General features: G+C 40.4%; 65 protein-coding genes (2 of these 65 only partly in view). 47 read left to right on the top strand and 18 right to left on the bottom strand.

Annotated features, from left to right (window positions below; all coding sequences use genetic code 11):
- The 7 genes from obgE to ACHBIF_RS02205 all read left to right on the top strand — a co-directional run.
- Positions 1-187, top strand: the 3' portion of a protein-coding gene (gene obgE / locus ACHBIF_RS02235) for a GTPase ObgE (RefSeq protein WP_394718373.1). Its footprint begins 1,127 nt before the window's first position; the window shows 187 of its 1,314 coding nt (coding positions 1,128-1,314); its start codon lies beyond the left edge, outside the window; it ends in the stop codon at positions 185-187.
- Positions 188-448: 261 nt separating this feature from the next.
- Positions 449-613: a hypothetical protein gene (locus tag ACHBIF_RS02230; protein WP_394718371.1), complete on the top strand. Its 165-nt coding sequence runs from the start codon at positions 449-451 to the stop codon at positions 611-613.
- Positions 614-790: 177 nt separating this feature from the next.
- A complete protein-coding gene (locus tag ACHBIF_RS02225) occupies positions 791-940 on the top strand; it encodes a hypothetical protein (RefSeq protein WP_161497988.1) in 150 nt (49 codons plus the stop codon).
- A 438-nt stretch (positions 941-1,378) separates the two neighbouring features.
- Complete coding sequence (locus tag ACHBIF_RS02220; RefSeq protein WP_105110838.1) at positions 1,379-2,338, top strand: ABC transporter substrate-binding protein; 960 nt, start codon at positions 1,379-1,381, stop codon at positions 2,336-2,338.
- 25 nt (positions 2,339-2,363) lie between these two features.
- Positions 2,364-3,335: an ABC transporter substrate binding protein gene (locus tag ACHBIF_RS02215; protein ID WP_394718368.1), complete on the top strand. Its 972-nt coding sequence runs from the start codon at positions 2,364-2,366 to the stop codon at positions 3,333-3,335.
- A gap of 238 nt (positions 3,336-3,573) precedes the next feature.
- The gene (locus ACHBIF_RS02210; RefSeq protein ID WP_394718366.1) at positions 3,574-4,467 is read left to right on the top strand and encodes an ABC transporter permease; all 894 of its coding nucleotides are present in this window, start codon (positions 3,574-3,576) and stop codon (positions 4,465-4,467) included.
- A 9-nt stretch (positions 4,468-4,476) separates the two neighbouring features.
- Positions 4,477-5,277, top strand: coding sequence for an ABC transporter ATP-binding protein (locus ACHBIF_RS02205; protein ID WP_105160468.1), 801 nt, complete (start codon positions 4,477-4,479; stop codon positions 5,275-5,277).
- 198 nt (positions 5,278-5,475) lie between these two features.
- On the opposite strand, the gene aroB is transcribed toward ACHBIF_RS02205, so the two are convergent.
- The 4 genes from aroB to ACHBIF_RS02185 are packed head-to-tail and all read right to left on the bottom strand — an operon-like array spanning position 5,476 to position 9,516.
- Entirely contained in the window at positions 5,476-6,543 is a 1,068-nt protein-coding gene (gene aroB / locus ACHBIF_RS02200; protein ID WP_394718364.1) for a 3-dehydroquinate synthase, read from the bottom strand.
- A 12-nt stretch (positions 6,544-6,555) separates the two neighbouring features.
- Positions 6,556-7,425, bottom strand: coding sequence for a shikimate dehydrogenase (locus tag ACHBIF_RS02195; RefSeq protein WP_394718362.1), 870 nt, complete (start codon positions 7,423-7,425; stop codon positions 6,556-6,558).
- 27 nt (positions 7,426-7,452) lie between these two features.
- Entirely contained in the window at positions 7,453-8,478 is a 1,026-nt protein-coding gene (locus tag ACHBIF_RS02190; protein ID WP_394718360.1) for a 3-deoxy-7-phosphoheptulonate synthase, read from the bottom strand.
- A gap of 18 nt (positions 8,479-8,496) precedes the next feature.
- Positions 8,497-9,516, bottom strand: a complete 1,020-nt coding sequence (locus tag ACHBIF_RS02185; protein ID WP_172062172.1) for a 3-deoxy-7-phosphoheptulonate synthase — start codon at positions 9,514-9,516, stop codon at positions 8,497-8,499.
- A 208-nt stretch (positions 9,517-9,724) separates the two neighbouring features.
- Here ACHBIF_RS02185 and aroA point away from each other — a divergent pair, with 208 nt between their 5' ends.
- From aroA to msr(D), 10 genes are all read left to right on the top strand, one after another.
- Positions 9,725-11,005 (top strand): 3-phosphoshikimate 1-carboxyvinyltransferase, encoded by a 1,281-nt coding sequence (aroA, locus tag ACHBIF_RS02180; RefSeq protein WP_394718358.1) that lies wholly within the window; start codon positions 9,725-9,727, stop codon positions 11,003-11,005.
- A 21-nt stretch (positions 11,006-11,026) separates the two neighbouring features.
- Positions 11,027-11,518 carry a shikimate kinase gene (locus ACHBIF_RS02175; protein WP_394718356.1) on the top strand — a complete coding sequence of 164 codons (492 nt, stop codon included), beginning with the start codon at positions 11,027-11,029 and terminating at the stop codon, positions 11,516-11,518.
- Positions 11,509-12,333: a prephenate dehydratase gene (gene pheA / locus ACHBIF_RS02170; RefSeq protein ID WP_394718354.1), complete on the top strand. Its 825-nt coding sequence runs from the start codon at positions 11,509-11,511 to the stop codon at positions 12,331-12,333. Before ACHBIF_RS02175 ends, pheA begins: the two co-directional genes overlap by 10 nt.
- Positions 12,334-12,354: 21 nt before the next feature.
- Positions 12,355-13,662, top strand: a complete 1,308-nt coding sequence (locus ACHBIF_RS02165; protein WP_394718353.1) for an LCP family protein — start codon at positions 12,355-12,357, stop codon at positions 13,660-13,662.
- An 86-nt stretch (positions 13,663-13,748) separates the two neighbouring features.
- Positions 13,749-15,104, top strand: coding sequence for a 23S rRNA (uracil(1939)-C(5))-methyltransferase RlmD (rlmD, locus tag ACHBIF_RS02160; RefSeq protein WP_394718351.1), 1,356 nt, complete (start codon positions 13,749-13,751; stop codon positions 15,102-15,104).
- Between the two features lie 380 nt (positions 15,105-15,484).
- Entirely contained in the window at positions 15,485-16,120 is a 636-nt protein-coding gene (locus ACHBIF_RS02155) for a CpXC domain-containing protein (protein ID WP_058621817.1), read from the top strand.
- A gap of 128 nt (positions 16,121-16,248) precedes the next feature.
- Positions 16,249-17,361: a recombinase family protein gene (locus ACHBIF_RS02150; RefSeq protein ID WP_394718349.1), complete on the top strand. Its 1,113-nt coding sequence runs from the start codon at positions 16,249-16,251 to the stop codon at positions 17,359-17,361.
- Positions 17,362-17,375: 14 nt separating this feature from the next.
- Entirely contained in the window at positions 17,376-17,792 is a 417-nt protein-coding gene (locus ACHBIF_RS02145) for a hypothetical protein (protein WP_015057859.1), read from the top strand.
- Between the two features lie 548 nt (positions 17,793-18,340).
- Entirely contained in the window at positions 18,341-19,558 is a 1,218-nt protein-coding gene (gene mef(A), locus ACHBIF_RS02140; protein ID WP_058621816.1) for a macrolide efflux MFS transporter Mef(A), read from the top strand.
- Between the two features lie 120 nt (positions 19,559-19,678).
- Positions 19,679-21,142: an ABC-F type ribosomal protection protein Msr(D) gene (gene msr(D), locus ACHBIF_RS02135; protein WP_394718347.1), complete on the top strand. Its 1,464-nt coding sequence runs from the start codon at positions 19,679-19,681 to the stop codon at positions 21,140-21,142.
- Between the two features lie 191 nt (positions 21,143-21,333).
- On the opposite strand, the gene ACHBIF_RS02130 is transcribed toward msr(D), so the two are convergent.
- From ACHBIF_RS02130 to dcm, 8 genes are all read right to left on the bottom strand, one after another.
- The gene (locus ACHBIF_RS02130; protein WP_394718345.1) at positions 21,334-21,633 is read right to left on the bottom strand and encodes a DUF5960 family protein; all 300 of its coding nucleotides are present in this window, start codon (positions 21,631-21,633) and stop codon (positions 21,334-21,336) included.
- Positions 21,620-21,988 carry a hypothetical protein gene (locus tag ACHBIF_RS02125; RefSeq protein ID WP_015057855.1) on the bottom strand — a complete coding sequence of 123 codons (369 nt, stop codon included), beginning with the start codon at positions 21,986-21,988 and terminating at the stop codon, positions 21,620-21,622. Before ACHBIF_RS02125 ends, ACHBIF_RS02130 begins: the two co-directional genes overlap by 14 nt.
- A gap of 12 nt (positions 21,989-22,000) precedes the next feature.
- Positions 22,001-22,336, bottom strand: coding sequence for an imsC-like protein (locus tag ACHBIF_RS02120; RefSeq protein ID WP_394718343.1), 336 nt, complete (start codon positions 22,334-22,336; stop codon positions 22,001-22,003).
- Positions 22,333-23,748: a Y-family DNA polymerase gene (locus ACHBIF_RS02115; RefSeq protein WP_394718341.1), complete on the bottom strand. Its 1,416-nt coding sequence runs from the start codon at positions 23,746-23,748 to the stop codon at positions 22,333-22,335. Before ACHBIF_RS02115 ends, ACHBIF_RS02120 begins: the two co-directional genes overlap by 4 nt.
- Before the next feature lie 4 nt (positions 23,749-23,752).
- A complete protein-coding gene (locus ACHBIF_RS02110; protein WP_014636309.1) occupies positions 23,753-23,881 on the bottom strand; it encodes a hypothetical protein in 129 nt (42 codons plus the stop codon).
- A complete protein-coding gene (locus ACHBIF_RS02105; RefSeq protein WP_015057852.1) occupies positions 23,871-24,098 on the bottom strand; it encodes a hypothetical protein in 228 nt (75 codons plus the stop codon). The genes ACHBIF_RS02110 and ACHBIF_RS02105 overlap by 11 nt, the downstream gene beginning before the upstream one ends.
- A gap of 2 nt (positions 24,099-24,100) precedes the next feature.
- Positions 24,101-24,790: an XRE family transcriptional regulator gene (locus ACHBIF_RS02100; protein WP_204982253.1), complete on the bottom strand. Its 690-nt coding sequence runs from the start codon at positions 24,788-24,790 to the stop codon at positions 24,101-24,103.
- Positions 24,791-24,900: 110 nt separating this feature from the next.
- Positions 24,901-26,091, bottom strand: a complete 1,191-nt coding sequence (dcm, locus tag ACHBIF_RS02095; RefSeq protein WP_239654305.1) for a DNA (cytosine-5-)-methyltransferase — start codon at positions 26,089-26,091, stop codon at positions 24,901-24,903.
- Positions 26,092-26,192: 101 nt separating this feature from the next.
- On the opposite strand from dcm, the gene ACHBIF_RS02090 reads away from it, so the two are divergent.
- Both ACHBIF_RS02090 and ACHBIF_RS02085 read left to right on the top strand, forming a co-directional pair.
- The gene (locus ACHBIF_RS02090) at positions 26,193-27,830 is read left to right on the top strand and encodes an AAA family ATPase (protein ID WP_239654304.1); all 1,638 of its coding nucleotides are present in this window, start codon (positions 26,193-26,195) and stop codon (positions 27,828-27,830) included.
- Positions 27,811-29,091: an LlaJI family restriction endonuclease gene (locus ACHBIF_RS02085; RefSeq protein ID WP_394718337.1), complete on the top strand. Its 1,281-nt coding sequence runs from the start codon at positions 27,811-27,813 to the stop codon at positions 29,089-29,091. Before ACHBIF_RS02090 ends, ACHBIF_RS02085 begins: the two co-directional genes overlap by 20 nt.
- Before the next feature lie 21 nt (positions 29,092-29,112).
- Here ACHBIF_RS02085 and ACHBIF_RS02080 read toward each other — a convergent pair whose 3' ends face one another.
- Positions 29,113-30,267 carry a hypothetical protein gene (locus ACHBIF_RS02080; RefSeq protein WP_095456076.1) on the bottom strand — a complete coding sequence of 385 codons (1,155 nt, stop codon included), beginning with the start codon at positions 30,265-30,267 and terminating at the stop codon, positions 29,113-29,115.
- A gap of 344 nt (positions 30,268-30,611) precedes the next feature.
- Here ACHBIF_RS02080 and ACHBIF_RS02075 point away from each other — a divergent pair, with 344 nt between their 5' ends.
- The gene (locus tag ACHBIF_RS02075) at positions 30,612-31,181 is read left to right on the top strand and encodes a hypothetical protein (protein WP_394718335.1); all 570 of its coding nucleotides are present in this window, start codon (positions 30,612-30,614) and stop codon (positions 31,179-31,181) included.
- A gap of 38 nt (positions 31,182-31,219) precedes the next feature.
- On the opposite strand, the gene ACHBIF_RS02070 is transcribed toward ACHBIF_RS02075, so the two are convergent.
- From ACHBIF_RS02070 to ACHBIF_RS02050, 5 genes are all read right to left on the bottom strand, one after another.
- Positions 31,220-33,175 (bottom strand): DNA polymerase, encoded by a 1,956-nt coding sequence (locus ACHBIF_RS02070; protein ID WP_394718333.1) that lies wholly within the window; start codon positions 33,173-33,175, stop codon positions 31,220-31,222.
- A gap of 234 nt (positions 33,176-33,409) precedes the next feature.
- The gene (locus ACHBIF_RS02065; protein ID WP_394718331.1) at positions 33,410-33,958 is read right to left on the bottom strand and encodes a DUF2815 family protein; all 549 of its coding nucleotides are present in this window, start codon (positions 33,956-33,958) and stop codon (positions 33,410-33,412) included.
- A gap of 4 nt (positions 33,959-33,962) precedes the next feature.
- On the bottom strand, positions 33,963-35,084 hold the full coding sequence (locus ACHBIF_RS02060; protein ID WP_394718329.1) for a DUF2800 domain-containing protein: 1,122 nt from the start codon (positions 35,082-35,084) through the stop codon (positions 33,963-33,965).
- Positions 35,077-35,400 (bottom strand): hypothetical protein, encoded by a 324-nt coding sequence (locus ACHBIF_RS02055; protein ID WP_095456071.1) that lies wholly within the window; start codon positions 35,398-35,400, stop codon positions 35,077-35,079. The genes ACHBIF_RS02060 and ACHBIF_RS02055 overlap by 8 nt, the downstream gene beginning before the upstream one ends.
- On the bottom strand, positions 35,375-35,509 hold the full coding sequence (locus tag ACHBIF_RS02050) for a hypothetical protein (RefSeq protein ID WP_014636320.1): 135 nt from the start codon (positions 35,507-35,509) through the stop codon (positions 35,375-35,377). The genes ACHBIF_RS02055 and ACHBIF_RS02050 overlap by 26 nt, the downstream gene beginning before the upstream one ends.
- A 289-nt stretch (positions 35,510-35,798) precedes the next feature.
- Between ACHBIF_RS02050 and ACHBIF_RS02045 the strand changes: the two genes are divergently transcribed.
- The 27 genes from ACHBIF_RS02045 to ACHBIF_RS01915 all read left to right on the top strand — a co-directional run.
- Positions 35,799-38,084, top strand: a complete 2,286-nt coding sequence (locus ACHBIF_RS02045) for a phage/plasmid primase, P4 family (RefSeq protein WP_394718326.1) — start codon at positions 35,799-35,801, stop codon at positions 38,082-38,084.
- A 284-nt stretch (positions 38,085-38,368) separates the two neighbouring features.
- The gene (locus ACHBIF_RS02040) at positions 38,369-38,650 is read left to right on the top strand and encodes a VRR-NUC domain-containing protein (protein ID WP_336324005.1); all 282 of its coding nucleotides are present in this window, start codon (positions 38,369-38,371) and stop codon (positions 38,648-38,650) included.
- Positions 38,631-40,007 (top strand): SNF2-related protein, encoded by a 1,377-nt coding sequence (locus tag ACHBIF_RS02035; protein WP_394718324.1) that lies wholly within the window; start codon positions 38,631-38,633, stop codon positions 40,005-40,007. Before ACHBIF_RS02040 ends, ACHBIF_RS02035 begins: the two co-directional genes overlap by 20 nt.
- Positions 40,000-40,476 carry a hypothetical protein gene (locus ACHBIF_RS02030; RefSeq protein ID WP_154803689.1) on the top strand — a complete coding sequence of 159 codons (477 nt, stop codon included), beginning with the start codon at positions 40,000-40,002 and terminating at the stop codon, positions 40,474-40,476. Before ACHBIF_RS02035 ends, ACHBIF_RS02030 begins: the two co-directional genes overlap by 8 nt.
- 216 nt (positions 40,477-40,692) lie before the next feature.
- Positions 40,693-40,875: a DUF6900 domain-containing protein gene (locus tag ACHBIF_RS02025; protein WP_014638129.1), complete on the top strand. Its 183-nt coding sequence runs from the start codon at positions 40,693-40,695 to the stop codon at positions 40,873-40,875.
- Positions 40,876-40,922: 47 nt separating this feature from the next.
- On the top strand, positions 40,923-41,960 hold the full coding sequence (gene metK, locus ACHBIF_RS02020) for a methionine adenosyltransferase (RefSeq protein ID WP_394718322.1): 1,038 nt from the start codon (positions 40,923-40,925) through the stop codon (positions 41,958-41,960).
- Position 41,961: 1 nt separating this feature from the next.
- The gene (locus tag ACHBIF_RS02015; RefSeq protein ID WP_394718320.1) at positions 41,962-42,327 is read left to right on the top strand and encodes an HNH endonuclease; all 366 of its coding nucleotides are present in this window, start codon (positions 41,962-41,964) and stop codon (positions 42,325-42,327) included.
- A gap of 298 nt (positions 42,328-42,625) precedes the next feature.
- Positions 42,626-43,087 (top strand): helix-turn-helix domain-containing protein, encoded by a 462-nt coding sequence (locus tag ACHBIF_RS02010; RefSeq protein ID WP_394718318.1) that lies wholly within the window; start codon positions 42,626-42,628, stop codon positions 43,085-43,087.
- Entirely contained in the window at positions 43,059-44,315 is a 1,257-nt protein-coding gene (locus ACHBIF_RS02005; RefSeq protein ID WP_394718316.1) for a site-specific DNA-methyltransferase, read from the top strand. Before ACHBIF_RS02010 ends, ACHBIF_RS02005 begins: the two co-directional genes overlap by 29 nt.
- A complete protein-coding gene (locus ACHBIF_RS02000) occupies positions 44,312-45,592 on the top strand; it encodes a DNA cytosine methyltransferase (RefSeq protein WP_394718314.1) in 1,281 nt (426 codons plus the stop codon). Before ACHBIF_RS02005 ends, ACHBIF_RS02000 begins: the two co-directional genes overlap by 4 nt.
- 72 nt (positions 45,593-45,664) lie before the next feature.
- Entirely contained in the window at positions 45,665-45,913 is a 249-nt protein-coding gene (locus ACHBIF_RS01995; RefSeq protein ID WP_394718312.1) for a hypothetical protein, read from the top strand.
- Between the two features lies 1 nt (position 45,914).
- Positions 45,915-46,127, top strand: a complete 213-nt coding sequence (locus ACHBIF_RS01990) for a DUF4314 domain-containing protein (protein ID WP_015057738.1) — start codon at positions 45,915-45,917, stop codon at positions 46,125-46,127.
- A 282-nt stretch (positions 46,128-46,409) separates the two neighbouring features.
- The gene (locus ACHBIF_RS01985; protein ID WP_136074412.1) at positions 46,410-46,883 is read left to right on the top strand and encodes a phage terminase small subunit P27 family; all 474 of its coding nucleotides are present in this window, start codon (positions 46,410-46,412) and stop codon (positions 46,881-46,883) included.
- On the top strand, positions 46,880-48,472 hold the full coding sequence (locus ACHBIF_RS01980) for a terminase large subunit (protein WP_394718309.1): 1,593 nt from the start codon (positions 46,880-46,882) through the stop codon (positions 48,470-48,472). Before ACHBIF_RS01985 ends, ACHBIF_RS01980 begins: the two co-directional genes overlap by 4 nt.
- 59 nt (positions 48,473-48,531) lie before the next feature.
- The gene (locus ACHBIF_RS01975) at positions 48,532-48,834 is read left to right on the top strand and encodes a type II toxin-antitoxin system RelB/DinJ family antitoxin (protein WP_105206151.1); all 303 of its coding nucleotides are present in this window, start codon (positions 48,532-48,534) and stop codon (positions 48,832-48,834) included.
- Entirely contained in the window at positions 48,834-49,172 is a 339-nt protein-coding gene (locus ACHBIF_RS01970; protein ID WP_394718306.1) for a type II toxin-antitoxin system RelE/ParE family toxin, read from the top strand. The genes ACHBIF_RS01975 and ACHBIF_RS01970 overlap by 1 nt, the downstream gene beginning before the upstream one ends.
- Positions 49,173-49,308: 136 nt before the next feature.
- Positions 49,309-49,653, top strand: coding sequence for a hypothetical protein (locus ACHBIF_RS01965; RefSeq protein WP_394718304.1), 345 nt, complete (start codon positions 49,309-49,311; stop codon positions 49,651-49,653).
- 57 nt (positions 49,654-49,710) lie between these two features.
- Positions 49,711-50,994, top strand: coding sequence for a phage portal protein (locus tag ACHBIF_RS01960; RefSeq protein ID WP_099832202.1), 1,284 nt, complete (start codon positions 49,711-49,713; stop codon positions 50,992-50,994).
- Positions 50,987-51,682, top strand: coding sequence for a head maturation protease, ClpP-related (locus ACHBIF_RS01955; protein WP_024416040.1), 696 nt, complete (start codon positions 50,987-50,989; stop codon positions 51,680-51,682). The genes ACHBIF_RS01960 and ACHBIF_RS01955 overlap by 8 nt, the downstream gene beginning before the upstream one ends.
- Before the next feature lie 18 nt (positions 51,683-51,700).
- The gene (locus tag ACHBIF_RS01950) at positions 51,701-52,906 is read left to right on the top strand and encodes a phage major capsid protein (protein ID WP_394718302.1); all 1,206 of its coding nucleotides are present in this window, start codon (positions 51,701-51,703) and stop codon (positions 52,904-52,906) included.
- A 2-nt stretch (positions 52,907-52,908) separates the two neighbouring features.
- Positions 52,909-53,166: a head-tail connector protein gene (locus ACHBIF_RS01945; RefSeq protein WP_394718300.1), complete on the top strand. Its 258-nt coding sequence runs from the start codon at positions 52,909-52,911 to the stop codon at positions 53,164-53,166.
- On the top strand, positions 53,166-53,504 hold the full coding sequence (locus ACHBIF_RS01940; RefSeq protein WP_394718413.1) for a head-tail adaptor protein: 339 nt from the start codon (positions 53,166-53,168) through the stop codon (positions 53,502-53,504). The genes ACHBIF_RS01945 and ACHBIF_RS01940 overlap by 1 nt, the downstream gene beginning before the upstream one ends.
- Positions 53,497-53,865 carry an HK97 gp10 family phage protein gene (locus ACHBIF_RS01935; RefSeq protein ID WP_394718298.1) on the top strand — a complete coding sequence of 123 codons (369 nt, stop codon included), beginning with the start codon at positions 53,497-53,499 and terminating at the stop codon, positions 53,863-53,865. Before ACHBIF_RS01940 ends, ACHBIF_RS01935 begins: the two co-directional genes overlap by 8 nt.
- Positions 53,866-53,871: 6 nt before the next feature.
- Positions 53,872-54,198: a hypothetical protein gene (locus ACHBIF_RS01930; RefSeq protein ID WP_394718296.1), complete on the top strand. Its 327-nt coding sequence runs from the start codon at positions 53,872-53,874 to the stop codon at positions 54,196-54,198.
- A gap of 1 nt (position 54,199) precedes the next feature.
- Positions 54,200-54,769 carry a major tail protein gene (locus tag ACHBIF_RS01925; RefSeq protein ID WP_018374763.1) on the top strand — a complete coding sequence of 190 codons (570 nt, stop codon included), beginning with the start codon at positions 54,200-54,202 and terminating at the stop codon, positions 54,767-54,769.
- A gap of 11 nt (positions 54,770-54,780) precedes the next feature.
- Positions 54,781-55,200: a hypothetical protein gene (locus ACHBIF_RS01920; protein WP_394718294.1), complete on the top strand. Its 420-nt coding sequence runs from the start codon at positions 54,781-54,783 to the stop codon at positions 55,198-55,200.
- 182 nt (positions 55,201-55,382) lie between these two features.
- Positions 55,383-56,640: the start of a phage tail tape measure protein gene (locus ACHBIF_RS01915; RefSeq protein ID WP_394718292.1), read on the top strand. It continues 1,601 nt past the right edge of the window; the window shows 1,258 of its 2,859 coding nt (coding positions 1-1,258); its start codon is at positions 55,383-55,385; the stop codon falls past the right edge of the window.

The following is a 56,640-nucleotide window of genomic DNA, read 5'->3' as shown; positions in this document are numbered from 1 at the left end:
CTGGATTCTGTCTGGTGACAAGCTTGAAAAACTCTTCACCATGACCAACTTTGATCGTGACGAATCTGTCATGAAATTCGCCCGTCAGTTGCGTGGAATGGGTGTTGATGAAGCCCTCCGTGCGCGCGGTGCCAAGGACGGTGACACTGTCCGCATCGGTAAATTTGAATTTGAATTTGTTGATTAACGTAGCAGTTTGGCTGCAAGTTAACTTGCTAGTCAAACTACGCCAAGTCCTATGGGATCTTGGCTAGCTACCTTACTAACTACACCCAAATGGTAGTATCGCCCATTTGGGTTCCGTGTCGTAACCTGTTTAGTGGACTTTTTCAGCTGGTCTCCCAGAAACTGGACGGGACCATAAGACTGAGTGTCCCGCTATTATTCAATAATCATCAACCTGAGCTTGTGTTTCAGGACTACATTTTATTCCTCAAGGAGGTATGCAATGGGTGATAAACCAATATCCTTCAAGGATAAGGATGGAAATTTTGTTTCGGCAGCCGATGTTTGGAATGCTGAAAAATTAGAAGAGCTTTTCAATAAACTCAACCCCAATCGTAAATTTCGTTTGGAACGCGAGCGATTGGCCAAGGAAACTACGGAATCATAAAATACTACCTGCCAATACCTGTTGGTAGGTTGTTTCTTACTTTTATTTTTGTAAATTTTCTTGAAAATACTCCAACATATAAAGAAAACTTATAGGATATTTTCACAGTTCCGTTTTACATTTTCTATGTCGTGTGATACTATTGGTTCATTCCAATGGAAAGTTAAGGTATAAACAATGACATCAACATTCAATCAAATCTCTGAAACTAATCGTTCAGAATTTATCCAACGTCTATTTGACACAAATATGACAAATGAAGAAGTTGCGCCTCTTTTGTCTCTGACTGAGGAAGAAGTTGCTGTTTTGCGTTTGCAAACTGCATAAGAAATATTAAAATCATACCTTACATAGCTTTTATCAAATTTATTGGAAAAAGATGATATTATGATGAAAAATTATGCAGTTTTCTATTGACAAAAGTCTTGAAAACAGGTATGATAGTTACAAAATAAACAGTGAAAGGAAACAAGCTATGCTGAAAATGGGTCGCATGACTATGCTTGTTCATACTTATTTCTACGGCTATTTTAGATAGTGTTTGTAGACATGGTAGACATGGATGCAAACACAAAATCGTAAGGTTTGTATCTATGTGGCTGTAGTTGTTTTGACCTGTGCCCATAGATGATACATCTAAACGGCACGCAGCATTCATCTTGTTTTCAAAATGCAGTTGAATAGTGTGGACCGTTTAGAGTGATTCTAGACGGTCTTTTTCTGGTTTGATTGCTTCATTGTATAATTATTAAAAGGAGATAAATCATGAGATTTAAAAAGTTGATTCTTAGTTCAGTGGCAGTTTTATCTGCCGTGACTCTTGCTGCTTGTAGCGCAAATGGTTCAGATGACCAGACGACAAAAGTCGGCATTATCCAATACGCAGAGCATGAGGCTTTGACCGGTGCACGGAAGGGCTTTGTGGAGGCACTTGCTGCAGCGGGTTATAAGGAAGGTGAAAACCTGACCATTGACCTGCAAAATTCGCAAGGTGACCAAGCTAACTTGCAGACCATGGTCGAGCAATTGGCTGGGAAGAATGACCTCAACTTTGCTATTGCAACACCAGCAGCTCAGGCTATGTTGAATGCTGACAGTGAGACTCCGAGCGTCTTTACAGCTGTTACAGATCCTGTTGAGGCAGGTTTGGTTGAGTCGCTTGATGCACCCGGTGGAAGTATGACGGGTTCGATAGACGCGACGGATGTAGAAGGGCAGATTGATATGTTGCTCAAAGTCGTACCGTCAGCGAAAACAGTTGGTATTTTTTACAATTCAAGCGAAGTGAATTCAGAAGTACAGGCTGAGCAAGCTAAGAAAGCTTTGGAGGCCAAGGGGGTTAAGGTTGAAGTCGCAACTGTTACGACAACCAATGATGTGCAACAGGCTATTACTTCATTAGCTGGTAAGGTCGATGCCATTTACCTGCCGACGGATAATACCGTAGCGTCAACTGCGTCAACTATTGGTGAGGTGCTCAAGGAGGCAAAAGTTCCGTCTATCGGAAGTGATGCTGCTTACTTGGAAGGGGTTCTCTTCACTTACGGTGTGGATTACCATGCAATCGGTGTTCAGGCAGGTGAATTGGCTGCCAAAATCTTGGATGGAGAAAAACCAGCTGATTTGCCTGTTCAAAAACCACAAACTGCAGCTATCGCTATCAACGAAGAAATGGCTGTAGCAGTAGGGATTGACCCAGAAACCATTAAAGCATTAGAAAAGTAAAAACGTGTAAGGTAGGGAAGAGAGAATGAAATTAGTAAAAAAATTGACAAGTGTAACCTTGCTGGGTGCAGGCTTGCTGGTTTTGGTAGCTTGTTCATCTGGCTCGGAGGAAAAATCGGCAGAAGGTGCCGTTAAGGTTGGTGTCCTTCAGTACATGGAACATGAATCTTTGACGGCGGCACGCGAAGGATTTGTGGCAGAACTGGCTGATAATGGCTACAAAGAGGGTGACAAATTGGCCTTGGATTACCAAAATGCTCAGGGTGATCAGGCCAACTTGCAAACTATTTCAGAGCAATTGATTGACGGTAATGACCTTGTCTTGGCCATTGCAACACCGGCAGCGCAAAGTTTGGCAACGGTATCGACTGAAACACCGATTTTATTTGCTGCGGTGACGGATCCGATTTCAGCAGACTTGGTGGAAAGCCTTGAAAAGCCGGGTGGATTGTTGACAGGTACTTCTGATCAGGCTCCAATTGATAAACAGGTTGAATTGTTGGGTCAAGCAGTTCCAGATGCTAAAACAGTCGGCATTCTGTACACGACGAGCGAACGCAATTCGGAAGTCCAAGTAGAACAAGCTGAGAAATTGCTCAAGGAGGCTGGCTACAAGGTTGTACTGAAAGGAATTACCAGCTCCAACGAAGTACAAGATGCGACAACGAGCTTGATGAAGGATGTGGATGCTGTATTTGTGCCAACGGACAATACTGTTGCTGCGACCATGTCTATGATTGGTGAATTGTCAGCTGAGCACAAGGTTCCAGTTATCGGTGGTTCAACAGACATGGTTGACCAAGGTGGTCTTTTGACATACGGTACCAACTATGAGGCGCTTGGACGTCAGACAGCCAAAATGGCCATTAAGATTATCGAAGGCGAGAAAGTTACCGAGGTTCCTGTAGAATATCCAGAAGCGGTCAATCTTCATGTCAATGAAGAAATGGCGCAAAAACTGGGAATTGACACCTCAAAACTATCCGTTTCTGAGTAAAAAATGGGAGCATGACAGGACCTAGCATCGCTAGTCCGTTGTCATGCCCCCGCACAGTTGATTAGGGCAGGTTCGGAGCGCAAATCGCAAGTTGTTATGGCTTGCTAAGCAATCCTTATCTCCAACCTTTCACAGTTCCCCAAACTGTGAAAGCCAATCAACCACTGCGCTGAGATGTTGTATGAATAGAAGTGGGTGCTCAGCGCTTATTTAACATGAAACTTTTAAGGAGAAAATTGTGGATATAATTTTATCAAGTATATCGCAAGGGCTACTGTGGTCCATTATGGCGATAGGTGTTTACTTGACGTTTAGAATTTTAGATATTGCTGATTTGACGGCAGAAGGTGCCTATCCTCTGGGTGCTGCAGTTTGTGCGACAGGGATTGTCAATGGGCTAAATCCTCTTGTATCGACCTTCCTTGCCTTATTTGCAGGTATGATTGCAGGCTTGGTTTCTGGGCTTTTGCATACTAAAATGAAAATTCCAGCCCTGTTGACAGGTATCGTGACCTTGACAGGTTTATATTCGATTAACCTGAAAATCCTCGGCAAAGCCAACGTTGCTCTCTTGAAACAAGTGACCTTGGTGACGCAATTGCAGGACTTAGGCTTGTCTAAGATAAATGCGGTTCTCTTGATTGGTGCGGTTTTTGTTATGGCAGTCATTCTGCTGTTGACGCTCTTGTTCAACACGCAAATTGGTCTGGCCATTCGTTCGACAGGGGACAATATTCCCATGAGTGAGGCCAACGGTATCAATGTGGACAAGATGAAGATTTACGGCTACATGTTGTCCAATGGTCTGATAGCTCTCTGTGGTGCGCTTTTGACCCAAAACAATGGCTATGCGGATTTGAACTCTGGAACAGGAACCATTGTTATCGGATTGGCATCGGTGATTATCGCAGAAGTTGTTTTGCGGAACTTGCGTTTGGGATGGCGTCTGGTATCTGTGGCTCTGGGTTCGGTTATCTATCGCTTGATTATCCTTGCGATTTTGGAAATTCCGGGCATGGATGCGGACCTTGTCAAACTCTTCTCAGCGATTTTGTTGGCAGTTGTCCTGTATGTGCCAGAATTGCAGAAGAAGCTCAATATTCGCCGTCCAAAATTAAACGGAACTGCATAGGAGGTTCAGATGAGTACAATTTTATCAATACAAAATATTCATAAGACCTTCGAGGCGGGTACAGTCAATGAGAACCATGTTCTGCGTGGTCTGTCGCTTGATGTTCAAGAAGGTGATTTTATTTCCATCATCGGTGGTAATGGAGCAGGGAAGTCAACGTTCATGAATTCACTTGCTGGTGCTTTGACGGTGGATTCTGGCGACATTTTGCTGGAAGGCAAGTCCATTAAGCATGTGCCAGCAGCTAAGCGTTCAAAAGACATTAGTCGTGTTTTCCAAGATCCGAAAATGGGAACTGCTTCTCGTTTGACCATTGAGGAAAATATGGCCATTGCCTACCGTCGTGGATTGTCTCGTGGCCTGGGTTGGGGTGTCAAAGAAAGTGAACGCGCTATCTTTAAAGAAGCTCTCAAAGAACTTGGTCTTGGACTTGAAAATCGGATGAAGGTCGACACGCAATTCCTATCGGGTGGTCAACGTCAAGCCTTGACACTCATGATGGCATCGCTGGTTAAGCCCAAAGTCCTACTTTTGGATGAGCATACGGCGGCCCTCGATCCTAAGACCAGTGATATGGTGATGGACTTGACCAAGAAAATTGTTGAAGGTCAAAAATTGACAGCCCTCATGATTACCCACAATATGGAGAATGCCATCCAGTACGGAAATCGTCTGGTCATGCTCCATCGTGGACAGATTGTTGTCGATGTCCAAGGTGAGGAGAAGAAGAACCTGACCGTGCAGCACCTCATGGACCTCTTCTATAAAAACAGCGGTGAAAAGATAGCTGATGACGAAATGATTTTGTAAAGACAGAAAAATGAGGTTGGGCATAAAGTCCAACCTCATTTTTTTTTTGATTAGCAAAAACATATTGACGCAGTGGTTGATTGGCTTTCACAGTTTGGAGAACTGTGAAAGGTTGGATTGCGTAGCCAACCTCATTTCGTTCGCGTTTGACGCTCCTAACCAGGCCTAATCAACTGTTCGTCTTCCCACTCCCATTTTTTAGTTTCTCAGAAATTCTTTCATTTCTTCAATGGGGATTTGGTGAATGGCTGCCTGTCCTAATGTTGGGACAATAACCAGCTTGATGGATTTGCCGCGGGCTTTCTTGTCGCGAGTCAAGGCTGCGTAAAGTTCCTCACTATTCCAAGGTTGATAGCTGGTCGGTAGTCCAAATTTTTTGCACATAGCCATAATTTGATCCGTAATGCCAGCAGGCATGAGGCCTTTTTCTTCAGCAACGCGTGATAGCTGGACCATTCCGATGGCAACAGCCTCACCATGCATGACTTGACCGTAACCAGCAGTAGCTTCGATAGCGTGACCAATGGTATGACCAAAGTTCAGATAGAGGCGGACACCATTATCCAATTCATCCTCGACAACGACCTTGCGCTTAACGTTACAAGAACGGTAGATGATGGTTTCAGCATTGGCCAAAATACTCTCGGTAGAACCATCCATGTCTGACAAGAGGTCCCAGAGTTCGACATCATCAATCAAACCGTATTTGACAACCTCGCCCATGCCCTCAATCAATTCACGTTTGCCCAAGGTTTCTAGGGTGTTAGGGTCAATGAGAACGCCATCAGGTTGGCAGAAGGTACCGACCATGTTTTTGGCAAAGGGAGTGTTGACACCCGTTTTGCCCCCGATAGACGAATCAACCTGAGCGGTCAGGCTAGTTGGGACTTGGAGGAAATGAATGCCCCGCATATAGGTTGAGGCCACAAAGCCAGCCAAATCACCTACGACACCGCCACCAAGGGCTAAGATGCCGTCACTTCGGGTCATGCCTTCCTGAACAAGAAACTCATAGGCTTGGTTGACCGTGTCCAGATTTTTGGATGCTTCACCTTCTGGAAAGGCAAATGTGATGGTTTCAAAACCAGCTTTTTCAAGACTAGCTCTGGCCGTTTCCAGATAGAGTGAGGCAACATGGTCATCCGTAATAATCGCAATTTTTTGTGGCTTCCAGAGTGAGCTTGCCCAAGCACCGACCTGCGCTAAGCTTCCTTTTTCGATGAGAATATCGTAGGGATTTTGGGGAAGATTGACAGTTAGTTTCATGCTGAGTCCTCTCTAGTTGATGTCATATTTTTCGACTAATTGTTTCCAAATCAAGTCCGTCGGCATTTCTTTGCCTGTCCAAGACTCAAAAGCCTCAGCAGCTTGAAAGAGTAACATACCTAGACCATTGATGCTTGGAATGCCTTGTTCCTTGGCGAGTTTGAGTAAGGGCGTCTCAAAAGGTTGGTAAATCACATCTGCCACTAAACTGTTTTTTGGAAATGCAATGGTTTCCTGAATTGGCAGAGACTGACCATCCATGCCGACGCTGGTTCCGTTGACGAGCAAGTCAGACTTTGTAACATGCTCCTGAACCAAGTCCTGGTTGTCAATCGGCAATACCTGAATGGAGCAACAGGTTGCTTGGGCAATACGGTCAGCAGTAGTTTGTGTTCTGTCCAGACTTTGTTGGCGACAGAAAATGCTGATTTCCTTGGCACTGTCCAAAGCAGCTTGGGCAATAATAGCCGTAGAAGCACCGCCTCCGCCCAGAATGGTGAGACTTTTGTTTGCCACATGGAAATTCAGTTGTTTTTCCAAACTCTTAAAAAATCCGATGCCGTCTGTATTATGTCCAATCAATTGGCCATGGCGGTGAATGACCGTATTGACCGCGCCGATTAAGCGAGCAGACTCTGTCAATTCGTCTAGGTAGGGAATAACCGCTTGCTTGTATGGCATGGACAGATTGATACCAAACATGTCGTAGCGCTTAATGTTCTCAAGTGTGACTGGCAGGTCCTGCTCAGCTATTTCCCAAGCGACGTAGACCCCATTGACCCCAGTTTCTTCAAAGGCAAGATTGTGAATGAAGGGAGAAATGGAGTGTTTAATGGGTTTGGCTACCACAGCAGCCAGACGCGTATAGCCGTCAATCGTCATGTGAGACCTCCCAAATGTATCAGTAGATTAGAGGGTTTCATGGATTTCACGAATCAGTGCTTCAGTTTTATCCCAACCAAGGCAAGGGTCGGTAATGGATTTACCAAAGGTTTCTGGGCTATCCTGACGACCGTCTTCTAAGTAGGATTCAATCATAAAGCCACGAACATACTTGCGAATATCGTTGTTCCAATCGCGGTTAATCAGGGTTTGGCGGACGATACGGATTTGTTCCAGATAATTTTTACCAGAATTGTCATGGTTGGTGTCGATGACGATAAAAGGATTTTTGAGACCAAAGTTCTGGAATTGTTTGATAGTTTTTAAGAGAATATCGTAGTAGTAATTGGGTTCGTTGATGCCTTGTTCTGTGCTAGCACCACGAAGAATAGCATGGGCCAGCGGATTGCCGTCTGTATCGACTTCCGCATCGCGGTAGATGAAATTCTGCTTGTTTTGCGCCGCGTAAATGGCGTTGAACATAACGGTCAGATTACCAGAAGTTGGATTTTTCATCCCGGTCGGCATGTCAATACCAGAGGCGACAAAGCGGTGCTCCTGATCTTCGACTGAACGTGCTCCGATGGCATGGTAGGACACCAAGTCCTCAACCAAGGGGAAATTAGCCGAGTAAAGCATTTCATCCGCAGTGGTCAAGCCGGTTTCTGTGATGACACGGTAGTGCAAATTGCGCACGGCTGCAATACCGTTAATCAAATCAGGCAATTTTGAGGTATCTGGCTGGTGAACCAGTCCCTTGTAGCCTTCGCCATTGGTACGGGGCTTAGCCGTATAAACCCGCATGACCATGAAAATCTTATCTTTGACCTCGTCTTGCAATTTAGACAGCCGGCGGGCATATTCCAAAACGGCCTCTTCGTTATCCGAAGAACATGGGCCGATGACCAATAAGAGGCGGTCATCCTCACCTCGGATGACTTTTTTTAGTTCCTCGTCACGTTTTTCTTTGGCAACTAGGAAGTCTCCTTCTAGTTTAGACAATTCTTTAACTTGTTCAATGTTGATGCGAGTGCTGCGCTGATGAATTCCCATAGCTTGTTTCCTATCTATTTATCTGTTGTAAATTTCTCGAATGAGTTCCTCAGTTTTGTCCCAACCAAGGCAAGGGTCGGTAATGGATTTTCCGTAGACTTCGGCGTTGTCCTGACGTCCATCTTCAAGATAGGACTCAATCATGAAACCACGGACATAGTCACGGATTTCTTGGTTCCAATCACGGTTAATCAGGGTTTGACGGACAATGCGGATTTGTTCCAAATAATTTTTACCAGAATTATCGTGGTTGGTATCAATGATAATAAATGGATTAGCCAAACCGAATTGTTTGTAGAGGTCAATGGTTTCCAAGAGATTATCGTAGTAGTAGTTTGGCAGGTATTTGCCACTTTCTGTCACTGCACCACGCAGGATAACATGAGCCAGCGGATTTCCAGATGTTTCAACCTCTGTGTTGTTGAAGAGGAAGGACTGCTTTTTCTGAGCCGCGAAAATACCGTTAAACATGACCTTGAGGTTACCAGATGTAGGGTTTTTCAAGCCAGTTGGCACATCAATTCCAGACGCCACAAAACGGTGTTGCTGATTTTCAACCGAACGGGCACCAACGGCAATATAAGATACCAAATCATCAACAAGTGGCAGGTTTTCGGGATAAAGCATCTCGTCGGCCGTCGTCAAACCAGTCTCGGTAATGACACGGTAGTGGAGGTTGCGGACAGCCTTGATACCGTTGATGAGACTAGGTGCTGCATCGGTCTTGGGCTGGTGCATGAGACCCTTGTAGCCGTCGCCGTTGGTACGGGGCTTAGCCGTGTAGACACGCATGACCATAAAGATTTTGTCCTTGACTTCTTCTTGAAGCTTGGCTAAACGATGAGCATAGTCTAGAACAGCCTCTTCATTGTCAGAAGAGCAAGGTCCGATGACCAAGAGCAGACGGTCGTCCTCGCCTTTTAAAATAGCCTCTAACTCACGGTCGCGCGCTCCTTTTTTGTCTAAGGTTTCTGGGGATAATTTTGAATGGTCTCTTACATCCTGAATATCAATTTTTTCGCTAATTGGTGTAAACACTAGATAATCTCCTTGATTGATAAAATTTCTTTTTATTATACCATGAAAGCAGCTATTATTAAAACCATATCTATGTTTTTTGAAAAATTTACAGTAAATTCTGAAAATTTTATCAAATATAGGTATTTTCAAAGATAAAATGGCATAAAAATCTGAAAATATTCTGCAAATGTGGTAGAATGAAAGGGAAACTATGTGAGGTATGGAAATGAAATTAAGAACAAATGCAAGAGCCTTAGAAGGTACGATACGCGTTCCGGGTGATAAATCCATCAGCCACCGTTCCATTATTTTTGGATCCTTGGCAAAAGGCGTAACTCGTGTTCATGATATTTTGCGTGGTGAGGATGTCCTCTCGACCATGCAGGTTTTTCGTGATTTAGGCGTGACGATTGAGGATAATGGGGATGTGGTCGAGGTTCACGGTGTTGGCTTTGACGGCTTGCAGGCTCCTAAAAATGACCTTGATATGGGGAATTCAGGGACATCTATTCGTTTGATTTCAGGTGTCTTGGCTGGTCAAGAGTTTGAAGCGACCATGTTTGGCGATGATTCGCTGTCAAAACGTCCTATGGATCGTGTGACGGTGCCGCTCAGCCAAATGGGTGTAACCGTTTCTGGTCAGACAGACCGTGATTTGCCACCTTTGACCATCAAAGGTACCAAGTCCCTCAAGCCGATTTCCTATCAATTACCAGTAGCATCTGCTCAGGTAAAATCTGCTCTCTTATTTGCAGCTTTGCAGGCAGAAGGTGAGTCTGTTATTATCGAAAAAGAAATCACTCGTAACCACACGGAGGACATGATTGTCCAATTTGGCGGTCATTTGTCTGTTGATGGCAAGGAAATCCGTATCACAGGTGGGCAGGAATTTACAGCGCAAGAAATTGTTGTCCCTGGTGATATTTCCAGTGCGGCCTTCTGGTTGGTGGCTGGACTGGTTGTGCCTGGTTCAAAAATTACCCTTGAAAACGTCGGCATCAATGAAACACGGACGGGGATTTTGGACGTCATCAAGGCTATGGGTGGCAAGATGACCTTGTCCAATGTGGATGAGATTGCCAAATCAGCGACCATTACGGTTGAGTATTCTAGCTTGCAGGGAACGGAGATTGCTGGTGATTTGATTCCGCGCTTGATTGACGAATTGCCGATTATTGCTCTCTTGGCGACGCAAGCCAATGGCACAACCATTATTCGCGATGCTGAGGAGTTGAAGGTTAAGGAAACAGACCGTATTCAAGTGGTGGCAGATGCCTTGAATAGCATGGGGGCTAAGATTGAGCCGACTGCTGACGGTATGATTATCGAGGGCCCAACGCCTTTGCACGGTGCGACGGTTAATACCTTTGGCGACCACCGTATTGGTATGATGACAGCTATCGCAGCCCTCTTGGCTCAAGACGGCGATGTTGTCCTTGAGCGCGCTGAGGCCATCAATACCAGCTACCCAGCCTTCTTTGATCATCTTGAAAGTCTAGTAAAATAAGCTTAGTATGGAGGAGAGAGAATGCCAATCGTATTACTTGGTTTTATGGGAGTTGGAAAGACCACGACTGCTAAACTCTTGGATATGCCACTCTATGACATGGACCAGATTATTGAGGGACGAATTGGGATGTCCATTGCGGATTTCTTCCAATCAGAGGGTGAAGATGCCTTTCGCCAGTTGGAAACCCAAGTCTTGGAAGAGTTGATGGACTTGCCCAATGATTGCTTGGTTTCAACGGGTGGCGGTGTGGTCAAATCCGCCAAAAACAGGGAGGTTTTGCTCAAAAATAAACCCAACAATGTCCTCTTAACCGCCTCCTTTCCAGTAGCTTATGAGCGGATTAGTCAAGATTATCAGTCGCAACGTCCCTTATTTTTACAGCACAGCCGAGAGGAGTTTGAAGCCATTTACCAAGAACGAATGGCTTTATATGAAGGACTAGCTGACCTGGTCATTGACACAGACCAACTCAGTCCGGAACAAGTAGCAAGGAAGATTCTATGCAAGTAGCTTATTTGGGCCCGCGGGGGTCCTTTACTCACCAAGTTGCCCAGCAGGCCTTTCCGGAGGCGGATTTGCAGGCTTTTGGCACCATTACGGAGGTCGTCAAGGCCTATGAGACTGACTTGGTGACCTATTCGGTCATTCCGGTTGAGAATTCGATTGAAGGTAGTGTTCACGAGACCATTGACTACCTTTTTCATCAGGCGGAAATCCATGCGGTGGCAGAAGTGGTTCAGCCCATTGCCCAGCAATTGCTAGCGACAGCGCCTCATAAAGAAATTGAGGTCATCTATTCCCATCCGCAGGCCATTGCGCAGGGGAAAAAATATGTTCAGGAGCATTTTCCGAAGGCTCGTTTGGAATTGACAGCAAGCACTGCCTACGCAGCCCGATTTGTAGCGGAGCATGCGGATCAGCCTTTTGCGGCTATTGCACCGCACGCTGCGGCTGAAGAGTACGGCCTGCAGGTCATTGCCCAAGACATCCAAGAAATCGCGGAGAATTTTACTCGTTTTTGGATTTTGGGACATACTGCGCCTGAATTGGGATTGCGGAAAACAGATCGGAAGGTTTCTTTGGCCCTGACGCTGCCTGATAATCTGCCAGGTGCCCTCTATAAGGCTATGTCGGTCTTTTCGTGGAGAGGAATCGGTTTGACCAAGATTGAAAGTCGGCCGCTGAAAACGGCGCTGGGTGAGTATTTCTTTATTTTGGATATTGAGAATAATTCAGATAAATTAGTTGGCTATTCTTTGGAGGAATTGAAAAGTTTAGGGATTTTTTATAAGATTTTAGGAAATTATAAGGTTTATAGTGTGTAATAACCTTAGAAAGGAGTGAATATGGCGAAACATCCCTTATCACATCATGAAGAGCTACGCTTGGACTACCTGCGTAAAAATATTCACTACTTAAACGAGAAGGAAAAGACGGAGCTGGATTACTTAGAGTATCTTGAAAAGGGTGAGGAGCGAGTCATTGCGCCTTCGCCACTTGAGGAGGAGGCTTCTAATCTTCCAGAGTTTTCACTTGAAGATTCTTGGAGAGAGGTTGCGCCCCTTGTAGAGGAAGAGGATCTCTTACCAGCCTATCCGACCTTGAGTCGAAAAGAAAGGTTAAAAAAGTCTAAGAAAAATAAGGCGATTTCAGTAACTGAAGATAGTAGTAGTCAGCCACCCAAGAAACCTTTTTTCAAACGACTTTTAAGTTTTATCTTCTGGGGACTACTGATATTGCTGCTTGCCTTGGGCGCTATGTTTGTCAAAGGGATGATTAGCGTGGATAACAAACCTGCTACCGAACAATTTGCTGGTCAGGCGACACAGGATGGCATCAATATTTTAATCTTAGGAACAGATGGTCGAGTTGGACAAAGTACCGGTGAAACTCGAACGGATACTGTTATGGTCCTGAATGTCAATAATAGTAGCAATAAGATAAAACTTGTCAGCTTTATGCGGGATACGCTGGTTACTATCGGTGGAGAAGGTGACTACAAACTCAATTCTGCCTACACTTTTGGTGAGCAAAATGGTGGTCTTGGGGCTGAAAATATTCGGCAGGTTTTGAAGGAAAATTTTGATATTGATATTCAATACTATGCCCTTGTTGATTTTGCGAGTTTTGCATCTGCTATTGATACGCTCTTTCCATCGGGTGTGACCATTGATGCTCAATTTTCAACGATTGATGGTGAAACGGTGTCTTCTGTTGAAGCACCCAACGACCTGCGTCTGGAGGAAAATGCACCAGCTTATCAAACCATTCAGGTCGGTCCACAGCAGATGGACGGGAAAACCTTGCTCAACTATGCTCGTTTTCGTTCAGATGATGAAGGTGATTTTGGACGGACAAGGCGGCAACAAGAGGTTTTGGATGCAATTATCAGCCAAGCTCAGAATCCGACCAAATTATTCTCTGGTGCTGAGGCGCTTGGAAAAATTTACTCTATGACCTCTACCAATGTCCCACTAGCTTTTCCGTTGCTTCGTGGTCCAGGTATTTTGCTGGATGCACATAATGGAATTGAACGAGTAACCATACCAGAAAACCACGATTGGATTGATGAGTATGATAATTATGGTGGTATGGGACTAAAAATTGACTTCTATAAATACCAAGAAGTGCTGAGAGAACTGGGTCTAAGATAAGAATGCGCCAGTTTTCTTGTGAAATGTGCTATACTTAAAAGTGACTTCGGTCACTTTTTTCGTGACCTCATTTAGAAAGTAGAACAATGTTAGAAAAAAATCAAATTGTTGAAGTGGAAATTGTGGACCTGACCCACGAGGGTCAGGGAGTGGCCAAGTTGGACGGCTTTGTCTTTTTCGTGGACAATGCACTACCAGGTGAGCGTATCAAGATGAAAGTTCTAAAGCTAAAAAAGAATATAGGTTTTGGTAAGGTGGAAGAATGGCTGAGCTTCTCTGCTGACCGCAATCAAGACTTGGATTTAACCTATCTAAGAACGGGCATTGCTGACTTGGGGCATTTGAACTACTCTGCCCAATTAGCTTTCAAGAAGAAGCAGGTGGAAATGGCTCTGCGTAAGATTGCTGGAATTTCAGACATTGTGGTCGAAGATACGCAGGGGATGAGCACTCCTCTGGCCTACCGCAATAAGGCTGCGGTGCCCGTTCGTCGGGTCAACGGGCAGCTGGAGACGGGTTTTTTCCGGAAAAATTCCCATGATTTGGTGCCGATTGAGGATTTTTATATTCAAAACAAGGAAATTGATGCCTTGATTGTGGCAACGCGCGATTTACTCCGTAAGCTGGACCTCAAACCCTATGACGAGAAGGAGCAAACTGGGCTATTTCGCAATATTGTCGTACGACGCGGTCATTATACTGGGCAGATGATGCTGGTCTTGGTGACAACTCGTCCGAAAATTTTCCGTGTGGAGACCTTGATTGAGCGTTTGACAGAGGCTTTCCCAAATCTGATCTCTATTATTCAGAACATCAACGACCAGAATACCAATGCAATTTTCGGGCAAGAATTTCGCCTGCTTCATGGGTCGGAGAAAATTGTTGACCGGATGTTGGGTAATGAATTTGAAATCTCAGCGCCGTCTTTCTATCAGGTCAATACGGAAATGGCAGAGCTGCTCTACCAGACAGGGATTGAGTTTGCTGGTTTGTCAGCCGATGATGTCGTGATTGATGCCTATTCGGGAATTGGCACCATCGGTCTTTCCTTTGCCAAGCAGGTCAAGCATGTTTACGGTGTTGAAGTGGTAGAAAAAGCGGTGGCAGATAGCAAGAAAAATGCGACTCGAAATGGGATTAACAATGTGACCTACGTCTGCGATAGTGCTGAAAATGCCATGCAAAAATGGGTAGCTGATGGCATTAAGCCGACCGTGATTTTCGTGGATCCGCCACGGAAGGGCTTGACCGAGAGCTTTATCAAGGCCTCGGTGTCCGTTGCTCCTGAGAAGATTGTTTACATATCTTGTAATGTGGCGACCATGGCGCGTGATGTTAAGCTTTATGAGGAATTGGGATATAAACTGATTAAGGTACGACCGGTGGATCTTTTTCCGAATACGCATCATGTGGAGTGTGTTGCTCTGCTGGTAAAAGCCTAGAAACCTTTGAACGAAAGGGATAATGAAAAGCCTTGATTGCAAGGCTTTTGTTATGTGCTGGGGAAGTATTAGAGTGAGTAAATTTTTGGAGTAAGTAGAAGTGATAGCAAGAAATTTCCTTATTCTATTTCCATTTACCCTGTGGGTACGTGTTTGTTTCCATTGACAAGGAGTTTGAGGGAATAGAAACGTACCCACCTTTCAAAATCGCCTAAATAATCAATTGAAGTGTGAGTTCTGAAATTGATACAATAACACATAACGGTTTTAAATGAAGTTTATTATTTTTTTTGAAAAAATTCGCAAATTTTACTTTTTCTTGCGAATATAATAAGTGAAAGCAAATTGCTTACTTATTAATGATGAAGAGGAAAAGTAGAATGACAACTATATTTTTAACAAAAACAAACTGCACTAATTGTGGAAAACAAAGTATATTTGAACGATTTGATAGGGTTTATGCGGTGAAGACCCCCGACATTATTTCTGCTATTTTGGACTGGGATTTCTTTAAGTTTACCTGCCATAACTGTAACCATATGGTGCTAATTGATTACCCAACAGTCGTAGTAGATGAAGAACAAAAAACAATTATTCAATATTGTGCAGACGGTAATGTTGATGTGCTTTCTATGCAAATATGCTCTTTGATTTCTGAGGGTGTTGATCTCAGTGAGTATAGAATTCGAGTAGTTTCGGATATAGAGTCTTTCGTTGAGAAGGTACAGATTGTTTCAGCAGGGTATGATGATAGAGCAATTGAGCTTATGAAGTTTATGAATAGTCCTCTGGAGGATGGCGATATTCAGTTTAACTATGAGCATATGGTTTTCACCAAGGTTGGACAGGAAAGCTATCAGTTTATGTTTATTGATAACCAGATTGCAGTAGCATCTCTCGACTTTTCTCAAGAACAGTATGAGTACTACCTCGCTGATGTTGAAGACCTAGAAACGAATACATATTACATAGATTCTAGATGGGCGGAATCATTCTGTCGTACCAGTTTGGCATAAAATAATAAATTTATTTACAAGTATAAATGGCCTGATTTTTAGTTAGGTCATTTTTTATCTTCTAATTTAGAAAAACGTGGTTAATATATATAATTATTATGTAGATTTCTAGAAAGGAGGTAAAACCAATGGTAAGACGGAATTCTAAAATTACTCGTCAACAGAAGAAAATTCGAGATGCATTTGTATCTGAGAGAACTGTTGAAATTATTCCTGCAAAGCGGGAGTTCACTGATGTTAAGACTAAGAAGTTGCGTGTTGCTGCCTATTGTCGAGTAAGTACTTTTGACGAATCTCAGTCAGGTAGTTTTGAACTTCAAAAACAAACCTATACTGAAAGAATCAATAGTAACCCTGATTGGATAATGGCTGGAATCTATGCTGACCAGGGAGCTTCAGGAACATCAATCAAACGACGTGAACAATTCCAACAGATGCTTCATGATTGTAGATGTGGGAATATTGACTTGATAATCGTTAAGAGTGTTAGCAGGTTTGCTCGCAATCAGCTAGATTTTATTAGCATTTACCGAGAGTTGAAGGCGCTGTCCCCGCCTGTTGGAATATACATCGAAGATATAAATTTGAATACACTTGATACGAATAGTGAATTCATTCTTGGTATTATGGCCATAGTAGCTCAAGGTGAGAGTGAGCAAAAAAGTGCTTCAATTACATGGTCTGTAATTGAACGCTTTAAAAGAGGGATACCAATGATTCCTACCCATAACCTTCTGGGGTATACGAAAGACCAGTATGGTCGAGTAGTAATAGATGAGACAGAAGCAAAAATTGTTCGCCTAATATATGATTCGTACATTGAAGGTATGACTGCAAGTGAGATTGCTTCAACTTTAATGACCAATCATATACCAACAGTTACTGGCTTGGAGCGTTGGACAAGTTTAGCTGTCTATAATATTCTCAGGAACGAGAAATATAAAGGCGAAATCATCATGCAGAAGACATTTACTGTTGATTGTTTTAGTCATAAAACACGGAAAAATAATGGTGAAAAGCCAAAATATCGATTAAAAAATGGAATTCCCTCTATCATACCAGAATCAAGATGGGATTTAGTACAAGAATTACTCAAGCAACCTAGAAGAAAATCGAAATCTACTTCTGAGATATTTGTACCTAAACTCTACATCAAGAAACTCAAATCTGGTAAGTTGAGGGATTTTGTTGTACTTGATCCTAGTTGGAAGTCGGAAGACATTCACGAAGTTTTTAAATAAGAAAGAGGTAAATTATGCGTTTTAAAGATTTTAATCTTGAAGTTGTTAATGTTGAACGTTACTCATCAGATTATAGTATGACGGTGAACAAGAACTTTGTTACTTTTAGTAAAGGAATTGTCCAAGCTTTAGAATACCCAGCACATGTACTTGTTGCTTTTAATAAGGATACAAAGGTAATGGGTATACAAGTTTGTCGTGCAAAAACTAGAGGAGCATTTTCTTTTTCAAAACCTGTAGGGGAGCAAAAAGGTATTGTTCAGGTAGGTCATAAAAATTTAAAAGAAACACTCTTAACAATCATGAGTGAATGGAAATCTGATAAGCGTTATAGGGTAGAGGGGATTCACATTCCTGAAGATAAGGCTTTTGTTTTTGAATTGAAAGATTTTGAAGAACTATCTGATTTTCGTAAAAACGACAATAAATAGTACGGAATTAAGATAAAATTTATTGGTGGGAGTATAACTATATAAAGGTTGAAATAAGAGCTGTAAAATGTTATGATAAAAAGAGAAGGTAGATTGAGGTATGGATAATGAAGATAAAGCACTTCGTCATAGCCTTCAAATCAGGTTGCAAAATGGAATCATGAGATACATTTGATTATTTTTGTATTGAATACATCGTTTTGTAGTGTTATTCTATAGGTTGATATAAATAAATATGTAGGAGGAACCGAAACTATGACAGCATCAATGCGTATTAGATAAGTTGGCAATAAAAAAGGCAGAATCTATTCCAATGATAGGCTTTTTTGTTGTGCTTATTTATACGATATTGAGCATTCATTAGTTGAGGTGAGGATATAGGTTATTTAACTATACCTTTATTTAACTATGTCTTTAATATGAATGTTTCCAGATTGTATGTATGCAGACCAAAAGCCACATTGTGGATTTTGGCCTGCATTTTTTATTGCCTAGAATACTATTTAAAAAAGAAATTTAAGCAAAATAATATGCAGGAGATAATAGAAATGGAAAAATATATAAATTGGAAATTTAAGTTTTATACTATATGGGCAGGGCAGGCGGTATCTTTAATCACTAGTGCCATCCTGCAAATGGCGATAATTTTTTACCTTACAGAAAAAACAGGATCTGCGATGGTTTTGTCTATGGCTTCACTAGTAGGGTTTTTACCCTATGCGGTCTTTGGACCAGCCATTGGTGTATTAGTGGATCGTCATGATAGGAAGAAGATAATGATTGGTGCTGATTTAATTATAGCAGCAGCTGGAGCAGTGCTCGCTATTGTTGCATTGTATACGGAGTTATCTGTATGGATGGTTATGGTAGTATTGTTTATCCGTAGCATTGGAACGGCTTTTCATTCTCCGGCTCTCAATGCGGTTACGCCGCTTTTAGTACCAGAAGAACAGCTTACGAAATGTGCAGGTTATAGTCAGTCTTTGCAGTCGATAAGTTATATTATTAGTCCGGCTGCTGCGGCATTGTTATACTCCGTTTGGAAATTAAATGCAATTATTGCTATCGATATATTGGGTGCTATGATTGCATCTATTACGGTAGCAATTGTAAGTATTCCTAAGCTGGGCGATCAAGTGCAAAGTTTGAAACCAAATTTCTTAAGAGAAATGAAAGAAGGAATTGTCGCATTGAGACAAAACAAAGGCTTATTTGCCTTATTACTCTTAGGAACGCTATATACGTTTGTGTATATGCCAATTAATGCACTATTTCCTTTAATTAGCATGGAATATTTTAATGGAACACCTGTGCATATTTCCATTACCGAAATCGCTTTTGCATCTGGAATGCTAGTAGGCGGTCTACTATTAGGAAGGTTGGGGAACTTTGAAAAGCGTGTATTGCTAATAACAGGTTCATTCTTTATAATGGGAGCCAGTTTAGCCGTTTCAGGATTACTTCCGCCAAGTGGATTTGTTATATTTGTAGCTTGCTGTGCAGTAATGGGGCTTTCGGTGCCATTTTATAGCGGTGTGCAAACAGCTCTTTTTCAGGAGAAGATTAAGCCTGAATATTTAGGACGTGTATTTTCTTTGACCGGAAGTATTATGTCATTTGCAATGCCAATTGGATTAATTCTTTCTGGATTCTTTGCTGATAGAATTGGTGTAAATCATTGGTTTTTACTATCAGGTATTTTAATTATTGGCATTGCTATAGTTTGCCCGATGATAACAGAGGTTAGAAAATTAGATTTAAAATAATATAATATTGGAGGGATATTTATGTATCTTATTTTCATGTAATTCTTCCTGCTAAAATCGCAGGGTTTTCCCTGCGTACAAGCAAATGAAAGCATGCGATTATAGACAGGAGGAAATGTTATGGAATTGATATTAAAAGCAAAAGACATTCGTGTGGAATTCACAGGGCGAGATGTTTTGGATATAGATGAAATAGAAGTATATGATTATGACCGTATTGGTTTAGTAGGAGCAAATGGTGCAGGAAAAAGCACTTTATTCAAGGTGCTTTTAGGGGAATTAACTCCTCCAGGATGTAAAATGAATCGTCTGGGTGAACTTTCCTTTATCCCTCAGTTGGATGAAGTAAGTTTGCGGGAGGAAAAAGATTTTGCACTAGTAGGCAAGCTCGGTGTTGAGCAATTAAATATTCAGACCATGAGCGGTGGGGAAGAAACAAGGCTTAAAATAGCACAGGCCTTATCAGCACAAGTACATGGTATTTTAGCCGATGAACCTACCAGTCATCTAGACCGTGAAGGAATTGATTTTCTAATTGGACAGCTAAAATATTTTACAGGTGCACTGTTAGTTATTAGCCATGACCGCTATTTTCTTGATGAAATAGTAGATAAAATATGGGAACTGAAAGATGGCAAAATCACTGAGTATTGGGGAAACTATTCTGATTATCTTCGTCAGAAAGAGGAAGAACGCAAGAGCCAAGCTGCACAATACGAACAATTTATTGCGGAACGTGCCCAACTGGAAAGGGCTGCGGAGGAAAAGCGAAAGCAGGCCCGTAAATTAGAAAAAAAGGCAAAAGGTGCTTCAAGGAAAAAAAGTACTGAGGGCGGAGGGCGTTTAGCTCATCAAAAATCAATGGGAAGTAAGGAAAAAAAGATGCATAATGTCGCTAAGTCCCTAGAACATAGGATTGCGGCCTTAGGAAATGTAGAAGCTCCGGAAGACATTCGCAGAATTCGTTTCAGGCAAAGTAAAGCATTGGAGCTCCATAATCCATACCCTATAGTCGGTACGAAAATCAATAAAATATTTGGGGATAAGGCACTGTTTGAAAATGCATCTTTTCAAATTCCTCTAGGAGCAAAAGTAGCGCTAACTGGAGGTAATGGAACAGGAAAAACAACCTTAATCCAAATGATCTTAAATCATGAAGATGGAATTACTATTTCACGTAAGGCCAAAATAGGATACTTTGCACAAAATGGTTACAAGTACAACAGTAAACAAAAAGTCTTGGAATTTATGCAGGAGGATTGTGATTACAATGTTTCGGAAATTCGTTCTGTATTAGCATCAATAGGAATTAAACAAAACGACATAGGAAAAAGTTTAGCTGTTTTAAGCGGTGGTGAAATTATGAAATTATTGTTAGCTAAAATGCTTATGGGTAGATATAACATCTTACTAATGGATGAACCCAGCAACTTCCTTGACATACCAAGCTTAGAGGCTTTGGAAATATTAATGAAGGAGTATGCTGGAACTATAGTGTTTATCACCCATGACAAACGGCTACTCGATAATGTGGCTGATGTGGTTTATGAAATTAGTGATAAGAAAATAAACCTGAAACATTAAATTTAAGGTAGTCGCTAGTCAGTATAGTCTGTTCTGGCTAGTGGTTTCTTTAATTTGAATTTAACTAGCCTCACAGATAAATTCTTTTAATACGCTATAAATCGTTCAGGTGCAATTTATGAAATTTGAAGTAATTTTCCAAAAAAGAATAATATTAAATATGAAAAATGGAGTCATCTTTTGATGAACTCCTATTTTTGTGTTAAGTATGTAGTTGTTTTCTTGTAAGAATAGCGGTAGATTAGCGGATTTTCATCTATGGTACTTATCTCAAAAATGAAGAAGTGATCACGATTATCTCTAGCCTTTTCTTTATTTAGGACAAAGTAATTCTTACGAGAAGTCTCCATTGTTTTGAGGATATCATCAGTCAGGAAGGTCAATGGAATATTCATATTGGAGTAGCGGTAGAAGTCACGTTCAAAATCTTGGTAGCTCTCGCTGTAATAGTCCATTTGTAGGTGATTACGCTGAAACTCAAGCTGATTCATAGAGGACCTCCTCTTCAAGTTCAATACTAATTATGTCTTTCAATTTCAAATTGATGTGACCTGTTGGAGTTTTTATCAAAATGAAATCTTTGGTCAGACTTGGTATTGTACCAGTGTAGGAAACTCGCTTGTTTTTTTCAACGACATAAATGCGCGTGTGCAGTTGCCCAGCATACACCTGACTGAGGAGTAATAATTTCTTCTCAAGTGATAAATCAGACATATACGTTACTTTGTTTGCATCGTCAGTGAGTGCTGAAGTGTGCTCAGATAGGAAAAATCCCATCCATTTTTGCATCTTTGTATCCTGGTACTCTCTTGCTGATTGAAATGGTAAGTATGAACGGTCAATCATATCAAATCCTTTCTATGCAGGCGCAACGATATTTTTATCAAATTGTATCGTAAAACCTTGAATTCCCCCACCAGTGTAATGTTCTTTAAAGCGATTGATTACCTCAGTATAGATCATAATAGATGAGCTTGTTGGCTCAATACTAAATGTAAATTCCAAAGGTAATCGGTTTTCTGATTTAGCATGTTCTAGTCGTAACGATATCTCAGTTGTTATAAGTTTTCTCTGGCGAAGTTTTGACGACGCTGTTTCAACGACTCCGTGTAATATCTTTTCAATCACTTCAATATCATTACATCCTTTGCTATGGATTTCTGAAAATTGTACTGTATTTGTTTCTTGTTTCATTTTAATCCCTCCAAACCACCAGCGGAATGTCCGCCAATAAGTTTACTGCGTTCAATATTTCTGGAACCCTCAGTTAGGACGGTTCCTTTTTGAATAGCTAGAAAGCCAAACTGTTCTCTGACAACATCAATTGCTGTCTGAAGTCTATTTTCTTTTTCAATTTGTTCTACATCATCAAAGAGTGATAATAGAGTATAGTTTTCATCTACGAAGCCACTATAAGATACACCGATTTGTCTCACTGCGCCAGAGGTGTATTTCTTTCGGAATAATTCAAGTACATGACCAACCATTGTTTTTGGAAGATTGGTGGGATCAATTTTTTTCTGAGCATTAATTGATTTTTTCATCTCAGTCCTAGAATAGCCAATATGAATGGAAACTACTGTGGCTTTCTTATGTGCCGAGCGAAGACGGTTAGCAACCTGGTCAGCCATTTCAGCTAATACGATTTCAATTTCTCTTTGTGTTCTGTAATCTCTAGGAAGTACTTGTGAGTTACCCAATCCTCGTGATTTTGGTCTATAGGGTTCGTGGACATTGCTCTCGTCAACTCCATTTGCGTGAAACCAGAGCTGAACACCGACTTTACCGAATTCTTTTTTGAGAATATCAGGATTGAAATTAGCCAGTTCTTTGATTGAATGAATACCAAGTTTTTGTAAATGAACCTCGGTTTTACTACCAATCCCCCAAAAGTCGGTTAATCTTGAAATGGCCCATACCTTGGTTTCTACATCTTGGTATGACCAGTTAGCTCTCATTGTAGCAGTTTTCTTAGCTTCATTATCTAGAGCTAGTTTAGCTAGAAGAGGGTTGGAATTACTCATTCCCACAGTTGAGATAATACCTGTTTTGCGATAAATATCCCTCTGAATCATAGCCGAAACATTATCCAACTTATCTTTCCTTGATATTGACTTATCAGAAATAAAGTAAGAAAGTGAGCTAGTAAGGTCAATAAAGCCTTCATCGATAGAATAGGGGAGAATGTCATCTGGAGCAGCATAGTCTTGAAAGATATGTTGAATCTCTAAATTCTTCTCAATATATCTGTCCATTCTAGGAGGAACGATGAGTGTATGCTTTGCCCAGTGTTCGATAAAAGATTTATACTTCGGTGTTACCTCAATTCCTTGTTTCCATGCATTTTGATAGCTGAATTTTCGAGTGTTGATATCAAATGGCAAGTCGTAGGAACGACCTACATTTGCTTTACCGAAGACTTTCTTAAACATAGGAGAGGAAGCAAGTATTAATCCTGCAGAGTTATCTGCTCGGCTCATGACGCATAATGATGTATAGAGCGGATGTAAACCTCTATCTACACACTCAACCGAAGCGTAAAATGACTTCATATCGAGGAAGGCTATGTCACTTTGAGGTTCTATAGAGTAGTCAATATAGCCCATAAGATTATCTCCGTTTGAGTTTCTCTAGCTCTTCGATAAGTTCACCGATGTAATCAGTGATGTCGTATTCGAACTTATCAGGAGTGAAGATAATGCGTTCATCCTTTATGTAAATCATTTCTTTAACATTCATTGGAATTGTCATCCTCCTCAGTCATTGCAATCAAAATAGAATCCTCTATTAAAAAAGCGTAGGGATAGATTTTGGCATCCTCATTTTGAGGAATCAGAATCTCATCGAATCCTTCATTCTCTAGTCGCTCTTCAAAGTTGTCCATATTGAATATTTCAACTTTACAATCATGGTTGAAGCCATACGTTCCAAGTTCTAAAATATCTTTTAATTTCATAACTATACTCCCTCGACAGGCATAAAATGACCTACAACGAGACCGACAATTCTTGGTTCATCCTCATAAGGGATGAACTTTTCAGGATAGTCCTTATTCAAGGAAACCATTCTGAACCCATTTACTTCACGGTAGAGTTTTTTGATATAAACTGAGTCATTCCATGATAATGCATAGACAGCCCCATCGTAGTCGAAACCGTTCGAGCGTATAAGTGCGACTTCACCGCTCTTATAGACAGGCTCCATAGAATCTCCATCGATCCATGCGGCAATATCGTAGCCGTATTGTTCCTCATCAGAGTAGACAGTTTCAGTTTCAAACTCGTCAAAGAATCCTTCTCCTAGACCAGCAGAAAGCTGAACATCTGCCAGCACTTGTACTGAGAAGAGGGGAGTGACATTTGTGGTTTGTTCAGAAAGTAGAAGCCCCTCAACATATTCCTCTGCCTTTACCTGATTATCAGGAGATAACTGAAGATAGTTATTGACGATATTGTATTCAGATTCAAAATAAGTGACTGGGACATCTAGGATTCTTGCTAGAGAGGTGAGGTTTTTTTGATTAGGTATATTTCTTCCGTTTTCCCAATTATGGTAAGCGGAACGATGAACATTTAATTGATTAGCGATTGCAGTCTGTGATAACTTTATTTCAAGTCTTCGTTGTTTTAATCTTCTGTGAGAAAACATTTTGTCCTCCTTTTTGTCTAGTTATAACTCAACAAAATTATATCAGAATATTTATATTTTGCAACTAGATTAAAAAAAAGCCTATCAATTCAATTGATAGGCTTTATATATTAACTGTTTTTGAGGACAGCCAGTATTTGTTTAGCGATTTCATGAATTGCTGGTACACATACAGAATTTCCAAATTGTTTGTAGGCTTGTGTATCAGAAACTGGAATTATAAACTCTTCAGGGAAACCTTGGAGTCTAGCAGCTTCTCGTGGAGTAATTTTACGTGGGTTTTTTCCTTTTTGTTCTATTAAAATTTCACTTCCATCTTTGTAGTATCGAGCTGAAAGTGTATTTGTATACGGACTATCAACGTTAAAAAGTGAGTAACCAAATCCATTTCCTTTTGTTTTATGTTCAGCTTTCCTTCTTTGATGACCTTCCCAAAGTTTATCGGAGATAGTATACTTTTCATCAACATCAGTTTGTAGAATATTTCCTAGTTTAGTTTCTACATGAAACGGTTCAGGGAAACGGAATTCACTAAAATTATTCACACAAGTTTTATCAAATCCAACTATATAAATCCTTTCTCGATTTTGAGGTACACCAAAATCTCTGGCCTTAAAAAGTACAGTAGATGTACTATATCCTAAATCCTCAAGAGTTGAGATAATTATCTTGTATGTTTTACCTTTATCATGTGTCTTTAGGTTTTTGACATTTTCAAGTAAAAAAGCTTTTGGACGTTTAGCTTTTATTATTCTAGCAACGTCAAAAAACAAAGTCCCACGAGTATCTTCAAATCCTAGACGTTTACCTGCTTGGGAGAAAGCCTGACAAGGAAAACCAGCAACGAGTATATCATGATCTGGTATAGTATTTTCATCAATCTGTGTGATGTCACCTTCTGGAGTATCTCCAAAATTAGTAATGTATGTTTTTTGAGCAAATTTATCCCATTCACTTGTAAATACAGTCTCTACTTCATTTGTTAATTGGAAACCTAATCTAGTTCCACCTATTCCAGCAAAAAGATCAATCATTTTGAACGGAAGATTTTCACTAATAATAAAAGGCGGATTCTTTAGAGAATTAAAAAAAGACTGAATACTGGACTGTTCGAGTTTTGAAGGATGTGTTTCTTCTGCTTCCCAACGTCTAATGGTTCTATCTCCAAATTTTTGAAGACCGAGTGCATCTGCTAATTCTTTTTGAGTGAGATTATATTTTTTTCGTAGATATTTTATATCATTTCCCGAAAGATTTTCTGCAATTGGAGTTTTTTTTGATAAAATATTGGTAGTAGTCAATTTTCTATTACTTTCTAAAATGTGTCTGTTAAAGGTCAAATTGTCCTGTAATTGACACTCTAACATATTTTATAATATTAGTCAATCTAGGAGGCCTAATTATGCTAAATGATTTAGGATTTATTTTTGATGAACAAAGCAGAATAGCATCGGAATTTCTATCAAAAAATGACACTGAGGTAATTCTCTCTAATGAATTTAAAGAGAATTATAAAGAACATATTGATACGGTAGGTGATGAAATTTATTTTGAACAGTATAATTCAAAATATCACACTAATGGTAAGTTTATAATAATTCCGAATCAATGGTTTTATCTTGCTTTTATAGCAGCTCCATATTACAAAGAATTTCTTAAATATAAATCCATCCTGTTGGACGGACTATCTGGCGATGATTTTAAAGAATTTTGCCAATCAGCTAGAAATGGTGAATTAGATGAAAATGTATTTGATACTATCTCAGTAGGTCTATCTGAAACTGAAACGTTATTTCTAAAGAAATTTGTTACCGATTATCATTGGTGGCATGGAGGGAAGGAAATCCACAGGGGTGATAGTTATATATCACCAATTTTAGCTTTATTAAAGTTAATTAATGCTTCCTCTGAACATGTAGCAATAATTGTAAAGAATCTAGTTGATGCAGATTTTGATTTAAGTGATGTGAATAAGTACTTTGAACTTGTTGAAATGGAAAGCCAAAGTATAGTTACTACCACTCATGACAATAGAAACCTTGTGGGTGATAATATTCTTCTCTATGGGGTTCCTGGATCCGGAAAAAGTTATAAAATTGCTACTGAATATTGCAATGATGAAAATAGAATGGAGCGATTAGTCTTTCATCCAGACTATATGAATACTGACTTTGTTGGTCAAATAATGCCTACTGTAAAAGATAATGGAGATATTACCTACCTTTTTTCACCAGGGCCTTTTACAAGAATTGTGAAAAAAGCAATTGCTAATCCTAGTGAACATTATTATCTTGTAATTGAGGAGTTAAATCGAGGTAATGCTCCCGGAATATTTGGAGAAATCTTTCAATTATTGGATAGAAGTGCTAGTGGTGAGAGCGTGTACGGTATTAACAATTCAATACTTGCTACGGAAATTTATGGTGATAAGTCTCATCAAATTAAAATCCCTTCTAACTTAACGTTACTTGCAACAATGAATACCGCAGACCAAAATGTATTCACTCTTGATACAGCATTTCAACGTCGATGGACAATGGAAATGATTGAAAATGATGTTGATTTATCGGAATATGGTAATTATTTTATTGCTGATACACAATATTCTTGGAAAGTATTCAACAAAGTTATCAATAAAAAAATTCTTGAGACTAGTAGTCAGACTCTAACTTCCGAAGATAAGCGAATGGGAGCATATTTTATTTCCGGTAATGTATTGAATATTGAAAGGATACGCCAAGTACCAGCAGGTGATTTTGGTAAAGAATTCAATAAAAAAAATAAACGCTTTGCTGAAAAAGTTTTGAAATATCTTTGGGATGATGCCTTCAAATTTAATCGTGAAGATATCTTTGATGTTGCTTTGTATCCAAGTTTAGAGGCAATTATTAAGCGATTCACGGATAATGATAATCCTGAAAATGGGCGTTTTGATGTTTTCGCAAAAGATATCAAAGAGGAGTTAGAAAATCTTAGGGAAGCAACTTTAATAGATAATAACATCGACACAGGAGAAGAAGATGCTGACAGTACCGAATAAATCCTTACTGGATATGTGTCGTGTTGCAACAAATATGGAAGGTGATACGTTTGTTGGTATTAAAGCTGAGATAATAGAAGGTGTACAAGAAGTTACTGTCAATTTTCCATTAGGTTTTGAGATTGCAAAAGATGCAGAATCAGCAAGAAGAGATATAATTGCCCTTGTTTCCGTCTTACAAGCTCATAATGATGAAGAGTCTCGCCTAAGAACTGTAGACGTGAATCAAGCTCTAAAAACGTTAAACTTTCCAATGGAGGCTTATACATTTGTTATACATGATTTTATTAATCGTGGTACATATTATAAGGAGACTGAAGAGTACTATATTCAAACTTTGGGAGGCCGAATTAACTGGTCGAGGACTATAAAACGTGTTCAACCAGTTGTTCAAGGAAATGGATTCAAATTTTTGAAAATGGAATCTAAAAAGCAAAGTGATACTGACATTACTCTTTTAACGGAAATAAACAAATTCTGTGTATATGAAGCGTTTCTAAATATGGGGTGGCTGTATCAGCTTCCTCTACCTGAAAAAGCTCGTATAAACTATAATAGATCTCAGTTTGAGTCTATTATCAAAAAAAAGATGGCTACAACTTTTAATGATTTGGAGAGAAGACTTTTCCAAAGTATGATTGACATACTTAATTATAAGGATAGGCAAGAGGAACCGGATAAGTTTTATTTTGGAACTAATAATTTCCAATTTATCTGGGAAAATCTAATAGATTATACATATGGAATTGCCAATAAAACTTCATATTTTCCTAGAACAAAATGGGATTTAGTTTTTGAGACAAAAACTTCAAAAGGGTATGCACTAGAACCGGATACTATTATGGTTTACAATGATAATGTTTTTGTATTAGATGCAAAATACTACAAGTTCGGTCAAACTAACTTAATGAAAGATTTGCCTCCGTCAACAAGTATTAATAAGCAAATTACATATGGTGAGTATGTGGCAAATCAAGATTCGTTAAAAAAAATACATGGACATAATTCAAAAGTATATAATGCATTCTTAATGCCATTTTCGAAGAGTCACGAAATTTTTCAAACAGACGGAATGTATCAATATATCGGTGAAGCTCTTGGTGAGTGGAAGGGTCAGGATAAAACTTATGAGCGAGTTCAAGGTATTTTAGTCGATGTAAAAACTTTGGTACATAATTCTGCTAGAAATCGGACTCAGTATATCCAAGAATTATCCGATTTAATCTCCGAGAAGGTTGATGAAAAATTAGCAAATATGTAATAAGACTTTCAGTGATAATTTTCACTGAAAGTCTTTTTGTTTATTTCTATATCTTCTCTGAGAAGAAGCGTTCTTACAACTTTCAGAGCAATATTTTTTTATTGTATTTGACCTTTGAACATAAAATGGGGTGTTACATCCTATATTCTCGCATATTTTATACATAGCAATTTTAGGGTTTGAGTAAAATAAAGTGAAGTAAAATGCTGAAATTAAATCTGGTAAATTCCAATCAGGTAGTAAAGTATCTAAATTTATTTTAGGTTGGACTTTAGCTAATCCTCTATTAATTTCCAGTGCAAGTATTTCCTTTGACAAGATTAATAGTGCATTTTTCAAATCACTTGATTTCATAAAATTTGATAAGTCATCATCTTCAAAATTTAAATTCGCATTTGAAATATCGCAAATACCAACTTTACTGAAGAACAAATAAATGAAGTCAATAATGTGTGCAGTTATAGGTTCAAGATTTGCAGGCTTGTTTACATATAGATAAAAAATATCTTTTATAAAATCATCGTATTCTGAATTTTCAATTATGTCTTGATAAAATAAAAAATCTAAATCACATGTGTATCCGTTTTCGGAAAATTTATTCTCCACTTTTATGTACGTTGTTATTTTACCATTTGAAGAGGTATGTCTGGTTGTCATATCACTTAAGTTTTTTTCTGGTATTGAATTGCGAAGCACATGAAATGGAAACAAAGAGGGGAATATGAATTTACTTTTTCCAAGATTTAGCTCTAATTGTGGCTTACCAATTAATAAGAATGTACTTAATAATAATTCTTTGTATTCAATCGATTTGGCGATATTGTTAAAGATTGATAAAAGAAGTTTAAGTCTGCTTTGAAATTCAAGAATGTAATTAAACTCAATGCTATCAAAATTTTCACTACTTTCCCAATCAAATAAAAATCCATATTTATTTAAATAATCTACAAAGGTACTTTTGTTAATGGACAAGAACTCACCAAACGGATTATTTTTTTTTGAGTCTACATTACTTGTAACAAGACCTGTTAAGCTATCAAAATTATACTTTGCATAATCAGGTTTAGGTAAATGTGAGCAATATAATGTAAGTATCTCTTGACCAGAGTTCGGATCAAAAGTGTCTGTTAATGAATATTTTTCAATCTTATTTTTGAATGTAAATTTACTTTCCATTTATAGATTACTTTCTGGATTATTATAAAGTAATTCTAACCTAAAATAATTAAAAAAACAATAACGAGTTGTAATAATAATCGTTTTAATCGTGAACTTCAATTACGGGCTGTTTTCTATTACAATTTAGCTATGAGATGAGATATCTCTAAACGATCATCATTACTAAAACTGAGTCGTGACGACGACCATAATTTCAGACGTTTTGGTATTGATTACTTTTTCAGCTTGTGAAATTGGCTGACCGATAACATAGAGGAAAGTAACTATGCGGTCAAGAATATTTTTTGCATGCCTTGATTTGTCATGTGTGCTTTCGGTATTAACTGGAAAGCCAATCAATCATGACAATCAATGTCAACTTTTTCAACTACTGCCAAGCTCAATCTTCATCGACTGGGGTACATCCAACTGAAGGTGAAGTACTAGCTCCCATGTTCGTACAGGATTACTACATGACTTCACATCATTCAGGTTTGCTACGTGGTACGTTTCGTCAATGTCGTATCATGGGTATTTCAATACTAACTGCCTTTGTTCCAGTCGCAGAAGAGGACTATGAACAGATGGTCTGGTGGTATAACAACTCAGTTAATGATTATCTCAAAGATTTTCGTAAGCCGAGTAAAAATGCCCTTAAGATTTCATCTTGGGAAGCATTCACAGAGAAGCAAGATTTACCAGTTATTGATGATGGGATTGAGCTTTATCTATTCATGGATCAAATTGAGTTTTTGAAATCAAAACTTGCAGAATCAAACTTTCAAGCACCAGAAATTTTGGAAATGCTATTTGATGGTTATGAGAATAAGGAAATCTTTGAAAAACTAGGAGTTCAGAAATCTGCAGGCTATAAAAAAGTCAATAATACTAAGAAAGAAGGGTTTGAGCTTTATAAAGAATTAAATAAATAACAGAATCGCCATCTCAATTGTGAGGTGGCGATTTTTTGCTAATCTTTCTGATAGAATAAGCATTCGTATCCGTCGGCACGAAGGTTAATATCAGACATCCAGTCTGGTGCAATACCCATCATTGATGCAATCTTATCAATTTTTTGTTCCATTGGACATTCGATTATTACTTCATCATGGACATGGCCTACAATTTTAAACTCTCTCAGTTGTTTCAAAGAGTAAGCAAGGATGTCACGGCTGATAGCCTGGACAATGTTCTCCACAAATTTTGGACCGTAGCTTTCTAGCCTTTCCCAACGTTTTGCAGTTCCAGTTCCTTCGTAAGTGACGGACTCTCCACCGAACTGGTTCTCGCCAATTCTTGGCTTGATATACGCTAGTTTGCGACCAGAAGGAAGGGTGATGAACAATATGCCACTTTTGACTTCAAATTGAATACCGTGAGTAGATGTTGGAATTAGTTCCTTTACAGCAGTCTTTACAGCATTATCGACATCCCACCATAGGAGAACGATATTCGGATTAGCTAGTCGCCATGAGTTTACTAGTGGTTGGAGTTCTTCCTCTGAAAGTCCCATATCAAGTGCTCCCATGGCTTTAAGTGCACCAACTGACCCGCCATAGCCACAAGCCAACTCGGCAATCTTTCCTTTCTGACGCAGGTCGGAGTTTTGTCCATGCTTCTCAACTGGAACTCCAAACATCTGGGAAGCAGACATACAGTAGATGTCTTTGCCTTGTTCAAAGACTCTGCTCCGCCATTTCTCACCAGCTAAGTGAGAGAGCACTCGAGCTTCAATGGCAGAGAAGTCACACACAATGAACTTTTTACCATCTCTTGGAACAAAAGCAGTCCGAATAAGTTGTGACAGGGTATCCTGTGTATCGTAGAGAAGTTCAGTTGCTTCTAAGTCACCAGTTTTGAAGATTTCTCTTGCTTCATCAAGGTCAGGAAGGTGGTTCTGTGGGAGGTTTTGTAGTTGAACGATGCGACCAGCCCATCGACCTGTTCTGTTAGCACCGTAGAATTGAAACATCCCTCTAGCTCGGCTATCTTTACAGACGCAGTTCATCATGGCTTGGTACTTAGAGACGCTGGATTTAGCCGCCTGTTGTCTTAACTTAAGGACTTTAGCTGTCTTTTCATCAACTATCTTTAATAATTCTTTGACAGCTTTTTTATCGAGAGAATCAGTGGTTACTCCATGTTCTCGTAACCAACCAATCATCTGAAGAACAGAATTTGGGTTTTCAAGTTCAGTAAGCTCTTTTAGTTCTTCTTGGATTTTAGCTTTACTTTCTTCATCAATGGCAATAGCAGCTTTGACAAAATCTACATCGATTCCAATCCCGCGATCATTTATGACTTGGTCTTGATGGTACTCCTCCCAAACAAAGTCAGGTACGGAGAAGTTTTTCAGTCGTTCCTTGATGGCCAATTCGACCTCAACATCACGTCTGTTGTAATCGATAAAGGTAGCCCACTTGTCAGGCGCGTGATGTGGAAAGTTGCGAAGTCTCCCTCCATTGACCTTGGTAGGTTTACAAGGTACGCAGAAGTAGCGAATGAGGTCAGTCCCTTCTTTCATCTTTTGGTCTTTGAGTTTGAGAACTATTCCAACTCCTTCAAGAGAGAGTGGAAGTCCTAAATAGGCAGACCAAATCATGCTACATCTCCAAGAAACTGGAGATAAAAATCTATCTAATAATAAATCAGGATGATATTTCTTGAGCCAGTTGGATAGACAAATCCGCTCAAATGAAGCGTTGAATGCCCATTTGATGACTCTATCGTCTACTAAAGCTTCAAGAATGTCTTGTGGTAATTTCTCCTTAGTTAAGTCATATACAGTAACTGGTCCATTATTGACAGATACCGCAAACAGAAGGAGTTCAAAACTGTCATCTTCCGCATAGCGATAGACACCAGATTTTCGTAAGTCAGTTTCACAATAGGTTTCGATGTCAATGCTGAGTTCTCTAATTGGCATAGTTTGTCCTTTCTGAAAAAGGTGACAGAAGTACTGCCACCTTGAGTTCTATTTATTTTTTCGACTGAGTGGTGTTTGGCTAAGTTTATCTTTTTTTCGTTTAGCCCTACGTTCAATTTCATTTCGAATGTCATCTCTAATGGTCATATAGCCGAAGTATATTCCGATAAGCACCCAGAGGCTCATAATAGTACAAGTTAAAATAGTATACATCATCAATCTAATTCTCCATTTCTAGTTCAAAAAGTCATCATCGTCTTCTGTCGCAAAATCATCCTCAGCACGAGTGGGTCCACCAAGGGGTTCACCGTCACGCAATTTTTGCAAGTTATTCAAACCGCAAGCAATACCTTTATTACCATTCGAATTGAAAGCATAGAAGGTGATAGAAGCGCGACCATAGATACCAGAGTACAATTCGGAAGTATCAATGATTTCTTGACGATTGCCATCAACCACACCAGGTTTGTGTGGAGAGTTAGCATTTACAAAGTAAGCATTTTTGTAGGCTTCATCATCCGGGCGTTCAAGGTCACCGTCACGTAGGGGAGTTTTCAGAGTAGATAATGCAGGTATAGATTTGCCATTGCCTTTGAGTTTTGACTCACCTTCTTTGTATGCTTGCTCAATAGCAACCTTGATTTTGTTAATGGTGACTGTATCCTCTTTTGGGATGATGAGTGAGGCACTGTACTTGGGAGTGCTACCATTGATAGATTTTGGTTCGTTGGCATTTAAGTAGCTGAAGCGAGTGTTTGGTCCTGTTATTACTTTAGTTGTCATATAGTTATTCCTCTTTAAATTCATTTTTTGCTAGGTTCATCTCTTGACGGCTATCGTCAAGAGGAACGAGTGTTGGTTTTCCACTTGGTTTTATGATGAGACTACCAAGTAGGTCGTTAAATGTTTTCTTGCCTAAGAGTTTGGTCATAGCAGTGATAGTGAGCAGTTTCTTCTCGTAAGGGTCAAAGCCAGCTTCAATCATAATCTGACTGACAGCAGCTTCGTCTGAGAACTTACGAACAGAGCGACCTTCAACCAGTTTGTATCCTGGGATGTGATTTCCTTCGGTCGCTTGATTTAAAGCATATGCTTTGATGTCGTTTGCCCATGAAATCAACAAATCTAGTTTAGGCAAAATCTCTGTGATATCCTCGTTGTCTAGTGTTTCTGGATTCGCAAACTCCATCTGGGCAAGAGCTAAATTATCCTCAGCACGTTTGCGACAGACATTCTTGAGTTTACAGAATTGGCAGTGTTTACCAGACTGCATGTCCCCCTCACCTTTGAAAGCAAGTTCAGCTTTTGGAGCGAGCACGTTTTCAGCCCATTCAAGCAACTCAGTCTTTTCTATCTCAAAGGTAGATATGTTATGTTTTCGTGGTTGAAAGATGGTCATGGTGACTTTATCAAAATCATAAAGCCCATCAAACATCTCAATGCTACCTAAGGCATAACACATCATTTGTGGGTTATGGTCTGCATCAACTAGAACACCAAGTCCGTGTTTATAGTCAATAACCTGAAGAAGTCCGTCTGCCACAATAAGGCAATCTCCAGTTCCAAATCCATCAGGTACCCACTTAGAATAGTCCAGTCGTTGTTCGACAAGAACTGTAGGGTCCCGAGAGTAGCCTTTGGCTTTCTCGACTTGTTCCATGACATAGTTGCGGTATTCTTCTGCGCAATTCTGCATTTCCTCGTTGTAATATGCTAAATCCTCAGTTGGATCACGCGCATTCCTACCTAAAGCTTTCTCGACTAGATAAGCACACAACTCGTGAGCATCCGTACCTTCAAGGGCAAACTCAGAGGTTACATCTGGCATATTTTCTGTTAACCGAACAGAAGGTGGGCAGTTCAACCATCGATGTGATGCAGAAGCAGATAGAATGGCGTGGTTAGTCATTTCCAATCCCTCCAGCTTCTTCAAGGACTGCCGCAAAGTGTCTAGGGTCAAGAGCTGATAGAGAAGAAGTACCGTAAGCATTTAGAAGAGCACGAACCTCATTCTTAAAGCCATCTTTTGCCTTTGTAGCAAGGACTGCACGGACATCCTCCAATTGAATTTCCTTTTGTGGTTCATTTTTTGGTGGATTTGATTTAGGTACTGTTTCATCATCAGTAGATAGGAGTTTTTTGAACTCATCCACCAATCGAAGGTAGTACTTTGCGGTTTCTTCCATATCATGAATTAGTCTATTCAGTTCTTTCATTTTGCTCATTGTTTTCTTCCTCCATAATTTTCCGAGCGAGTAGTTTTGAGATGACGCTGATAGCGATGAGAGTATCAGCTACGTCTTCATCAGGTTTGATGTATGGTTCGTTTACCATATTTGGTCCTCCTATCTTACTAAGTAAGGTTTTTATTAAATTTTCCACTTTGTAAGAGATTTTTTTTTAGACATACCTCTTACACATTACTAAGTAGAACCAAGTGATGTTTTTCCGTTAGATTTGAAAAAACTTTTGAATATCAAAAAAGTTTCCTGTGCATTTAATAGGAAACTTCTATTTTTTTGAATAATTTTTTTCTGAAAGAGTGGAAAAATTTGTCAGATTCTTACTTAGTAAGTTAAGAAGATATATTTCTAAATTACTGCAAAAATATGGAGGGTGCATAATGCAATTTACCTTAGCTCATTCAGGACAGACTGGGGTTCAGACAACCACGGTTTATCCCAATCAAGTAACTATTACTGATGAAATATCGCTACAAACTGTTGCGCAATTTGACCATGTGGCGGGGCTGTTTTTAAACAATACACGCTCAAATACCAATTTCATTCAGTCGGACGTTTTGGTCATGGATATTGATAATGACCACACTGAAAATCCAGATGAGTGGATAACTGTAGAGAGTTTAAAAGAAATCTTTGCGGATTATAACTTTGCCTTGGTAACTAGTCGAAGTCATATGCAGGCAAAGTCAGGAAAAGCTCCAAGACCAAAATATCATATATACTTCCAAATCAATGAGGTAACTGATAAAGATTTCTACGTAGCTATGAAGGAAGAACTTTGTAATCAATACAAGTTTTTTGATGATAATGCCAAGGATGCGGCAAGGTTCTTCTTTGGAAATCCAAATGCTCAGGTTATATGGCATGATTCATGGCTAACTATTGATGAAGATTTGTTTCAAGCTATATCTATTGATGACGAGGAAGATTTCGATGCAGACTTTTATACTCCTCCAAGTGGACCAATCCAGCAAGGGAGTCGTAATTCAACGATGTCTGTATTTGCTGCGAAAATTCTCAAACGGCTAGGCGTGACACAAGAAGCAAGGGATGGCTTTGATGAACAAGCTGAAAAGTGTGAACCACCATTGGATAAAGCGGAGTTAGATACCATCTGGGGCAGTGCAGTACGTTTCTACAATAAAACCATTAAAAGTTCTGAAGGTTATGTTTCACCAGAACAGTTTAATCGAGAAACACTGAAACCAGATGACTACTCCGATGTCGGTGAAGCAGGAGTATTGGCTCGTGAGTATTGTGACAAATTAGCTTATACCAATGCGACAGATTATCTCTATTACGATGGAACGTATTGGCGTGAGAACAAGCAGTTGGCATTAGGGGCAGTTGTACACTTTACTGATGAACAACTTGCTGAAGCGAATGCACTCTTAGAAACTACAGAAAAACAACTTCAGTATTCAGGTATTGATGAATTGACCATTAAGGCTGGTGGAAAGCGACTAGAAAATGCAGTTGAAACTCCACTTCAATTGAAATATTTAAAAGCCTATCTTGCAGCTAAAGAGTTCCATAAATTTGTTATGAAACATCGTGACTATAAGAATTTGATGGCTGTCTATAATACGGCAAAGCCGATGCTTTCAGTAGAATTGTCAGAACTAGATAGTGATGACTTATTACTCAATACCCCAGAGGCTACCTATGATTTACGAAAAGGAATAAACGGGTCACAAGAACACAATCCTGAAGATTATATAACTAAAATGACAGCAGTCTCTCCTAGTGATCATGGAGTTGGATTATGGCAGGAAACTTTAGCTACCTTTTTCTGTAATGACCAAGAATTAATTGATTATGTTCAAGAAATTATTGGTATGGCGGCAATCGGTAAGGTCTATCAGGAACACATGATTATTGCCTATGGAGGCGGAGCGAACGGCAAGTCTACTTTTTGGAATACCATTGCTCGTGTGCTAGGTAGCTACTCAGGGAAATTATCTGCGGATGCTTTAACCATGTCAAACAAGCGTAACGTGAGTCCTGAGCTTGCAGAGCTTAAAGGGAAACGTCTGGTCATTGCATCTGAGATGGCTGAGGGTATGCGTCTCAATACAGCTGTTGTTAAGCAGATTACCTCAACAGATGAAATCCAAGCTGAGAAAAAGTACAAGGATCCATTTCACTTCGTGCCGTCACACACGCTGGTTCTTTACACCAACCATCTGCCTAAAGTAGGTGCGAACGATGATGGAACTTGGCGACGTTTGGTTGTTATTCCCTTTAATGCTAAAATCACTGGTCGCTCTGACATCAAAAACTTTGCGGATCATTTGTATGACAATGCGGCACCTGCAATTTTGTCTTGGATTATCGAAGGTGCAGAAAAAGCTATCAAAGCGAACTTCAAAACAAAAGTACCAACTGCGGTATCATCTTCCGTCAAAGCCTATCGTGAGGCCAATGATTGGTTAGGACACTTCCTTAGTGACTGCTGTCAAGTTGGTGATCAGTTGACAGAAAAATCAGGAGAGCTCTACAGTCAATATCGTGCCTATTGCGCCAAAAACATGGAGTACACACGCAGTACGACAGATTTTTATTCTGCTCTTGATCAAGCAGGTTTTAAACGAAAACGGACAAGTAAAGGTAACCTCATTCTTGGTTTGAAATTGGTCGATGATGGCTATGATTTCTTAGATTAATGACCAACATTTTTATCCACCTTACCTCCACAAGAGAGGTGATGGACTATTTTAGGTGTGTAGGTCGTTGACTAAATTGTTGGAACTTATTTTTAATGAGGTTTCGGAAAAATGATTGAAACGACCAACATGAGTGACATTTTTTGATTTTGTGTAGGTCTATTATGGTCTTTTCTAAAACTATCCTATAAGCAAAAATTACTATAAAAAAAGCATATAAGAGGAGTTTTGGAAATGACTGCACTAGACCTACACACTTCAATTTGATGAAAGGATTTAGAACGATGAGAGAAAAGTACGTTGAGCAAGCTCTGGTGAGGTCTGTGAAAGCTCGAGGAGGCATTTGTCCTAAGTGGGTATCACCATCTTTTTCTGGTGTGCCAGACAGGTTGGTTTTTTTACCCAATGGCAAGTTTGGCTTGGTGGAAGTAAAAGCTCCTGACCAAAAGCCAAGGATGTTACAAGTGTCAAGATATAAACTGTTCGAGCGGTTAGGCTTTACGGTTTATGTGATTGACCGCATTGAGATGATTGGAGAGGTGCTAGATGAAATTGACATTACATAACTATCAAGTAGTCGTCAAGGACTTCATCATAGGTCACCCTTATGCAGCAGTCATCTTAGACATGGGGATGGGAAAGACGGCTACAACCTTGTCTGCGGTGAATGAGCTGATGTTTGATAGGTTTGAAGTCACTAAGGTATTGGTTGTTGCACCACTTCGAGTCGCAAATACAGTATGGAGTGATGAGATTGAGCAATGGTCAGAGTTGCGTCACTTGCGTTATTCGAAAATTGTGGGAACTCCTAAGCAACGAAAAGTAGCTCTTCAGAAAGATGCGGACATCTATATTGTCAATCGTGAAAACCTCCCTTGGTTGGTGGAACAATGTAGTCCCTACTTCAAGTGGGATATGGTAGTGATTGATGAATTGAGTTCTTTCAAGTCTTGGCAGTCCAAACGTTTCAAAGCCTTTATGGCAATGCGTCCTTACGTGAAACGTATCGTTGGTTTGACTGGAACACCAAGCTCAAATGGGTTAATGGATTTGTTTGCAGAGTTTAAAGTTATTGACGGAGGAGAACGTCTTGGTCGGTTCATCGGTGAGTTTCGTAGTCGCTACTTTGAAGAAGGTCGTCGCAATGGAAACATTGTTTATGAATACATCCCTATGGATTATGCGGAGTGTCAAATTCAAGACAAGATTAGTGATATTACCATTTCCATGAAAGCCCTAGACTATCTGGATATGCCTGAATTGATTTCAACCAAGAAACTGGTGCGTATGTCAGAAAAGGAAAAAGAAAAGTACAGTCAGTTTAAGAAAGAGTATGTATTGTCAGAGTTAGACGGACTAGAAGTAACTGCCGCAAATGCTGCAAGCCTGACGAACAAGTTAGTTCAGTTGTCCAATGGTGCTGTATATTCTGATGATCATACAGTCGTGCCGCTTCATGAACAGAAACTAGATGCCCTTGAAGATATCCTTGAATCCGCAAATGGAGAACCTATCTTAGTTGCCTATTGGTTCAAACATGACTTAGCTCGGATTATTGGTCGTTTAGAAAAACTCAAGGTAAAGAGTCGTGTGCTGAAAACAGAAGAAGATATTCGTGAGTGGAACAAGGGAAATGTTCCAGTTGGTATACTTCATCCAGCTAGTGCAGGTCATGGGTTGAACCTCCAAAAAGGTGGACACCACTTGGTCTGGTTTGGATTAACCTGGTCATTGGAATTATACCAACAAACAAATGCACGACTTTGGCGACAGGGTCAAGAGGCTGAGACAGTTGTTATCCAACACATTGTGACTGAAGGAACGATTGATGAGGAAATCCTCAAGGCACTAGAAAACAAAGATGCACAACAAGAACGGCTGATTGCAGCTGTTAGAGCACAAGTAGGAGGGAAAGATGGATAAGGCAGAGCACATACTGACGAATTACAATGAACTCAAAAGTGACTTGGAGATGTTAAAGTATCGTTTGGAACATTTCAAACCAGTGACAGAAAATGAGGTTATTGGTTCACTCGTTTTTGAAAAATCTGATGAACCTAGAGTTAAAAGCACACCTACCAATCAAAGGTCAGAGATGATTGCGCTGAATTTTCGTGAGAAGATGATTCAGGAAAATGAGGAACAATTGGCGGATTTATCGCAACGGTATATCCGATTGGCTAATGACCTTGATAATTTTGAGATGGCTTTAAAATTTCTTAAGGGAGATTTATATGATTTTGCGCAATCCATGCTTAAGACAGATAGTAATTGGGATAGCTTGATGAGAGAGTTTCATATTAGCCGAAGTACTGTTAGAAATTGGCGACGTAAGGTCTTAGACCATGTTAGGGAAGTGTATATGAAAATGGGATTTTCTTTGGAAAAGTAACCTCCCCCTGACCTAACATTGACCTCCCCTTGACCTACCAGTAACCTCCCCCTGACCTCCCCCTGCACTAAGTGTGACCTAACATTGACCTCACTTTGTCAAAATTTGTGGTAGAATTGTAAGTGTCAAAAAAGACAAAAAATACTCAGAAATGACTGGATATATCTCCTTTTTAGAGTTAATATGTACACAACAAAAGAAGAGGAGAGCAATACCATGACAAAACGCCAAGAAGAAAAACTCAATGCCCTTTTAACAGAGATTGCTAAAGAAGAACTACTAGTTGAAACCTTGGAAAAACGCTGGAGCGACAACCTCGATTTCTACGATGTTTCGGTTTGGGGAATCAAAAGAGCATTGGAGAGAGCCTACGAAGCAGGCCGTCAATCAGTAAAATAAACCAAAGCCTAGCCTCATAAAGGTTGGGCTTTTTGCGTGGAGGAATTATGATTATTTCTAGTGAACAAGTGTCGGTTGGACACCCTGATAAAATCTGTGACCAGATTTCAGATGCTATTGTGACAGAGTGTCTCAAGTTTGACAAATCAAGTCGAGTGGCAGTTGAGACCTTAATCAAGGATAACCAAGTTGTGGTAGCTGGTGAAATTTCAACTAGACATTACTTTAATCTCGAGAACATTGTACGTCAGGTTGTCGAGCCACTTGGTATGAAGAATGTTCGGGTAACTAACCTACTTGGACTCCAAAGTTCTGATATTGCCCAAGGTGTTGATAATGGTGGAGCTGGTGACCAAGGACTGATGTTTGGTTATGCGACAGATGAAACACCGGAGTACCTGCCACTTCCTTATGTCTTAGCAACTCGAGTCCTTGAGAAACTGATGTCACTTGGTCATCCCTTACTTGGAAAGGATGCAAAAGCACAGGTATCCTACGACTATGAGAAGAAACGGATTGACACCTTCTTAGTTTCCATCCAACATATCGGAACGGCTGACCTAGCCAAAGTGAAACGAATTGTGACTGAAGCTATGATGTCAGTAGCACTTCGTTACCGTCAGAATCTAGATTTCAAAGTTCTAGTCAATCCAACTGGTCGCTTTGTACTTGGTGGCTCATTTGCGGATGCAGGAGTGACAGGACGTAAGATTGTGGCAGATACCTACGGTGGTTTCGCACATCATGGTGGCGGTGCCTTCTCTGGAAAAGACCCAAGCAAGGTTGACCGCTCCGCAGCATACATGGCACGAAAGATTGCTAAGGATATTGTTAGAGAAGGGTATGCGAAACGATGTGAAGTACAATTAGCCTACGCCATTGGAGTTGCAGAACCAGTGTCGGTGTATGTAGAAACCTTTGGAAGCAGTCGTTACACCACAAAACAGCTGGAAGGAATGATTCGTGAGCGGTATGATTTAACACCACAAGGTATCATTAAGGAACTTCATCTCTTGAATGTAGACTACACCAAAACATCTTGCTTCGGGCATTTCACGAAAGACTATCTTCCTTGGGAGAAGTAAAATGCCACGAAGACCAAGTACACCTTGTAAACAAAATGGTTGTCCTAACTTAGTATCATATGGACAGAAGTATTGTGCGAACCATAAAGCAAACAACCAATTGGATGCCAAGTCAACCAAAGCAAAAGGATACAATGCCCAGTGGAACAAAGCACGACTTCGTTACTTAAAAGTTCATCCACTCTGTGTTCAATGCAAAGCCAAAGGTCGTCTGACCAAGGCAACTGTTGTTGATCACATCACTCCCCACCGAGGTGACCAAGAACTCTTTTGGAATCAATCTAACTGGCAAGCACTTTGTAAGTCTTGTCATGATAGAAAGACCAAGACGACTGACCGATATGTGGAGTATACGTATCGATTTTAGTCCTGGAGTTTCGTTACAAAAGTATCTCATTTTTCATCCATTGGGGGAGGGGGGATGAAATCTCTAAACCCTTGGGAGACTAAGACCGACGCCCCCTCAAACGTGAAATTTCGCAAAATTCGCAAGTGGGTACATTAAAATTGCTTCATTTTGACGTTTCTTCCCACCGTTATCACGTTTCTAATGTGGGGATGTAGCGTTCCCTAGTATGTAATTTTGGTAATAAAATAGTGAAAAAGGCTAGAAACAATGTAGATAATAGTTGTTTTTAGTCCTTTTTAGCTGGAAAGGAAAACTAATGGACGAAAGTCAACGCAAACAAATCTGGAAAATGCGAGCAGAAGGTCTTGGTTATGGATTCATCGGAAAGGCTACAGGTTTATCTAGAGATTCCGTTAAGAAATACTGTAAACGAAATCCAGCATTGCTTGGTCATGGTGCGGCAACAAAGCAGATGGCAAAATCCGACCAGAATGATGGGCTTCGTTGCCCTCAGTGTTATCAAGTACTTAAAACACACAAAATAGGTAGACCAAAGAAGTTCTGTTCGGATAAATGTCGTAAGGTTTGGTGGACAACTCATTCTGACGAACACGATAAATCAAAAACTGCATATGAAGATTTGACTTGCCAACATTGTGGCAGGTCATTTTTATCTTATGCCAATCCAAATAGAAAATATTGTAGCCATTCGTGTTACATCCAATCACGCTTTTATAAAGGAGAAACCAATGACAAGTCAACCAACAATGGAAATTAGAGAGATTCGATTGTCTGAATTACACCCAGCCTCTTATAATCCTCGGAAAAAACTCAAAAAGGGTGACAAGGAGTATGAAAAGATTAAGCAAAGCCTACTCAAGTTTGGCTACGTTGACCCCATCATTGTCAATAAAGATTTGACAGTTATTGGTGGCCATCAACGATTGACTGTATTGAAGGACTTAGACTATGAAACTGCCAAATGTGTCATTGTCGATTTATCCAAGGAAGATGAAAAGGCTTTAAACATAGCCCTTAACAAAATCACCGGTCAATGGGATGACCAGCTTTTGGCGGACTTGCTTTTGGATTTACAGGAGTCAGATTTCAATCTCGACCTGACTGGTTTTGAACCACCAGAAATTGACGATATCCTATCAAATGTCCATGATAAAGACCTATCAGATGATGACTTTGATGTAGAAGAGGAATTAAAGAAACCCACCTTCTCAAAACGAGGGGACATTTGGCAACTTGGTAAGCATCGAGTGATTTGTGGAGACTCTACGAAAGCTGAAACATATGACCAACTGTTAGGTGATAAAAAGGCAAATTTGGTTGTGACAGACCCTCCCTATAATGTAGACGTTGAAGAAACAGCTGGAAAGATTCTCAATGACAATATGCCTGATAGTGACTTTTACCAGTTTCTCTTTGATATGTTCACTCAGGTAGAAAAACATATGGAAGCTGATGCCTCCATCTATGTTTTCCATGCGGATACGGAAGGACTGAACTTCCGTAAGGCATTTAAAGATGCAGGCTTCTATCTCAGTGGATGTTGCATTTGGAAGAAGAACTCATTAGTGCTTGGACGTAGTCCCTATCAGTGGCAACATGAACCTTGCCTATTTGGCTGGAAACAAAAGGGAAAACACCAGTGGTTCAGTGACCGTAAACAGACGACCATTTGGGAATATGACCGTCCAAAATCCAGTAAGGACCATCCAACGATGAAACCCATTCCGCTCATGGCCTATCCTATTCAAAATTCATCCATGCGTGGGACGATTGTTCTTGATCCATTCCTTGGTTCTGGCTCAACCCTAATGGCCGCAGACCAAACTGGTCGAGTTTGTTACGGCATTGAGTTGGATGAGAAATTTGTGGATGTCATTGTCAAACGTTATATAGAGTCAACAGGAAATCATAACGTGACGGTGTTGCGAGATGGACAGACTTTGACCTTTGATGAAGCCTATTTAATGATGGAGGAGTCGGTATGACCTTAACTTTTCTTGATTTCTTTGCAGGAGTGGGTGGTTTTCGTCGTGGTTTGGAATTAGCTGGTTTCAAATGTATCGGTTACTGTGAGAAGGATAAGTTTGCACGAAAATCTTATGAAGCAATGTATGACACGAAAGGAGAATGGTTTCATGACGACATCACAAACATTGACCCAACACAACTTCCAAAAGCAGATTTATGGACTGCGGGAAGCCCTTGTCAAAATGTGTCTATCGCAGGGAAGCGAGCAGGACTATACGGTGAACGAAGTGGACTCTTTTTTACATTTGTTGACCTCCTCCAAAGCCAAGAGGAAGAAGATAAACCCGAGTGGATACTCCTTGAAAATGTTAAGGGACTTTTATCAAGTGGCGGGGGACGAGATTATCTCGACTATCTCTCTATCTTGGATGAAGCAGGGTACGACCTTGAGTGGCAAGTGTTCAATTCAAAAGACTACGGAGTTCCCCAAAATCGAGAACGCATCTACACTCTCGGACATCTTAGAAGCAGAGGTCGACGAAAAGTACTACCTATCAGCGGAGAAAGCGGTAGCCATCTTAAGCAACTTGTAGGTGGTATGCAAAGCTACCGTGTCTACGACCCTAGTGGAATTGCCACAACTCTTGTTGGTGAGGGTGGGGGACTGGGTGCTAAGACTGGTCTTTATCTAATTGACCAATCTTTGACAGAACCAAAGTTGACAGATGAGGCACGTTGTATCACTGCACGATATACTGCTGGAGCTACAAAGAGGACGGCCATGAACTCTGGAGTACTCGAAATTCAACCCATTCTAACACCCAATCGAATCAAGAAACGTCAAAATGGACGTAGGCTCAAGGAACAGGATGAGCCAATGTTCACTTTGACCTCTCAAGACCGCCATGGTGTTCTCGAAGGCATCAAAGTCAGAAATGGTACGAAGCAAGGTTATCAAGTTGCAGAGGTAGGAGATTCAGTAGATTTATCCTATCCCAACTCTCCAACGAGACGAGCAAGAGTTGGGAAGGGAATTGCCCATAACCTATCCTGTGGTGGTCAAATGGGTGCTGTGGTTTGGAATAGTCGCGTTGTAAAAATCAGACGTTTAACCCCTAGAGAATGTTTTCGCCTACAAGGATTTTCGGATGATTTGTTCGAGAAAGCCCAGGCAGTAAACTCCGATGCCCAACTGTATAAACAAGCTGGAAATGGTGTGACAGTAACAGTTGTCTATGCCATTGGTTGTGCCATTCTAGCAAGCGAAGAATTATCGAAAATATCTTCAAAATAATCGAGAAATGACTGGATATATGTCTCCTTTAGAGGTAATATGTACACAACAAAGGAAGAGGAGAACAAATCCATGACAACAACACTTGAAAAACTTTACGAAATCTACCCAGCAACCGCAAGTATCATTCCTTACAAAGATTGGGTCATCGTTGCATCGAATGGATATAAAGGAACAGAAGTTGAGATTTACGAAACGGCTGATAGTCTTGAAGAGTTTGAAAACTTTGACCGCAGATTTGACCGCATTTTCCAAGAAGCAGGAACATTCGAAGACTTTGGACATGCAGTTAAGTGGGCATTTGAAAAGATTGGAGAATAACATGGACGCAAAAATGTTCAATAACTTAAAGACAACCTATCCGGTTGGGACTAAGGTTAGATTAGTTAGAATGGATGACCCACATCCAGTTCCTAAAGGCACACTTGGAACTGTGATTGGAGTGGATGACATTGGTTCACTCTTAGTCAAGTGGGAAAACGGCAGTTGCCTAAATGTTTTGTATGGAATTGATATCGTAGAAAAGGTAATGTGAGATGTGGGAAATTATGACTCGAACGGTTGGAGACAGACATTACGTTTGTGAGTTTCTCCGTGAAGACACAACAGACCCAAGGAATATAGACGGTGCATGGATTAGAATACTGACAATAAAACGTGATGGTGAATATATCTACCAATATAGATATGGGAATGAAATAGATAACATGGACGACATTGATAGAACAGTTTGTCAGGCTGTTCTTGATAACTTTAATGAACTTTAAGAATGAACTCGAATTGAGTTCTTTTTTCTTACTCTAAAGGAGGTGAGATTGTGGCAATCAGGGGGCGAAAACCAAAGCCTACGAATATGAAAATACTTGAGGGAAATCCTGGTAAGCGACCACTCCCTACGAATGAAGTCAAACCCAAACAAAAAGCCCCACGTTGCCCACAGTGGCTTGAAGATGATGCAAAGAAGGAGTGGAAACGGATGGGAAAAATTCTCGAACAGATGGGAATTTTAACCGAAATGGACATGACTGCTTTTGCAGGTTACTGTCAAGCATACGCTCGCTGGAAAGAGGCGGAAGAGTTCCTTTCCAAGCATGGCTCCATCATCAAAACTCCGAATGGCTATCTCCAACAAGTCCCTCAAGTCTCTATCAGCCAGACTAACCTCAAAATCATGCTTAAATTCTGTGAACAATTTGGTTTGACACCTTCAGCCCGTAACCGTCTAGCAACGATGGATGCGGAAGTTGGTAGCGGTGATGAAATGGAAGATTTGTTAGGAGGAATTTTATGAGATATCATTATGAACCAAGTCCATTCATGCTTCCAACCTCACACTATGATAAGGCAAAGGCTGATAGGGCAGTAACATTTATCAATAACCTCTCCCACACCAAAGGCAAGTGGGCTGGAAAGCGATTTGATTTGTTGCCGTGGCAGGAACAGATTGTCCGTGACCTATTTGGAATTGTCAAGGAAGATGGCAATCGCCAATTCCTAACAGCTTACATAGAAATTCCAAAGAAGAATGGTAAGTCTGAGCTAGCGGCAGCTATCGCTCTTTATCTACTTTATGCGGATAATGAAGCCAGTGCAGAAGTTTATGGTGCGGCTTGTGACCGAAATCAAGCGTCAATCGTGTTTGATGTAGCCAAGCAAATGGTGCAGATGAGTCGCCCCTTGGAAAAGCGTTCTAAGATAATGGGAGCAACCAAGCGTATTGTAAATTATTCTAACGCTGGTTTTTACCAAGTTCTTTCTGCAGAGACTGGGACAAAGCATGGACTAAACGTATCTGGCTTGGTCTTTGATGAAATCCACGCTCAGCCTAATCGTCATTTGTATGATGTATTAACCAAGGGGTCAGGAGATGCAAGGGAACAACCCCTCTTTTTTATTATCACAACAGCTGGAACGGATAGAAACTCTATCTGTTATGAGTTACATACCAAAGCATTGGATATTCTGAATGGTAGAAAGAAGGACACATCATTCTATCCAGTGGTTTATGGTTTATCTGATGAGGATGATTGGAATGATGAAGCCAATTGGCTCAAAGCAAACCCTTCACTAGGGCATACTATTGGGATTGACCGAGTTAGAGAAGCCTACCAACAGGCACTTGACAATCCTGCAGAAGAGAATGTTTTTAAGCAGCTCCGTCTAAATATGTGGACAAGCTCAAGTGTTGCTTGGATTCCAGAACATGTTTATGCGAAGGGAAATGATCCCATCCAATATGAAAGTCTCAAGGGTCGTAGCTGTTATGCAGGTTTAGATCTTTCTAGTACGTCAGATATAACAGCTTTTGTCTTGGTGTTCCCTCCTAGATTTGAAGAGGAAAACTATATCGTTCTGCCATTTTTTTGGCTACCTGAAGATTCATTGGAACTGAGGTGTCGACGTGACCATGTTCTGTATGATGTTTGGGAGCGTCAGGGATACATCAAAACTACAGAGGGGAATGTCGTTCACTATGGTTTTATCGAAAAGTTTATTGAAGACTTATCGGAAATCTATCATATCAAGGAAATAGCCTATGACCGTTGGAATGCGACGCAGATGGTTCAGAATCTAGAAGGAATGGGCTTGACCATGGTGCCTTTCGGTCAGGGGTACAAGGATATGAGTCCACCATCAAAGGAACTCTATAAACTTATGATGGAAGGCAAGATTCAACATGGTGGGCATCCAGTTCTGAAATGGATGGGACAAAACGTAGTCATGAGACAAGACCCTGCTGGCAATATCAAGCCTGATAAGGAAAAGTCAGTCGAGAAGATTGACGGTATTGTAGCACTCATTATGGGACTGGACCGTTGTATTCGCCATCAAACCGATGAAGGAAGTGTTTATGATGAACGTGGTATATTGAGTTTTTAGTTGACAAAATAAAGCAAAATACGTTACAATTGCAGTACAAAATTCAAAGGAGAAGTAGTATGGGAAAAACAGCCACTTTAAATGTACGTGTTGATTCGGATGATAAATTAAATGCAGAAAGTGTCTTGAAAGAGCTTGGAATGCCTATGTCTACATTGATTACCCTACTATTAAAGCAGGTTTCTATGACACGAAGCATTCCGTTTGATATTGCCTTACCACAAGCACCTTCTTCTGTGGATGTCTCACCACTGTCTGCTGGTGAATTGAAAGACATGTTGGTGCAGAGCTATCACTCAGCGGATCATGAAGAAACGATTTTGGCGGAAGATTTTTTCAAAGGTATTAAAGGGGTAAATTAATGATTGAATATCCCGTGAGATTGACAAAACAAGCCAGTGACGATTTGACTGCCATTTATCGCTTTATTGCGATAGAGCTACAATCACCTTTAACAGCAGATAAAAATATCCATCTCTTTGAACAATCCATCAAATCCTTATCAACGTTTCCAGAACGTTGTCCTATTCTTGAAGGGTTTGAGAGTGAGGGTATTGTGATTCGAAAACTTATTGTTAAAAACTATGTTATATTTTATCGTTTTGTTGGAGAGGTTGTAACTGTACTTCGAGTATTACATGGTACTTCTAACATTGATGTATTATTGAGAGATATCGCAGAAGATAATGATGTGAACTAATATTGGCATCTCCAAGCGGAGGTGCTTTTTCTATTCAAAGTGTTCAAAAAATAGTTGATAATATCGCCCAAATGACTTGATAAGTCCTTGCTTCTACGGTAATATGTGACTACAAAAAGAAGAGGGGAACAAAATAATGGCAACAAAAGCACGGATTGGAATATTGACTAAAAACCATACAGCACAAACAATCGAGGTAGCGTATGAAGGATATCCAGAATACACTGGGGAACTTCTAAAGAAACACTTTAAATCAAGCAAAGAAATTCGTGCATTACTTCAGAAAGGTGACATCATTCAGCTTGAAGATAGTCTTGATAAGATCGAACACGATGCCTTACAGGGGAATGCCCAGCAACATCGTTTCATCGGTGACATCAGCCAATTGGCAGAGGATACCTTGGCAGATTACATTTATCTTTTTCAAGAAAGCGACAAAACATGGTATCTTCTTGAAGAAGGAGAAATGAAAAACATCTAAGAATAAACGAAAAGCACTTCAATTGAGGTGCTTTTTTCGTACTCAAAAGGAGGAAGTATGGGATTACTAGATTTACTGGGACGTAAGCGTGCTAGAGATAAACCACGAAATAGTTATGAAGGTCAGGACTTCTCATATCTGTTTGGACGAACGACCAGTGGGGAGAATGTGGATGAGTTTAAAGCTATGCAGACGACAGCTGTGTATGCTTGTGTCCGTATCTTAGCTGAAGCAGTTGCTTCATTACCCATTCATGTATATGAGAGAACGGCAACTGGAAAGGAGAAGAAGGTGGAACATCCCCTTTATTTTCTCTTACATGATGAACCTAACCCTGAGATGTCATCCTTTGTCTTTAGAGAAACCTTGATGACCCATCTTCTGATATGGGGCAATGCCTATGTCCAGATTATCCGAGATAGGAGTGGACAGGTAATCAGTCTTTACCCACTCTTACCAGATAAGATGTCTGTTCAACGGGACGAAAGCGGAAAGCTCTATTACAAATACAAGCGTCAGTCAGAAGAAAATCCTAACTTTAAGGAAAAGGGTGATGCTATCTTGAGAGCAGAAGATGTTCTCCACGTTCCTGGTCTGGGTTTTGATGGCTTGATCGGTTATTCTCCAATTGCCCTTGCCAAAAATGCTATCGGTATGACATTGGCTACGGAAAACTATGGAGCATCATTCTTTAAAAATGGTGCAAATCCAGGTGGCGTTTTGGAACACCCAGGTATTCTCAAAGATCCAAAACGTGTGAGAGATTCATGGAATGCAGTCTATAATGGGGTAACCAATGCACATAAGGTGGCAGTACTTGAGGAAGGGATGAAATACACTCAAGTAGGCATACCACCTGAAGAAGCTCAGTTTCTTCAGACAAGAAAATTTCAAATCAATGAAATTGCAAGGCTCTATCGCATTCCACCTCATATGGTTGGTGACTTGGAGAAATCCTCATTTTCAAACATTGAGCAACAATCTCTAGAATTTGTTAAATACACCTTAGACCCTTGGGTAGTTCGTCTCGAACAGGCTTTCAAGAGGTCTCTTTTTTTACCTGAAGAAAAGAAAACCTACTTTGTGAAGTTCAATGTAGATGGTCTTCTTCGTGGCGATTATCAGAGTCGTATGAACGGCTATGCGATTGGGAGACAAAATGGCTGGCTATCGACGAATGATATTCGTGAACTTGAGGACTTGAATCTCCTTTCAGATGAGGAAGGAGGCAATCTCTACTTGATAAACGGCAATATGACGAAACTGAAGGATGCGGGTGGCTTTATGAAACAAGCAACGTTAGAACAAGAAACTCAATATGAGGAGGATATGGATGCATAAGTTTTGGAATTTTACAGAAGATGATAGTGGTCGAACACTTCGTATTGAAGGACAGATTGCTGAAGAGACGTGGTTTGGCGATGAAGTCACGCCACAAGTATTTAAAAATGATTTACATGCAGGAAGCGGAGACATCACCCTCTGGATTAATAGTCCAGGGGGTGATGTTTTTGCGGCTGCTCAAATCTATAACATGTTGATGGATTACAAAGGTGATGTCCATGTAGTGATTGATGGATTGGCCGCAAGTGCTGCTAGTGTCATTGCAATGGCAGGTACAACGGTTTCTATGAGTCCAGTAGCCATGATGATGATACACAATCCTTGGACAGTGGCACAAGGTGAAGCCAAAGATATGCAGAAAGTCATTGAAATGTTGGGAGAAATTAAGGAATCCATCATCAATGCCTATGAACTAAGAACAGGACTTTCAAGAACCAAGCTATCACACCTCATGGACTCAGAGTCTTGGTTCAATGCCAAAAAGGCTGTTGAACTGGGCTTTGCAGACAAGATTCTCTTTGACAAACAAGAGGAACATAGAATGGAGACTGAGAGTTATTCTTTCAGTCGAACTGCTGCCCAACAAGATTTACTTGTCAAAATGCAGGCGAAACTTGGAGTCCAACAACCAAAGAAAACAATCCCGATCAATCAGTTGGAAAAACGATTGAATTTGCTTAAATAACGAAAGGAAAATGAACTGATGTCTAAATTACTTGAATTGAAAGAAAAACGTAACCTAGCTTGGCAACAAGCAAAAACCTTCCTTGATTCTGTTCGCTCAGAAGATGGACTGGTATCAGAGGAGGATTCTAAACGCTATGATGACATGGAAGCAAAAATCAACCTCTACAATCAAGAGATTGCCCGGTTGGAGCGACAAGAAAAGATTGACCTTGAACTTTCTCAACCAGCCTCACAGGCTCTAATTGGGCAGCCCACTACAGTTCTGAATGACAAGACTACTGAAGAGGAAAAGAAGGGTGTGGCTTCAGATAGCTATGCCAAGACATTTTGGACAAGTGTTCGTAAACGTCACTTCTTTGATGTCAAAGATGTCCTTCGAGTTGGGGAAGATACCGAAGGTGGTCATCTGGTTCCTGATGAGTATGAGAAGAAACTAGTTCAAGGATTACAAGAAGAGAATTTCTTCCGCAGCCTTGCGACTGTTATCAAAACATCTAGTGGTGAGCGAAAGATTCCTGTTGTGACTGGACATGGTTCGGCCTCATGGATGGATGAAAATGGTCTCTATCCTGAAACAGAAGAAACCTTTGGTCAGGTGACTCTAGACTCTCATAAGATTGGGACTGCTATTCGTATTTCAGAAGAGTTACTTAACGATTCAGTCTTTGACCTTGAGTCCTATATGACAGCTGAATTTGCTCGTCGTATTGGAACGGAAGAAGAAAAGGCATTCTTGATTGGCGATGGTTCTAAGAAACCGACAGGTATCTTTACTCAGGCAGAAGTTACAGGTCCAACGACTGCTACAAAGGATATTACCTTTGATGACATGATTGAACTGTATCATTCTTTACCAGCACCATATCGTAAGAACGCAGTTTGGATTTTACATGATACGACTGTCAAAGCTATCCGTAAACTCAAGGACAACAACGGTAATTACATTTGGCAGCCATCCACTCAAGTTGGACAACCAGATTTGATTCTAAATCGTCCATACTATACATCAACCTTTGCCCCACTTCCTGAAGCAGGAAACAAGGCCATTGCATTTGGTGATTTCTCATATTATTGGATTGCGGACCGTCAGGGACGCACCTTCAAACGTCTGAACGAACTCTATGCCAATAATGGACAGATTGGTTTTCTTGCTTCACAACGTGTTGATGGCAAGTTAGTCTTACCTGAAGCCGTGAAGACACTAACAGTAAAGGCTAAGTAGTCATGGTTAGTTTAGCAGAAGCAAAACAGTATCTCAAAGTGGAACACGATGATGAGGATGGACTGATTGAGCAGTTGCTTGAAACCAGTCAACAACTCTGCGAAGATATTTTGCGACAATCAATTTATTCAGACGTTCTAAAGACGGCAATCCTTTATGGGGTTGCCTATCTTTATGAACACAGAGAAGCTGCCAATCATAAGGAGTTGAAAGAGACTCTCTATCATTTGCTGTTGGCTGAACGAAAGGATGTGTTTTGATGAAGATTGCACCTTTGAGGGAACGATTGTCGTTTCATGGTCGACAGATTGTTCAAGATGAGATTGGTAATGAAACTTCGACATGGATACCTTTATTTGAACGGTGGTGCTCTTGTCGTCCTCTCACCTTGACCGAAAGGGATGGGAGTGTGACGAAACTGGAACAAGAGAAAGTCCAGTTCACCCTCAGGTATGATAAGGCAATTCTTGGACTTCATTCCTTAACGACTCACATTCAATTTCGTGGTCAAACCTATGAGATTGAGTCGATTGATGGAGATACAGTGCCAAGGCAACTGATTTACATCGTTGCCATTAAGGAGGAGAGTAATGACTAAAATTGGACTGGATGCACTAGAAACTGCCATCGCAAATGAGCTGGCTGAGTATGTGCAGGATACCACAGAGGTGATGCGTGAAGTTGTGGAGGAAGTCACTCAGGAATCTATTGAAACCTTGAAAGCAACGTCACCTAGAAAGAGTGGTTCCTATGCCAAAGGGTGGAAGAGTAAAGCAACGGTTGATATCAGTACAGGTCTAACTAAAACCATTCATAATCGAACGCCAGGCCTGACACATCTATTAGAAAATGGTCATGCCAAAAGCTCTGGTGGGCGAGTTGAGGGGATAAAGCATATCGCTCCCGTTGAGAAACAAGCGATACAATCCTTAGAAGAAAAGCTGAGAAAGCGAGTGTGATATGACATGTTATTGAGCGAATTGTACGCCATTCTCAAAGAATTACAGCTCCCAGTCGCCTACCATCATTTTGAAGAAGGGAGTCATCCAAGACCACCGTATCTAGTATATTTGGTGACTGATTCAGATAATCATGGTGCAGACAATTGGACCTATCATAAGCAGAATAACCTGCAAGTGGAACTCTATACCACTAAGAAAGATTTAACAACTGAACAAAAGGTGGAGTCATTATTTGACAGCCACCTTATATATTTTGAAAAAATAGAGACCTATATCTCATCTGATAAACTCTACCAAATAACCTATTACATCACATTACATGGAGGATAGTATGGCTGAAAAGAATAAGGTCACCTTTGGACTACAAGATGTCCATTGGGCAGAAGTTACAAGCGAAGGTTCTGATGGTACGTTGACATACGGCAATGTAGAACGTCTTCGTGGTGCGGCAGAATTAACCCTTGAACCAACAGGAGACAAGGGTTCTTATAAGGCAGACAATATCAATTTTTATACAACGGAGTCAAACGATGGTTATGAAGGAACGCTAAAAGTTGCTCTTCTAACGCAGGAATTTTTGACTCGAGTCCTTGGAGAACAGTTGGATGCGACGACAAATACCATCTCAGAAATCGCAAACAGCGAGAAGAAAAATTTTGCGTTGATGTTCCGTTTTGAAGGGGATAAGAAAGAAACATTACACGTTTTGTATTATTGTTACGCATCTCGTCCGACTGTTGGTTCAAAAACCAAGTCTGGTTCAGATATCAATGAGGTAGAGTTGACCTTTACTGCCAGCCCTCGCCCACTTGATAAGGTTGTACGTCGACGAACAACAGAGGAAACGAGCGATGAGATTCGTGAAAATTGGTTCAAGGCAGTTTTTGAACCTCGTAAGTAAGGGAGATGTCCATGAGAGAAAGTATTACCATAGCAGGCACAACCTACGAGTTAGCAACCAATGCCTACACTCCAATCGCCTATAAAGAGCAGTTTGGCAAGGACTATTTCCAAGATCTCTTTTCTATGGTCAATAGTCAAGCTATCTTGGATAAGCTAGACCAGCTGGATGAAGGGGAAGAACTCAAGGCAAGTCAGGTTGATGTGTCTATTTTATCTGACTTTGATATGACTTTTTTCCATCGTCTTTTTTGGGTTTTTGCCAAATCTGCCAATCCTCGTGTGAAACCTTTTGTGGATTTCTTCATGGAATTGGAGGAATTTCCAGTGCAGGAAGTAGCCCCTGTCTTGATGAATATGTTGAACCAAGGGATGTCAACCAGAAAAAAGCAGATGAAACAGAAACAGCGAGTGAAGAAATCTTCACAGTAGAGAGTTATTTCTCCTGTTGTAAGGAGACTGGTCTGACCATTGACGATTTAAAACATATCTCTATTGGGATGGCACTTGACTACCAAACGGACTATGTGGAGATGCGTACTCGAGAAACTTCTCAGACACGCCGAGCAACTCAAGCTGATTTTGATAATTTCTGATGGTAGAAAGGAGGGATTATGGCTGGAAACATAAAGGGAATTACGATTGAAATTGGTGGCGATACCCAACCCTTACAAGATGCACTTAAGGGTGTAAACAAACAAGCATCTGAAGCTACCAAAGAATTAAGACAGATTGATAAGGCTCTCAAGTTTGATACAGGCAATGTCACCCTCCTTACTCAAAAGCAGGAAGTATTAGCTAAACAAGTTGAAACAACTCGAGAAAAGCTAGCAACATTAAGGCAAGCACAGGATCAGGTTGAGGCTCAGTTTAAGGCTGGGGATATTGGGGCAGACCAGTACCGTGCCTTTCAACGTGAGGTGGAAACTACTCAAAGACTGCTGACGTCCTATGAAACTAAGTTAGCTGATGTGTCATCAACACTTGAGAATCACGGTCTAGCCAGTAGTTCAGCGGCTCAACAATTAGATAAACTCCAAGTGGAGCAGGGGCAGTTAGCAAGTGAGATGAACAAGGTCACGTCTCAATTTGAGTTACAAGAAAGTGCTTTGTCATCCAATAGTTCCGAAGCAGAACGCAATGCCATAGCCCAACAAAAGATTGGAGCTCAGTCAGAAATTGTTTCTAAACAAATTTCCAATCTCGAAAAGCAACTAGCCTTGACACAGAGTGAATATGGTGAGAATTCCATTGAAGCCAATAAGATGGAAGCTGAGTTGAACCAAGCAAAGACCGCTCTCAATAACCTGAACAACGAGATGGATGAGACCAAATCCTCTGCTGATGGTGCTCAAGATGGCATGAAAGCCATGTCTGACACCATTCGGGCTGAGGCACTTCAAGCGACCAGTGAGAAGCTAGCAGACATCTCTCAGAAAATCTTCGAAGTCGGAACAGAGTCCATGTCTGCGGCAGCGCAACTTCAAGCCAGCAATGCCCAATTCTCTACCGTCTTTGGAGATATGGAGAATGCTGCTAAGGATGCTCTCAATAAGATTGGGGAAGAGATGGACATTGTTCCAGAGCGTCTTCAAGGCTCCTTCACTCAGATGGCTTCCTTTGCCAAAACCTCTGGGATGGATACGGCTCAGGCTTTGGATCTGACCACTCGTGCCACCAGAGCAGCGGCTGATGGGGCAGCATTTTACGACAAATCCATCGAAGAAGTCACCGAAAACCTGCAGTCCTTCCTCAAAGGAAACTATGAAAATGACGCAGCTCTAGGTATTTCTGCAACAGAAACCACTCGTAATGCAGCGGCGAACAAGCTCTATGGAAAGTCCTTCAATGAACTATCAGAAGCTCAGAAGC

It is taken from the genome of Streptococcus sp. A11 (genome assembly GCF_043674225.1).
Classification (GTDB): Bacteria; Bacillota; Bacilli; order Lactobacillales; family Streptococcaceae; genus Streptococcus; species Streptococcus suis_V.
This window is presented reverse-complemented; position numbering and strand designations above follow the sequence as displayed.

Coding starts and splice junctions, on each gene's coding strand:
- ACHBIF_RS01970 (WP_394718306.1), top strand. CDS start 48,834: ATGATTGAATATCCCGTGAGATTGACAAAACAAGCCAGTGACGATTTG.
- ACHBIF_RS02025 (WP_014638129.1), top strand. CDS start 40,693: ATGACAAAACGCCAAGAAGAAAAACTCAATGCCCTTTTAACAGAGATT.
- ACHBIF_RS02000 (WP_394718314.1), top strand. CDS start 44,312: ATGACCTTAACTTTTCTTGATTTCTTTGCAGGAGTGGGTGGTTTTCGT.
- ACHBIF_RS01960 (WP_099832202.1), top strand. CDS start 49,711: ATGGGATTACTAGATTTACTGGGACGTAAGCGTGCTAGAGATAAACCA.
- ACHBIF_RS02080 (WP_095456076.1), bottom strand. CDS start 30,267: ATGGAAAGTAAATTTACATTCAAAAATAAGATTGAAAAATATTCATTA.
- ACHBIF_RS02150 (WP_394718349.1), top strand. CDS start 16,249: ATGGTAAGACGGAATTCTAAAATTACTCGTCAACAGAAGAAAATTCGA.
- ACHBIF_RS02195 (WP_394718362.1), bottom strand. CDS start 7,425: ATGACGATTGACGGCTATACGCGTCTGGCTGCTGTGGTAGCCAAACCC.
- ACHBIF_RS01950 (WP_394718302.1), top strand. CDS start 51,701: ATGTCTAAATTACTTGAATTGAAAGAAAAACGTAACCTAGCTTGGCAA.
- ACHBIF_RS02145 (WP_015057859.1), top strand. CDS start 17,376: ATGCGTTTTAAAGATTTTAATCTTGAAGTTGTTAATGTTGAACGTTAC.
- ACHBIF_RS01940 (WP_394718413.1), top strand. CDS start 53,166: ATGAAGATTGCACCTTTGAGGGAACGATTGTCGTTTCATGGTCGACAG.
- ACHBIF_RS02120 (WP_394718343.1), bottom strand. CDS start 22,336: ATGAAACAAGAAACAAATACAGTACAATTTTCAGAAATCCATAGCAAA.
- ACHBIF_RS02225 (WP_161497988.1), top strand. CDS start 791: ATGACATCAACATTCAATCAAATCTCTGAAACTAATCGTTCAGAATTT.
- ACHBIF_RS02005 (WP_394718316.1), top strand. CDS start 43,059: ATGACAAGTCAACCAACAATGGAAATTAGAGAGATTCGATTGTCTGAA.
- ACHBIF_RS01925 (WP_018374763.1), top strand. CDS start 54,200: ATGGCTGAAAAGAATAAGGTCACCTTTGGACTACAAGATGTCCATTGG.
- ACHBIF_RS02010 (WP_394718318.1), top strand. CDS start 42,626: ATGGACGAAAGTCAACGCAAACAAATCTGGAAAATGCGAGCAGAAGGT.
- ACHBIF_RS01995 (WP_394718312.1), top strand. CDS start 45,665: ATGACAACAACACTTGAAAAACTTTACGAAATCTACCCAGCAACCGCA.
- ACHBIF_RS02085 (WP_394718337.1), top strand. CDS start 27,811: ATGCTGACAGTACCGAATAAATCCTTACTGGATATGTGTCGTGTTGCA.
- ACHBIF_RS01930 (WP_394718296.1), top strand. CDS start 53,872: ATGTTATTGAGCGAATTGTACGCCATTCTCAAAGAATTACAGCTCCCA.
- ACHBIF_RS01955 (WP_024416040.1), top strand. CDS start 50,987: ATGCATAAGTTTTGGAATTTTACAGAAGATGATAGTGGTCGAACACTT.
- ACHBIF_RS02015 (WP_394718320.1), top strand. CDS start 41,962: ATGCCACGAAGACCAAGTACACCTTGTAAACAAAATGGTTGTCCTAAC.
- aroB (WP_394718364.1), bottom strand. CDS start 6,543: ATGAAACTAACTGTCAATCTTCCCCAAAATCCCTACGATATTCTCATC.
- ACHBIF_RS02205 (WP_105160468.1), top strand. CDS start 4,477: ATGAGTACAATTTTATCAATACAAAATATTCATAAGACCTTCGAGGCG.
- ACHBIF_RS02155 (WP_058621817.1), top strand. CDS start 15,485: ATGACAACTATATTTTTAACAAAAACAAACTGCACTAATTGTGGAAAA.
- ACHBIF_RS02060 (WP_394718329.1), bottom strand. CDS start 35,084: ATGACTAACCACGCCATTCTATCTGCTTCTGCATCACATCGATGGTTG.
- ACHBIF_RS02215 (WP_394718368.1), top strand. CDS start 2,364: ATGAAATTAGTAAAAAAATTGACAAGTGTAACCTTGCTGGGTGCAGGC.
- ACHBIF_RS02035 (WP_394718324.1), top strand. CDS start 38,631: ATGAAATTGACATTACATAACTATCAAGTAGTCGTCAAGGACTTCATC.
- ACHBIF_RS01965 (WP_394718304.1), top strand. CDS start 49,309: ATGGCAACAAAAGCACGGATTGGAATATTGACTAAAAACCATACAGCA.
- ACHBIF_RS02165 (WP_394718353.1), top strand. CDS start 12,355: ATGGCGAAACATCCCTTATCACATCATGAAGAGCTACGCTTGGACTAC.
- ACHBIF_RS01945 (WP_394718300.1), top strand. CDS start 52,909: ATGGTTAGTTTAGCAGAAGCAAAACAGTATCTCAAAGTGGAACACGAT.
- metK (WP_394718322.1), top strand. CDS start 40,923: ATGATTATTTCTAGTGAACAAGTGTCGGTTGGACACCCTGATAAAATC.
- ACHBIF_RS02040 (WP_336324005.1), top strand. CDS start 38,369: ATGAGAGAAAAGTACGTTGAGCAAGCTCTGGTGAGGTCTGTGAAAGCT.
- ACHBIF_RS02065 (WP_394718331.1), bottom strand. CDS start 33,958: ATGACAACTAAAGTAATAACAGGACCAAACACTCGCTTCAGCTACTTA.
- ACHBIF_RS02110 (WP_014636309.1), bottom strand. CDS start 23,881: ATGAATGTTAAAGAAATGATTTACATAAAGGATGAACGCATTATCTTC.
- ACHBIF_RS02220 (WP_105110838.1), top strand. CDS start 1,379: ATGAGATTTAAAAAGTTGATTCTTAGTTCAGTGGCAGTTTTATCTGCC.
- ACHBIF_RS02030 (WP_154803689.1), top strand. CDS start 40,000: ATGGATAAGGCAGAGCACATACTGACGAATTACAATGAACTCAAAAGT.
- ACHBIF_RS02045 (WP_394718326.1), top strand. CDS start 35,799: ATGCAATTTACCTTAGCTCATTCAGGACAGACTGGGGTTCAGACAACC.
- ACHBIF_RS02190 (WP_394718360.1), bottom strand. CDS start 8,478: ATGGGAATTCATCAGCGCAGCACTCGCATCAACATTGAACAAGTTAAA.
- ACHBIF_RS02105 (WP_015057852.1), bottom strand. CDS start 24,098: ATGAAATTAAAAGATATTTTAGAACTTGGAACGTATGGCTTCAACCAT.
- ACHBIF_RS02055 (WP_095456071.1), bottom strand. CDS start 35,400: ATGAGCAAAATGAAAGAACTGAATAGACTAATTCATGATATGGAAGAA.
- ACHBIF_RS02090 (WP_239654304.1), top strand. CDS start 26,193: ATGCTAAATGATTTAGGATTTATTTTTGATGAACAAAGCAGAATAGCA.
- ACHBIF_RS01975 (WP_105206151.1), top strand. CDS start 48,532: ATGGGAAAAACAGCCACTTTAAATGTACGTGTTGATTCGGATGATAAA.
- ACHBIF_RS01920 (WP_394718294.1), top strand. CDS start 54,781: ATGAGAGAAAGTATTACCATAGCAGGCACAACCTACGAGTTAGCAACC.
- ACHBIF_RS02230 (WP_394718371.1), top strand. CDS start 449: ATGGGTGATAAACCAATATCCTTCAAGGATAAGGATGGAAATTTTGTT.
- ACHBIF_RS02050 (WP_014636320.1), bottom strand. CDS start 35,509: ATGGTAAACGAACCATACATCAAACCTGATGAAGACGTAGCTGATACT.
- ACHBIF_RS02070 (WP_394718333.1), bottom strand. CDS start 33,175: ATGCCAATTAGAGAACTCAGCATTGACATCGAAACCTATTGTGAAACT.
- ACHBIF_RS02100 (WP_204982253.1), bottom strand. CDS start 24,790: ATGTTTTCTCACAGAAGATTAAAACAACGAAGACTTGAAATAAAGTTA.
- aroA (WP_394718358.1), top strand. CDS start 9,725: ATGAAATTAAGAACAAATGCAAGAGCCTTAGAAGGTACGATACGCGTT.
- ACHBIF_RS02115 (WP_394718341.1), bottom strand. CDS start 23,748: ATGGGCTATATTGACTACTCTATAGAACCTCAAAGTGACATAGCCTTC.
- ACHBIF_RS02175 (WP_394718356.1), top strand. CDS start 11,027: ATGCCAATCGTATTACTTGGTTTTATGGGAGTTGGAAAGACCACGACT.
- rlmD (WP_394718351.1), top strand. CDS start 13,749: ATGTTAGAAAAAAATCAAATTGTTGAAGTGGAAATTGTGGACCTGACC.
- ACHBIF_RS01935 (WP_394718298.1), top strand. CDS start 53,497: ATGACTAAAATTGGACTGGATGCACTAGAAACTGCCATCGCAAATGAG.
- ACHBIF_RS01990 (WP_015057738.1), top strand. CDS start 45,915: ATGGACGCAAAAATGTTCAATAACTTAAAGACAACCTATCCGGTTGGG.
- ACHBIF_RS02130 (WP_394718345.1), bottom strand. CDS start 21,633: ATGAATCAGCTTGAGTTTCAGCGTAATCACCTACAAATGGACTATTAC.
- ACHBIF_RS01980 (WP_394718309.1), top strand. CDS start 46,880: ATGAGATATCATTATGAACCAAGTCCATTCATGCTTCCAACCTCACAC.
- ACHBIF_RS02125 (WP_015057855.1), bottom strand. CDS start 21,988: ATGATTGACCGTTCATACTTACCATTTCAATCAGCAAGAGAGTACCAG.
- ACHBIF_RS02075 (WP_394718335.1), top strand. CDS start 30,612: ATGACAATCAATGTCAACTTTTTCAACTACTGCCAAGCTCAATCTTCA.
- pheA (WP_394718354.1), top strand. CDS start 11,509: ATGCAAGTAGCTTATTTGGGCCCGCGGGGGTCCTTTACTCACCAAGTT.